General features: G+C 58.0%; 49 protein-coding genes (1 of these 49 running past the window's edge). 25 read left to right on the plus strand and 24 right to left on the minus strand.

Translation table 11 applies throughout. The features are described 5' to 3' along the window. From ROO76_06330 to gluQRS, 4 genes are all read left to right on the plus strand, one after another. A protein-coding gene (locus ROO76_06330; GenBank protein ID MDT8067768.1) for a multidrug efflux RND transporter permease subunit crosses the window boundary here: on the plus strand, positions 1-2,979 show its 3' portion. The gene continues 147 nt to the left of window position 1, outside the view; 2,979 of the gene's 3,126 nt are visible here — the last part of the coding sequence; its start codon lies off the left edge, out of view; the stop codon is at positions 2,977-2,979. 176 nt (positions 2,980-3,155) lie between these two features. Next, positions 3,156-6,413, plus strand: coding sequence for an alpha-mannosidase (locus ROO76_06335; protein MDT8067769.1), 3,258 nt, complete (start codon positions 3,156-3,158; stop codon positions 6,411-6,413). 140 nt (positions 6,414-6,553) lie between these two features. Then, the gene (locus ROO76_06340) at positions 6,554-10,195 is read left to right on the plus strand and encodes an alpha-amylase family glycosyl hydrolase (protein MDT8067770.1); all 3,642 of its coding nucleotides are present in this window, start codon (positions 6,554-6,556) and stop codon (positions 10,193-10,195) included. Positions 10,196-10,225: 30 nt separating this feature from the next. Further along, the gene (gluQRS, locus tag ROO76_06345) at positions 10,226-11,080 is read left to right on the plus strand and encodes a tRNA glutamyl-Q(34) synthetase GluQRS (protein MDT8067771.1); all 855 of its coding nucleotides are present in this window, start codon (positions 10,226-10,228) and stop codon (positions 11,078-11,080) included. A gap of 183 nt (positions 11,081-11,263) precedes the next feature. Here gluQRS and ROO76_06350 read toward each other — a convergent pair whose 3' ends face one another. Then, a complete protein-coding gene (locus tag ROO76_06350) occupies positions 11,264-11,572 on the minus strand; it encodes a ferredoxin family protein (GenBank protein MDT8067772.1) in 309 nt (102 codons plus the stop codon). Between the two features lie 146 nt (positions 11,573-11,718). Continuing rightward, entirely contained in the window at positions 11,719-12,975 is a 1,257-nt protein-coding gene (locus ROO76_06355) for a PLP-dependent aminotransferase family protein (GenBank protein MDT8067773.1), read from the minus strand. Positions 12,976-13,195: 220 nt separating this feature from the next. Between ROO76_06355 and ROO76_06360 the strand changes: the two genes are divergently transcribed. From ROO76_06360 to argR, 3 genes are read left to right on the plus strand one after another with little or no spacing between them, the layout of a single operon-like run. Beyond that, entirely contained in the window at positions 13,196-14,740 is a 1,545-nt protein-coding gene (locus ROO76_06360; GenBank protein MDT8067774.1) for a c-type cytochrome, read from the plus strand. Beyond that, positions 14,740-15,876 carry a hypothetical protein gene (locus ROO76_06365; protein MDT8067775.1) on the plus strand — a complete coding sequence of 379 codons (1,137 nt, stop codon included), beginning with the start codon at positions 14,740-14,742 and terminating at the stop codon, positions 15,874-15,876. The genes ROO76_06360 and ROO76_06365 overlap by 1 nt, the downstream gene beginning before the upstream one ends. Before the next feature lies 1 nt (position 15,877). Further along, complete coding sequence (gene argR / locus ROO76_06370) at positions 15,878-16,321, plus strand: arginine repressor (protein ID MDT8067776.1); 444 nt, start codon at positions 15,878-15,880, stop codon at positions 16,319-16,321. Positions 16,322-16,441: 120 nt separating this feature from the next. On the opposite strand, the gene ROO76_06375 is transcribed toward argR, so the two are convergent. The 3 genes from ROO76_06375 to ROO76_06385 are packed head-to-tail and all read right to left on the minus strand — an operon-like array spanning position 16,442 to position 18,933. Continuing rightward, positions 16,442-16,942, minus strand: coding sequence for a chemotaxis protein CheW (locus ROO76_06375; GenBank protein ID MDT8067777.1), 501 nt, complete (start codon positions 16,940-16,942; stop codon positions 16,442-16,444). Between the two features lie 28 nt (positions 16,943-16,970). Further along, positions 16,971-18,713: a methyl-accepting chemotaxis protein gene (locus ROO76_06380; GenBank protein MDT8067778.1), complete on the minus strand. Its 1,743-nt coding sequence runs from the start codon at positions 18,711-18,713 to the stop codon at positions 16,971-16,973. Between the two features lie 55 nt (positions 18,714-18,768). Then, positions 18,769-18,933, minus strand: a complete 165-nt coding sequence (locus ROO76_06385) for a hypothetical protein (protein ID MDT8067779.1) — start codon at positions 18,931-18,933, stop codon at positions 18,769-18,771. A gap of 170 nt (positions 18,934-19,103) precedes the next feature. Here ROO76_06385 and ROO76_06390 point away from each other — a divergent pair, with 170 nt between their 5' ends. Further along, the gene (locus ROO76_06390; GenBank protein ID MDT8067780.1) at positions 19,104-19,310 is read left to right on the plus strand and encodes a twin-arginine translocase TatA/TatE family subunit; all 207 of its coding nucleotides are present in this window, start codon (positions 19,104-19,106) and stop codon (positions 19,308-19,310) included. A gap of 91 nt (positions 19,311-19,401) precedes the next feature. Here ROO76_06390 and ROO76_06395 read toward each other — a convergent pair whose 3' ends face one another. From ROO76_06395 to ROO76_06420, 6 genes are all read right to left on the minus strand, one after another. Then, a complete protein-coding gene (locus ROO76_06395) occupies positions 19,402-20,010 on the minus strand; it encodes a 2-oxoacid:acceptor oxidoreductase family protein (GenBank protein MDT8067781.1) in 609 nt (202 codons plus the stop codon). Next, positions 19,989-20,876, minus strand: a complete 888-nt coding sequence (locus tag ROO76_06400) for a 2-oxoacid:ferredoxin oxidoreductase subunit beta (GenBank protein MDT8067782.1) — start codon at positions 20,874-20,876, stop codon at positions 19,989-19,991. Before ROO76_06400 ends, ROO76_06395 begins: the two co-directional genes overlap by 22 nt. Beyond that, a complete protein-coding gene (locus ROO76_06405) occupies positions 20,873-22,030 on the minus strand; it encodes a 2-oxoacid:acceptor oxidoreductase subunit alpha (protein MDT8067783.1) in 1,158 nt (385 codons plus the stop codon). Before ROO76_06405 ends, ROO76_06400 begins: the two co-directional genes overlap by 4 nt. Beyond that, positions 22,020-22,310, minus strand: a complete 291-nt coding sequence (locus ROO76_06410; GenBank protein ID MDT8067784.1) for a 4Fe-4S binding protein — start codon at positions 22,308-22,310, stop codon at positions 22,020-22,022. Before ROO76_06410 ends, ROO76_06405 begins: the two co-directional genes overlap by 11 nt. 236 nt (positions 22,311-22,546) lie before the next feature. Continuing rightward, on the minus strand, positions 22,547-27,058 hold the full coding sequence (locus tag ROO76_06415) for an Ig-like domain repeat protein (protein ID MDT8067785.1): 4,512 nt from the start codon (positions 27,056-27,058) through the stop codon (positions 22,547-22,549). A gap of 132 nt (positions 27,059-27,190) precedes the next feature. Further along, entirely contained in the window at positions 27,191-28,237 is a 1,047-nt protein-coding gene (locus tag ROO76_06420) for a M14 family metallopeptidase (GenBank protein MDT8067786.1), read from the minus strand. 292 nt (positions 28,238-28,529) lie between these two features. Between ROO76_06420 and ROO76_06425 the strand changes: the two genes are divergently transcribed. The 10 genes from ROO76_06425 (at position 28,530) to ROO76_06470 (ending at position 37,532) form a co-directional block, all read left to right on the plus strand. Then, positions 28,530-29,873, plus strand: a complete 1,344-nt coding sequence (locus ROO76_06425; GenBank protein MDT8067787.1) for a cyclic 2,3-diphosphoglycerate synthase — start codon at positions 28,530-28,532, stop codon at positions 29,871-29,873. Further along, positions 29,874-30,848, plus strand: coding sequence for an ornithine carbamoyltransferase (gene argF / locus ROO76_06430; protein ID MDT8067788.1), 975 nt, complete (start codon positions 29,874-29,876; stop codon positions 30,846-30,848). 61 nt (positions 30,849-30,909) lie between these two features. After that, a complete protein-coding gene (gene arcC / locus ROO76_06435; GenBank protein MDT8067789.1) occupies positions 30,910-31,905 on the plus strand; it encodes a carbamate kinase in 996 nt (331 codons plus the stop codon). Between the two features lie 41 nt (positions 31,906-31,946). Beyond that, complete coding sequence (pyrB, locus tag ROO76_06440; protein MDT8067790.1) at positions 31,947-32,852, plus strand: aspartate carbamoyltransferase; 906 nt, start codon at positions 31,947-31,949, stop codon at positions 32,850-32,852. A 97-nt stretch (positions 32,853-32,949) separates the two neighbouring features. After that, positions 32,950-34,161: an ornithine--oxo-acid transaminase gene (gene rocD / locus ROO76_06445; protein MDT8067791.1), complete on the plus strand. Its 1,212-nt coding sequence runs from the start codon at positions 32,950-32,952 to the stop codon at positions 34,159-34,161. Between the two features lie 174 nt (positions 34,162-34,335). Then, positions 34,336-34,749: a hypothetical protein gene (locus ROO76_06450; protein ID MDT8067792.1), complete on the plus strand. Its 414-nt coding sequence runs from the start codon at positions 34,336-34,338 to the stop codon at positions 34,747-34,749. A 165-nt stretch (positions 34,750-34,914) separates the two neighbouring features. Continuing rightward, positions 34,915-35,886 carry a hypothetical protein gene (locus tag ROO76_06455; protein MDT8067793.1) on the plus strand — a complete coding sequence of 324 codons (972 nt, stop codon included), beginning with the start codon at positions 34,915-34,917 and terminating at the stop codon, positions 35,884-35,886. Positions 35,887-36,057: 171 nt separating this feature from the next. Beyond that, the gene (locus tag ROO76_06460) at positions 36,058-36,429 is read left to right on the plus strand and encodes a hypothetical protein (protein MDT8067794.1); all 372 of its coding nucleotides are present in this window, start codon (positions 36,058-36,060) and stop codon (positions 36,427-36,429) included. A 16-nt stretch (positions 36,430-36,445) separates the two neighbouring features. After that, on the plus strand, positions 36,446-36,697 hold the full coding sequence (locus tag ROO76_06465) for a hypothetical protein (protein ID MDT8067795.1): 252 nt from the start codon (positions 36,446-36,448) through the stop codon (positions 36,695-36,697). Positions 36,698-36,734: 37 nt separating this feature from the next. Further along, entirely contained in the window at positions 36,735-37,532 is a 798-nt protein-coding gene (locus ROO76_06470; GenBank protein ID MDT8067796.1) for a hypothetical protein, read from the plus strand. Positions 37,533-37,546: 14 nt separating this feature from the next. Here the strand turns inward: ROO76_06470 and ROO76_06475 are convergent, their stop codons facing one another. Together ROO76_06475 and ROO76_06480 are read right to left on the minus strand one after the other, a co-directional pair. After that, entirely contained in the window at positions 37,547-37,927 is a 381-nt protein-coding gene (locus tag ROO76_06475) for a hypothetical protein (protein MDT8067797.1), read from the minus strand. Positions 37,928-37,933: 6 nt separating this feature from the next. Beyond that, positions 37,934-38,380, minus strand: coding sequence for an EamA family transporter (locus ROO76_06480; GenBank protein ID MDT8067798.1), 447 nt, complete (start codon positions 38,378-38,380; stop codon positions 37,934-37,936). 108 nt (positions 38,381-38,488) lie between these two features. Here ROO76_06480 and queF point away from each other — a divergent pair, with 108 nt between their 5' ends. The 3 genes from queF to ROO76_06495 all read left to right on the plus strand — a co-directional run bounded on the left by queF (position 38,489) and on the right by ROO76_06495 (position 41,537). After that, a complete protein-coding gene (gene queF, locus ROO76_06485; GenBank protein ID MDT8067799.1) occupies positions 38,489-38,896 on the plus strand; it encodes a preQ(1) synthase in 408 nt (135 codons plus the stop codon). A 188-nt stretch (positions 38,897-39,084) separates the two neighbouring features. Then, a complete protein-coding gene (locus ROO76_06490) occupies positions 39,085-40,323 on the plus strand; it encodes an MFS transporter (protein MDT8067800.1) in 1,239 nt (412 codons plus the stop codon). 29 nt (positions 40,324-40,352) lie between these two features. Continuing rightward, positions 40,353-41,537, plus strand: coding sequence for a glycosyltransferase (locus ROO76_06495; protein ID MDT8067801.1), 1,185 nt, complete (start codon positions 40,353-40,355; stop codon positions 41,535-41,537). A 22-nt stretch (positions 41,538-41,559) separates the two neighbouring features. Here the strand turns inward: ROO76_06495 and ROO76_06500 are convergent, their stop codons facing one another. The 4 genes from ROO76_06500 to ROO76_06515 all read right to left on the minus strand — a co-directional run bounded on the left by ROO76_06500 (position 41,560) and on the right by ROO76_06515 (position 44,061). Next, positions 41,560-42,039, minus strand: coding sequence for a hypothetical protein (locus tag ROO76_06500; GenBank protein MDT8067802.1), 480 nt, complete (start codon positions 42,037-42,039; stop codon positions 41,560-41,562). Between the two features lie 116 nt (positions 42,040-42,155). Then, on the minus strand, positions 42,156-42,635 hold the full coding sequence (locus tag ROO76_06505; protein ID MDT8067803.1) for a hypothetical protein: 480 nt from the start codon (positions 42,633-42,635) through the stop codon (positions 42,156-42,158). A gap of 134 nt (positions 42,636-42,769) precedes the next feature. After that, entirely contained in the window at positions 42,770-43,480 is a 711-nt protein-coding gene (gene pyrF / locus ROO76_06510) for an orotidine-5'-phosphate decarboxylase (GenBank protein MDT8067804.1), read from the minus strand. 98 nt (positions 43,481-43,578) lie between these two features. Further along, on the minus strand, positions 43,579-44,061 hold the full coding sequence (locus tag ROO76_06515) for a septal ring lytic transglycosylase RlpA family protein (GenBank protein MDT8067805.1): 483 nt from the start codon (positions 44,059-44,061) through the stop codon (positions 43,579-43,581). Between the two features lie 525 nt (positions 44,062-44,586). Between ROO76_06515 and thiD the strand changes: the two genes are divergently transcribed. Then, positions 44,587-45,399, plus strand: a complete 813-nt coding sequence (thiD, locus tag ROO76_06520; protein MDT8067806.1) for a bifunctional hydroxymethylpyrimidine kinase/phosphomethylpyrimidine kinase — start codon at positions 44,587-44,589, stop codon at positions 45,397-45,399. Positions 45,400-45,456: 57 nt separating this feature from the next. Here the strand turns inward: thiD and ROO76_06525 are convergent, their stop codons facing one another. Beyond that, complete coding sequence (locus ROO76_06525; GenBank protein ID MDT8067807.1) at positions 45,457-47,049, minus strand: hypothetical protein; 1,593 nt, start codon at positions 47,047-47,049, stop codon at positions 45,457-45,459. Positions 47,050-47,267: 218 nt separating this feature from the next. Here ROO76_06525 and ROO76_06530 point away from each other — a divergent pair, with 218 nt between their 5' ends. The 3 genes from ROO76_06530 (at position 47,268) to ROO76_06540 (ending at position 49,742) form a co-directional block, all read left to right on the plus strand. Beyond that, positions 47,268-48,305: a hypothetical protein gene (locus ROO76_06530; GenBank protein ID MDT8067808.1), complete on the plus strand. Its 1,038-nt coding sequence runs from the start codon at positions 47,268-47,270 to the stop codon at positions 48,303-48,305. A gap of 105 nt (positions 48,306-48,410) precedes the next feature. Further along, on the plus strand, positions 48,411-48,716 hold the full coding sequence (locus tag ROO76_06535; protein ID MDT8067809.1) for a Rieske (2Fe-2S) protein: 306 nt from the start codon (positions 48,411-48,413) through the stop codon (positions 48,714-48,716). Positions 48,717-48,887: 171 nt separating this feature from the next. Continuing rightward, the gene (locus tag ROO76_06540; protein ID MDT8067810.1) at positions 48,888-49,742 is read left to right on the plus strand and encodes a GGDEF domain-containing protein; all 855 of its coding nucleotides are present in this window, start codon (positions 48,888-48,890) and stop codon (positions 49,740-49,742) included. A gap of 68 nt (positions 49,743-49,810) precedes the next feature. On the opposite strand, the gene ROO76_06545 is transcribed toward ROO76_06540, so the two are convergent. From ROO76_06545 to ROO76_06570, 6 genes are all read right to left on the minus strand, one after another. Continuing rightward, entirely contained in the window at positions 49,811-50,944 is a 1,134-nt protein-coding gene (locus ROO76_06545) for a heparan-alpha-glucosaminide N-acetyltransferase domain-containing protein (protein ID MDT8067811.1), read from the minus strand. Between the two features lie 145 nt (positions 50,945-51,089). Next, positions 51,090-53,702, minus strand: a complete 2,613-nt coding sequence (locus ROO76_06550; GenBank protein ID MDT8067812.1) for a TonB-dependent receptor — start codon at positions 53,700-53,702, stop codon at positions 51,090-51,092. 65 nt (positions 53,703-53,767) lie between these two features. Continuing rightward, positions 53,768-54,079 (minus strand): hypothetical protein, encoded by a 312-nt coding sequence (locus ROO76_06555; protein MDT8067813.1) that lies wholly within the window; start codon positions 54,077-54,079, stop codon positions 53,768-53,770. A 258-nt stretch (positions 54,080-54,337) separates the two neighbouring features. After that, entirely contained in the window at positions 54,338-55,567 is a 1,230-nt protein-coding gene (locus tag ROO76_06560) for an HD domain-containing protein (protein MDT8067814.1), read from the minus strand. A 270-nt stretch (positions 55,568-55,837) separates the two neighbouring features. Then, positions 55,838-56,593: an MBL fold metallo-hydrolase gene (locus ROO76_06565; protein MDT8067815.1), complete on the minus strand. Its 756-nt coding sequence runs from the start codon at positions 56,591-56,593 to the stop codon at positions 55,838-55,840. 76 nt (positions 56,594-56,669) lie between these two features. Continuing rightward, positions 56,670-57,626 carry a MoxR family ATPase gene (locus ROO76_06570; GenBank protein MDT8067816.1) on the minus strand — a complete coding sequence of 319 codons (957 nt, stop codon included), beginning with the start codon at positions 57,624-57,626 and terminating at the stop codon, positions 56,670-56,672. Between the last annotated feature and the right edge of the window lie 45 nt (positions 57,627-57,671).

Below are 57,671 nucleotides of genomic sequence, written 5' to 3' on the forward strand. Positions count from 1 at the left end.
ACCGGTGCGAACTCGCAAACCGTGGAAACGAGCGTCACGACCCTTCTCGAGCGCGCCATCAATGGCGCCGAGGGCATGCGGTACATCAGTTCCAGCAGCGGTAATGACGGATCGAGCAGTGTAACCGCGGTCTTCGACCTGAATCGGAACCTCGACATCGCAGCCGTGGACGTCAATAACCGTACCTCGACGGTAATGGGTCGCCTTCCGGGTGTGGTCCAGCAAACGGGAGTCACGATCAACAAGAACTCCGGTTCGTTCGTGATGGTGCTGGGTTTTTACGCCGACAAGGGTCAATACGACACGCTATTCATCAGCAACTATCTCGATATCTATGTGCGTGATGCCCTGAAGCGCGTAAAGGGCGTCGGCGATGTGATGATTTTTGGCGAACGAAAATATGCAATGCGGATCTGGCTCGACCCGGCAAAGCTCGCCCAGAGAGGTCTGACTGCGGATGACGTCGTCAATGCGCTTCGCGCCCAGAATTTGCAAGTCGCGGCGGGACAGGTAGGACAGCCACCGGCACTACCGAACCAGGAATATCAGATCAGCGTCCGGGCAATCGGCCGTCTTACGACACCCGAACAGTTCGGCGCCGTTGTCGTGAAACGGGCGGTGGATGGTTCCATAATTCAGCTTCGTGACGTGGGCCGCACCGAATTGGGTGCCGAAAGCTATGGCACACAGCTGCGGTTCAACGGCCACGATGCCATGGGCATCGGTATACAGCAGCTTTCCACGGCCAACGCGCTGGAGGTTTCGAGAGGCGTAGTTAGTGAACTGCAGCGGCTGCAGAAGAGTTTTCCGCCGGGACTCAAGTATGCGGTCGGATTCGACGTCACGGCCGCCGTGGATCAGTCGATCAAGGAAGTTCTCAAGACACTGGCGGAAGCGATCATCATCGTGATCCTCGTGATCTTCATCTTTCTGCAGACAACGAGGAGTACGTTAATCCCAGCGATCACGATCCCGGTGTCATTGGTCGGCACGTTCATGTTCGCGAAACTGTTTGGCTTCTCGATCAACACGTTGACACTGTTTGGAATAACCCTGGCTACGGGTCTTGTCGTTGACGATGCGATCGTTGTGATCGAGAACGTGGAGCGGCACATACAGGAGGGAGAGCACGACGCCACCAAGGCGACTCAGGTTGCGATGGGGGAGGTCACCAGCGCGGTTGTCGCGACGTCTCTCGTGCTGATCGCCGTGTTCGTTCCTGTCGGTCTGTTCCCGGGCACCACGGGCCGCATGTACCAGCAGTTCGCGCTGACCATCGCATTTTCCATCGCGCTTTCCGCGTTCAACGCTTTGACACTGTCTCCTGCACTGGCGGCATTGCTGCTGAAAAAGGAACACCGTGCTCCGAATGCGATGTTCAGAGCGTTTAACCGTGGACTTGCGGCAGTGACCGCGTGGTACATCTCAACCCTGCCAAAATTGGAGAGGGCGCGATACGCGGTTTTGGCGGTGTTCCTGGTGCTGTTCGGGGCCACCTATTGGGTCTACCGAAGTGTTCCCACCAGCTTCGTTCCCAATGAGGACTCGGGTTATTTCATGGTGGTGGTGCAAGCGCCCGAGGGAGCCTCTCTGCAGTACACGAGAGAAGTATGCGATCGCGCTTCGCAGATACTCGCTCAAAACAAAGACATAATCGCGATCTTCTCAGTTCCAGGTTTCAGTTTCGGGGGAGCGGCTCCAAATCACGGAATCATCTTTATTAACCTCAAAGATATTCGAGAACGCGAGGGCAAAGGGCATTCGCTGGAAGCGATTGTGAACAGCCTGCGTGGACCGCTGGGATCGATTAAGGAGGCGTTCGTCATTCCGTTCATCCCGGCTCCTATTGAGGGATTGAGCGAATTCGGTGGTTTCCAGTTCGAACTTCAGCAGACAGGCGCGGGGAGTTTGGAAAATCTAGAAGGGGTGATGCGCAAGTTCGTGGGCGAAGCGGCGAAACAACCTGCGATTCAGCCTCAATCGCTTTTCGCGACCTACAGCGCGCGCACACCGCAGTTCCTGATCGAAATCGATCGCGAAAAGGCAGAATCGCTGGGAGTTTCGTTCACAGAAATTGCGAACGCCCTGGAAGTATTCATGGGTTCGGTGTACGTAAACGATTTCGATTACGACAACCGTGCGTATCGTGTCTACGTGCAAGCCGAAAGCGAATTCCGCGAGTCTCCGCGCGACTTGCGCGAGTACTATGTGCGTGCCAGCACCGGCCAGATGATTCCGCTGGATAACCTGGTGAAAGTGCAGGAGACCACCACCGCAAGCGTCATCAGCCACTACGACCTGTTCCGCTCTGCGGAGATCGACGGCAGCGCCGCACCGGGATTTAGCTCGGGACAAGCGTTGGACGCGATGGAGCAGACAGCTGCTCGGGCATTGCCACCCGGGTATTCGTTCTCGTGGACTGGCCTGTCGCTGGAAGAACGGCAGTCGGGCGGGACGACCATCCTTCTTTTCGGTCTCGGCTTGTTGGTCGTGTATCTGACCCTTTCTGCACAGTATGAGAGCTTCGTGCTGCCGTTCATCATTTTGCTATCGGTTCCCTTGGCAGTGTTGGGCGCGCTTTCGGCGCAGTGGATACGCGGACTTCAAAACGATGTCTACTGCCAGGTAGGGCTGGTGATGCTGATTGGTCTCGCGAGCAAAAACGCCATTCTCATTGTCGAATTCGCCGAACAGTTACAGCATAGAGGACTGCCGCTCTTCGAGTCAGCGGTCGAGGCCGCGCGCCTGCGCCTGCGGCCCATCCTGATGACCTCTGTGGCATTCATTCTCGGTGTTCTGCCGCTGGTATTTGCGACCGGTGCCGGTGCTGCGGGACGGCATTCGGTGGGCACCACGGTGTTTGGCGGAATGATCGTCTCGACGGCGCTAAACCTGTTCGTCATCCCGATTCTCTACGTGCTGGTCCGAGGCTGGTTGCCGATGAACCGGGAGACGGTGCCGACCGAACAGGAATCGTAAGAAGTCGAAACTCTAAAGCTGAAAGTTGAAGGCCGGGTCACAAGGAGGCCCGGCCTTCGAATTATGCATGCACTCATTGCTTGCGGGTGTGGTTTGAGACGATATACTTATCGGCCCAAGGTTTTCGCCGCGGGAGCAGCACGTCATTCTCAAACTGCAAGTCCTACGAGGCCCTGATGAAGCGCGCTCTTTGGCTGTTCGTGATTCTTACCGTTTCGTGCGCAGCTTTCGCCCAGAAGTATCCAACCGTCGCTCCTAATCCCTACAAGACAACGCTCGACCGAATTCGCCTGGCGGTCGAGGTTCCCGTCACCGGCTGGCGCGGACACATCGCCGACTCTCCACACCCCGAAGATGTCGCTTTGGATGACTCAAAGTGGTCGCCCGTGGAGGTGAAACAACCGTGGAGCATGCCTGCCTACTGGCTTCGCAAAACGATTGAAGTCCCGCAGCAGTTCAATGGCTACGATCCGAAGGGCGCGCGCCTTCAACTGGACCTCTACGTCACCAGCAAGCAGACGATCAATGTCTCCGTTTTCGCAAACGGGAACATGGTGGGGCGAAATGAGGAGGAGACACAGCTTCCGATCACGCTGACCGAAAACGCTCAGCCCGGGCAGAAGTTTGTTATCGCTGTCCGCGTGCTTGGTTCCGGTGACAAGACGCAGATCTGGCGCTCGACGCTGCTGGTAACGCCGCCGGACAGCCGTCCCGATCCGGCGATGATTGCGGACGAGATCGACTCCGTTTACCCGCTCATCAATGCTTGTGAAGACGGAAAGCAGCAGCGCGACCAGTTGATGGACGAGGCGGTAAAGGCAATCGACACAAGTGCGCTCGACAAGGGAGAGCAGGCGGCATTCGATGCTTCGCTGCGGAAATCGCAAGAAACGCTCGAGCAGCTTCGGCCATACGTCAAGAAGTTCAGCATTCACGCCAGTGGCAATTCTCATATCGACATGGCGTGGTTGTGGCCGTGGACGGAGACGGTCGAGGTGACGCGCAATACGTTCGGCAGCGTGCTGCAACTGATGCGGGAATATCCGCAGCTCACATTCACGATGGCGACGGCGCAGACCTACAAGTGGATGGAAGATAAGTATCCGGAGATGTTCAAGGAAATCCAGCAGCGAGTGAAGGAAGGACGCTGGGAGATCGTCGGCGGAATGTGGGTGGAACCCGACCTGAACCTCCCGGATGGAGAATCGCTGGTACGGCAGTTGCTTTACGGCAAACGCTACTTCCAGCAGAAGTTCGGTGTTGACGTCAAGATCGGCTGGAACCCGGATTCTTTCGGCTATAACTGGCAGTTGCCGCAGATTTACAAGCGCGCCGGAATCGATTATTTCGTCACTCAGAAAATTTATTGGAACGATACTACGGCCTTCCCATACAAGCTTTTCCGCTGGGAGGCGCCGGATGGCAGCAGTCTGCTCACTTACTTCCCGCATGACTACGCGAACCCTATCGACCCGGCGAGAATGGCTAACGACCTGAGTCACTATGCGCCGGCGATGTGGAAGGAGGACCCGAGTTCACCAAGCACGCCCGACGGCGCACTGAACATGATGTTCCTGTTCGGCGTGGGAGACCACGGCGGAGGCCCGACCCGGCAGGATCTCGACACCGGCCTGCGCTGGCAGAAGAAAGATGTGGTCTTTCCCGAACTGCACTTCGACACGGCAGGGAATTACTTTGCCGAATTGCAGAAGAGCCAGGCCGACTTGAAAATTCCGACATGGGATGACGAACTCTATCTTGAATATCATCGCGGAGTTCAAACAACGCAGGCGGAAGAGAAGAAGCATAACCGCAAGAGCGAAGTTCTGATCCTGAATGCCGAGAAACTGGCGGCCATCGATTCGCTCTTCGGCGCGACTTACCCGAAGGCTCAGTTCGAGAGGGCGTGGAAGAATATTCTGTTCAACCAATTTCACGACATCCTTCCGGGCAGCGGAATCCACATCAATTATGTCGATGCTGCGCGAAAGTACGCCGAAGCAGACAACATCACGAAAGATATTGCGCACAAAGCGATCGAGGACATCGCGGCGAACGTGAAGACAAGTGGAACATCCATCCTGGTCTTCAATCAGCTCTCGTGGCCGAGGACCGAGGTGATCGAGACTGAGGTTCAGATGCCGGCGGCATTCACTTCATTGCGCGCGAGGGATTCGAGTGGGAAGAACGTCCCGATCGAGGTGCTGGGCAAAGATCCGGCTACAAATCGGGCTCATCTGCGACTGTTCGTGAGTGATGTTCCGCCGCTTGGCTACGAAACCATTACGCTCGCCAGCGGGGCAAACGGCTCGCCGGCGAAAGGACCTGCCCTCACCGCCCGGGTGGATCACCTGGAAAACGAGTTTCTGCGCGTCGACATCGATCCGCAAACCGGGTGCATCACCAGCCTCTTCGATAAGCGCAGCAACACCGAGTCGCTCGCTCTGGCGGTCGAGAGCGAAGGCTCGCCGGCCAACCTGAAGGGAAAACCCTGCGGCAACCTTCTCCAGACTTTTGTAGACAAGCCGAAGGAGTGGGATGCGTGGAACATCGACGCCGACTTCACGAAGCAACATACGGACCTGATGCAGGCCGACAGTGTAAAACTCGTCGAGAACACGCCGCTCAAGGCCGTGGTTCGTGTCGAAAAGCACACGGCGAATTCGAAGTTCGTCCAGGACATCACAATGTATGCGGGCGTGCCGCGATTGGACGTGAAGATGAACGTCGACTGGCACGAGAAGCACGTTCTGCTTAAGGTCGCGTTCCCGGTGAGCGTGACAGCCGACAAGGCGACGTTTGAAATTCCGTATGGCTCGATCGAGCGGCCGACGACGCGGCGCACTCCTGCGGAGAAAGCGAAGTTCGAGGTTCCGGCGTTGCGCTGGGCAGACCTGTCCGACGCAAAGCACGGGCTTAGCCTTCTGAACGATTGCAAGTACGGATATGACGCCAAGGACAACGTGCTACGGTTATCGTTGCTGCGATCTCCGACGTATCCGGACCCACATGCGGACGAAGGGCATCACGAGTTCACCTACTCGGTTTATCCGCACGGAGGAACGTGGAAAGACGCGCTGACGGTTCGCGAGGGTTACGACCTGAACGATCCGCTCATCGCGATTTCCATGCCGCTACATTCGGGACCGCTACCCGCGCAGAAATCGTTCATCTCCACGGATGCCGACAACGTCGTCATCAGTGACGTGAAGCAGGCGGAAGACGATCAGAGCATGATCATTCGGTATTACGAGTGGGCGGGGAAGACAGGGAACGTCGGGATTCATCTTCCGCGACCAGCGAAAGCCGCGTATGACGTCAATCTGATGGAAAAGGGTGAGCAATTGCTCGCATTAACCGCGAATGGAAGCGAAGTAAAGGTCCCGACCAAGCCGTATGAAATTCGGACCGTGCGAGTGGAGTTCGCGAAGTGAAATAATCACAGGTTGCGGGTCCAGGTCTCAGGTGCAGCGGGAGTGCAGCTTTGCTTCTGCGACTTATGACCTGTGACGAAACTTCTCAAGGGATTACAACGTGCCCGTTCGCCTCTGTGTCTTATGATAGTCGAGACCCAATGAGCCGCCTGCCCACATTCGAGTTCCATGTTTCTCGCGACGCGCGGGAAAGATACGGCTTTGCCGACGCGCTGTTCACGATTAGCGGTAATGTGGTTTTTGCCGACCTGAATGCGGCTCGCGAGTTCGCGCATCGCGTGAACGTGATCCGCGATGCCGAGCGGAATCCGGAAAAAGCGATGCATCCGGGCGCGCTCAACGCCATGGGGCTCATCGACGAGGCGCTGCACGCGGTGTTGCACGTTTATCGGGAGCAACTCGACCCGGGCGTGATGGTGGATGCTCTTTCCTTTTTCCAGTCTCGGCTTGGCGAGGAGCAACTCGATCGAACTCTGCTCGCCTTCGCGGACCATTTCCCGACAGTCGACGTATTTCGCGGCAAGATATCGGTGCGGGAGTGGTTGAACGCTAGCACGGGGCGGACGCCGCATCGGGCCATCGCCCTGGAAGAGTTGGCGATGCTTTGGCTGGCCAACCAAAATCCGGCATTCAAGCCGTTTGACGAGCTTTTCAAGGACGACCAGTTGGCGCAGACCACCAGTTACAAGGAACTGACGTCGACGCTGCGCTCATATTTCGATACGCGGCCGAAGTTCGAGCAACAAAACCTCCTCGATGTCCTCCGCGCGCCGGCATTGGCATCGCCGGATTCATTGGCCGGACAACTGGCGTTCATCCAGGAGAAGTGGAAGAACATGCTTGGCGAGTCGCTTCGCCGGTTCCTCACGGCGCTCGATGTTCTCCAGGAAGAAGAGAAAGCGATATGGATGCGTTTCCATCCGCCATCGCATGAACATTTCGGCGGCGGTGTGACGTTGGGAGGCGATTCCAGCGCGGCGGCTATACCACGTTTAGGCATGGGCGGCGATCACGAGTACGAGGCCTTCAGCCCGGACGTCGACTGGATGCCGAAGACCGTGATGATGGCGAAGACGGTGTACGTCTGGCTAGACCAATTGTCGCGGCAGTATCAGCGCGGAATTCATCGACTTGACGAAATTCCCGACGAAGAACTCGATCTGCTCGCGCGCCGAGGATTCAACGCGCTATGGCTGATCGGACTTTGGGAGCGCAGCAAGGCGTCGCGCAATATTAAGGTGATGTGCGGGAATCCCGAAGCCGCGGCATCGGCCTATTCTCTCGCCGATTATGTGATTGCGGCGGATCTCGGCGGTGACGGTGCCTACCACTCCCTGCGCGAGCGGGCCACCCGACGCGGCATTCGCCTGGCCAGCGACATGGTTCCGAACCATATGGGTATCGATTCGCGCTGGGTGATCCAGCATCCCGACTGGTTCCTTTCTCTGCCGCACTCACCCTACCCGGGCTACCGGTTCGAGGGGCCGGATCTCTCAAGCGATGGGCGCGTCGAGATCAAGATTGAAGATCATTATTACAACCGTACCGACGCGGCCGTTGTCTTCCGCCGCATCGATCGATGGACTGGCGATACCCGCTACGTGTACCACGGGAACGACGGCACCAGCTTTCCGTGGAATGACACCGCGCAACTGAACTATCTCGATCCTGCGGTGCGCGAGGCTGTCATCCAGACGATCCTGCACGTCGCGCGAATGTTCCCGATCATTCGTTTCGACGCAGCCATGACGCTGGCGAAGAAACACTACCAGCGGTTATGGTTTCCGGAACCGGGCACGGGTGGTGCGATTCCTTCCCGCGCCGAGCACGGAATGACGAGGGCGGAGTTCGACGCCACTTTTCCCCAGGAGTTCTGGCGTGAAGTGGTGGATCGAGTTGCGCAAGAGGTTCCCGGAACTTTGTTGCTCGCCGAAGCGTTCTGGCTGATGGAGGGATATTTCGTTCGCACCCTGGGAATGCATCGCGTATATAACAGCGCGTTCATGAATATGCTTCGCGATGAAGAGAACGCGAACTACCGCAGCGTGATCAAGAACACGCTCGAATTCGACCCCGACGTGCTGAAGCGTTACGTCAACTTCATGAACAATCCCGACGAGAAGACTGCCGTCGAACAATTCGGGAAGGGCGACAAGTATTTTGGCGTGTGCACGCTCATGGCAACTCTGCCCGGTTTGCCGATGTTCGGGCACGGCCAGATGGAGGGGTACGGCGAGAAGTACGGCATGGAGTATCGTCGTGCCTATTACGACGAGCGGCCGGATTCGTGGCTGGTGGCGAGGCACGAGCGCGAAATTTCGCCCCTGCTGCACCGGCGGGCGTTGTTCGCGGAAGTCCGCGATTTCCTATTCTACGATTTCTACACCGACGACGGGTGGGTGGACGAAAACGTGTTCGCGTACTCGAACCGGCTTGGCGACGAACGAGCGCTGGTTGTCTACCACAACAAGTTCTCCTCGACGCGCGGATGGGTGCGCATCTCCTGCGGCTACGCGGAAAAAACCGGTGACGGTGGAAAGCGTACTCGGCAGAAGACTCTCGGCGAGTGTTTCGGGCTCTCAGGCGATGGCGCGATGTATGTCGCATTTCGCGATGCGGCAAGTGGCCTGGAATTTCTTCATCGACAGCGAGATCTCACGGAACGTGGCCTGCACCTGAGCCTGGATGCCTACAAGACACACGTCTTCCTCGAGTGGCGCGATATTCGCGACGACGGTACGCGGCCGTGGGGGCTGTTGTGTGAGTCGTTGAACGGTCGCGGCGTTTCCAGCCTTGACGACGCGTTGCGTGCGCTCGAACTGAAACCAGTACACGACGCAGTCGTTGCCATGCTGGATTCCCGGCTGGTGCGGTCATTTGCAGAATGTGCTGTTAAAGTACCGGTTCCGAAGGAGATTCCAAAGTCGGGCAAGCGAACTAAAGAGCTGGTCACGCCGCCCACGGACGGAAATCGTGAACAAACATTCTCCGCGTTGCAGCATCTGTTCGGCGTTTTCCTTGCCGAGGTGAAGCGGCTCGCAGCCACGCCGACTGGCGAATCGGCGGGACTGAAGCTGGCGAGAGAGTGGAGCGATGGGAAGGTACAGCCGGCGGAGCTCTTTATTGAGCAGATTACTGCAGCGTTACGACTGCCATCCGTAATCGCGGGCATTGACAGCTCGCTATCATCGCAAGCGAAGGTCGTGCTACCTGCCGCGGGAGAATCTATCGAGCAGGCGCTACCCAGGTGGGGCGCAGTGCTGGCGTGGGCGGCGTTGGAAATCATTGGCACCGCACAAAATGCGGAGTCTCCCTGCGTCAGTGCGGTCGCTGTCTTTGACGCATTGCGATTGCGCGAGCCGATTGCCGAAGCACTCGCAAAGATGGGCATGCAGGGCGAGGATCGTTGGCGTTCGGCGGCGCGCATTCGAGCCAGCTTCGCGCATGAAGCCTGGTGTCCTGCTCCGGTGAAAACGTCAGGGATGCCACCGGCAACTCTAAGCTGGGAGCACGATCCCGATGTCGCGTGGCTGCTCGGTGTGCACGAGTATGAGGGTGTGCGCTACTTCAATAAAGAATCATTCGAGCAACTGACATGGTGGAGCACTCTGCCGAAACTGCTCGAAATCGCCGCCGGAGAGAGCGCCGTACCGGAACTTGCCAAATTGGAAGAGCAGGTACGGGAGCGCTTCAGAGCGGCGTCCGAAGGCGGCTACCGGGTCGAATCTCTGCTTGACAGCGCGCGGCAGTCCACCGACTCCGACGCTCCGCGAAAGCTCTGATCGCACGGTGTTCGAGGTTACACTAAAGGCGTGCCAACCTCCTATCGCGGACGCATAGCGCCGTCTCCCACCGGATACCTTCATCTCGGCCATGCCACAACGTTCTGGGTGGCATTCCAGCGCGCGCGTTCTGCCGGCGGCACACTCGTGTTTCGCAATGAAGACCTCGACCCGTACCGGTCGCGACCCGAATTCGCAAAGGCGATGTTCGAAGACCTGCGATGGTTCGGGATCGAGTGGGAGGAGGGCCCTGACATCGGCGGGCCGTACGCGCCCTACGAGCAGAGTAGGCGCCGATCCTTCTATTTGGACGCCTGGCGACAACTCCGGAGAAGCGGTGCCATCTATCCGTGCTCCTGCTCACGCAGGGACCTGGTGCAGTCAGCGCAGGCGCCTCACGAGGGACTGCTTCACGCGGCCGACGACGAACCCCTCTATCCGGGTACGTGCCGGGACAAAACATCTTCCGCCGATGATCCAGCCGGAATGAATTGGCGATTCCGTGTTCCGGACGGGGAGAACGTCACTTTCGACGATGCACATTTTGGACCTCAGAAGTTTGTTGCTGGTCGCGATTTCGGTGACTTCGTTGTGTGGCGCCGCGACGACGTTCCGTCCTATCAACTGGCAGTTGTTGTCGATGACGCGGGAATGAAGATTACCGAGGTAGTTCGTGGCGCGGACCTCTTACGTTCGACGGCGCGACAAATTCTACTGCAGCGCGCGTTGAGATTACCGCAACCTGCGTACTATCACTGCGATCTCGTTACGGACGAGTCGGGGGAGCGCCTCGCGAAGCGGCATGATGCGTTGAGTTTGAGAGCGTTGCGGGAGTCCGGGAGAGCGCCGGAAGAGATTCGGGCGGAATGGCAGCGAGATATTTAGGATACCCACATCTGCGAAAAGAGCGCAGATGTGGGGCTCCGAGAGCGTGAGAATGCAAAAAAAACAGCGCCCGGGGGGAGATGGGCGCTGTTTCTGCAAGGGCGGAGACGGTGGTGGGGATGGAGAAGGTGGGAACTCCGTGCATTGCGCCCGGAGAACGCCGTCCCCGCCCAAGATCAAAATCTACTTGCCGTAAAATGCGGCGTTTTTCGCGACGGCGTCCTGCTTGTCCTCTGGGAGTTCTTCCACTGGGAAAATGGAATTTGTCGGGCACGTCGCAACGCACGCTCCACAGTCCATGCAATCCTCAGGATTTATGTACATCTGTGTCTCGGCTTCCCACTGTGGTTCATCCGCCTTGGGATGAATGGCATCGCTGGGACAGGAGTCCACACAGAGTTGATCTTTTGCGCAGGAATCAGTGATTACATAGGCCATGAGTGCTTTTTCTCCAGTTCTCTCGGACGCCTCCATCGCTGCGTCCAGACTCATCCACAGTAAAACCTCATGACGTATGGGTCGGTGATTCGAATCACTCCCCTGTTGTGACGACCTTCACAGAGCTAAACTGCTGAAAAAATACCCACATCCGCGAATAGTGTGCGGATGTGGGCAGGGTTCCGAGCGCAGATGAGTCGCTAGACCATCGCAGCTTCGTGCTGCAGTTTGTGCTCCTCCATCTGAAAGCGAATTGCGGTAGACAGCCGGCGGATGCCTTCGCGAATTTGCTCAGGACGCGATGCCGAGAAGTTGAGCCGCAGGTTGCGGTAACCGTCAGCCTCCTCGGGGTAGAAGCAATAGCCGGGAACGAACGCAACGTTCTGGTCGACGGCCGCTTTGAACAGACGATCGCAATCGAGCCCTTCGGGCAGCGTGACCCAGAGGAAGAGTCCGCCTTGGGGTCGCGTGTAGTGGACTTCTTTCGGGAAGAACTCATCCATGGCGGCGAGCATCACGTCGCGACGCTCGCGGTAAACCCGCCGAATCATGTGCACATGTTCGTCAATGAAGCCGTCGCGCGCGACCTCATAAGCGATGACCTGGTTGAACGTGCTTGTGTGCAGATCGGATCCCTGCTTTAGTTGCACAAGCTTTCCGATTACATCCGGCGGCGCAACCATCCAGCCGAGGCGCAGTCCGGGTGCCAGCGTCTTGGAGAACGTGCTGAGATAAATGATGTTGCCCAACTGGTAGGTCGGGTCATTGCTCATGTTCTGACGATCGAGGAGCACCAGCGGTGGCTGATGTTCGCCTTCAAAGCGCAACTGACCGTACGGATCATCTTCAATAATGGGTACGCCGTGGTGGTTCGACAGGCGGACCAGTTCCTTGCGGCGCTCCAGCGACATGGTTACGCCGCCTGGGTTCTGGAAGTTGGGGAGCAAGTACATGAATTTCGGACCACTACGCAGCGCCTCTTCGAGCACATCGGTCCGAATGCCGTCGTCGTCAACCGGGACGGTGACGTAGCGGGCGCCAAAAACGTTGAAGGCCTGCAAAGCGCCGAGGTACGTAGGCGCCTCGCAGAGGACCTGGTCGCCACGGTTAATCAATAGTTTGGCAATGAGATCGAGAGCTTGCTGCGACCCTGAGGTGATAAGGACGTTATCGGGCGAAGCCGGAATTCCATAACGATTCAGGTTCTGCGCGATCATCTCGCGCAGCGGGCCGTATCCCTCGGTCGGACCGTATTGCAGGGCTGCCTGCGGTTTGTCGAGAAGGACCTTGCGGCAGGCTTCGGCGAATCGTTCGGTGGGGAAGAGTTCGCCCGCCGGGAGGCCGCCGGCAAAAGATATGATCTCGGGCCTCTGCGTCAGTTTCAGCAACTCGCGAATAGCAGAGCTTTTTACCTTCGCGGTACGAAACGCGTACCGCTGGGACCACGGAGTAGACATGCGAATCTCCTGGAGGGGAACTACGGTCCCCCTGGAACCTAGCCTTACTCTCGTGTATGCCTGGTTGCGGTGACTCTTATCACTCGCCGGAGTGAGGACCGAGTCCGAACTTAGTTCCGGAAAAATCGTTCGGGAGCGCTTCTTTCGCGCCTCTGGTTCCCATACAATCAAATGTGCACTCATCTTCTCCAATAGGACGCCAGGCGCGCATGGAGGCCCCATGAACTATCCGGTCTGGCAACCGGGATTCCCCGGCGGCCTCCTCATCGCCATTGTGGCGGTCACCCATGTTTTCGTCTCGCATTTTGCCATTGGAGGTGGGGCTTTTCTCGTCATCACTGAGCGCCGCGCCTATGCGCGCTCCGATGACGCCCTGCTCGGCTACGTCCGGCGTCACTCGAAGTTCTTCGCCTTGCTCACCCTGGTCTACGGCGCCATCAGCGGAGTCGGCATCTGGTTCACAATCGGACTGGTGGCACCCGAAGCGACCTCGTCGCTGATTCATACGTTCGTCTGGGCATGGGCAATCGAGTGGGTGTTTTTCTTTGTCGAGATCACGGCGGCCATCATCTACGCCTCAAACTGGGATCGCCTGGACCGCGCCACGCATATGGCGATCGGCTGGATTTATTTCGTCGCCGCGTGGATGAGCCTGTTCGTCATTAACGGAATCATTACCTACCAACTCACGCCGGGGCGCTGGCTGCAAACGCATTCAATCTGGGATGGGCTCTTCAATCCCACGTACTGGCCTTCGTTGTTCCTGCGAACCTCAGTAGCGGTATTGCTCGCGGGCGTCTTCGGCCTGGTGACCGGAAGGCGCGAGCAGGGCGAAGTTCGTGAACGCGTCTATCGCTGGGCGGGGCAGTGGATGGTCGCGGGTTCGATTTTGCTGCCGTTGCTGGCGTGGTGGTACTACTCGCGCTTTCCGGAGTTTTCGCGTGCGCTGCTCGGCGGAGATATCCCGGCGGCGAAGCATCCGATCCGAATGGGACTGCTCTCGGCTGTGCTGGTGTTCGTCCTTGGACTGATCTTCGCGGTCTGGAAGCCGCGAGCGATGAGAACACCAGTGATCGTGTTGCTTGTCTTTTTCGCATTCTCCCTGATGGCGAGCGGTGAGTACCTGCGCGAGTTCGTTCGAAAACCCTGGGTCATCAATGGCTATATCTATGCCAATGGGGTGCGAGCTTCGGATATACCAAGGCTGCAGCAAACCGGATTTGCCCCAGGGCCGGCGTTCACAACCACGGATGACAGATCCAGCATTGAGTATGGGCGCGACCTGTTCGTTGACCAATGCGGAAGCTGTCACACCGTCAACGGATACCGGTCGATGAGTAAGAGGGTATATGGCTGGGATCCGGCGTTTGCCGCTGCAATGCTCTCGCACATCCAGTTGCTGCGCGGCGCCATGCCGCAATTCGCAGGGAACGAACAGGACCGCGAGGCGCTCGGAAAGTATCTTGCTTCTCTGAATCCTCTTCCGGATTACACACACGTCAGCGATCGCATGGCGGCGGGGAAGCAATCGTTCGACAATCGTTGCGGGCATTGCCACACCATCGACGGCAAGATGAGGCCGTTGAAAGCAGCGTTCGCCGGCGGTGGGCCTGACCAGGTGCAAGGATTGCTTCCCGTGCTGGACTCCATGAGTTCAAATATGCCGCCGTTCACGGGGGACCCTGAGGAGGCTCAAGTACTGGCAGAGTACATCGCGCGAATGTCAAATCCGCAACCGGCCGGAGCCGCAAAAGGAGGGGAGTGATGCTGCAGCCAAACAACATCCCGATTCCCGTAGCCGATCCGATGCCGCTCCCTGCTCCGGTGTGGTTGCTGAAGACTCTGCTGCTCGTTCTTTTCTTCCTGCATGTCCTGTTCATGAATTGCACTCTGGCTGGCGGATTGACCGCGCTCTTCAATGCCATTCGCGGGCGAAGTGACCGGCACCCGCTCTCCCGCCGGTTATCGTCCGAACTCGGGCGCGTGTTGCCGGTATTCGTTGCTTTCACCGTGACACTGGGCGTTGCAGCATTGCTGTTTGTCCAGGTGCTCTATGGCAATCTGCTTTACACAAGTTCGATTCTCATCGGCGCATACTGGATCAGCGTTATCGTCCTCGTGATTCTGGGATACTACGGGTATTACTACTACAACTCACACAGTGGCGAGCGGGCGTCGACGGCATCGATCGCGGTTCTCGGGGTTTCGGTGGCGTGCTTCCTGACGATCGGGTTCATCTTCACCAACAACATCACGCTGATGTGGTCGCCCGAGAAGTGGCTGGCAATGTATCGCGCACACACCAACGGGGCGCAGTTGAATCTAGGAGATCGATCGATCTGGCCACGCTACCTGCATACCATCATCGGTTCATTCGGTGTGTTCGCAGCGGTGCTGGCGCATTATGGAACCCTGCAGTTCAAGAAGGACAGAGAGTACGGCGCCTGGCTGGTGCGTCGGGCGTCGGTCGCCTTTGCTGGAACCACGATTCTGCAATTCCTTATAGGGATGTGGTTCCTGATGGCCTTGCCGAAGAACGTTGCGATGATCTTCTTCCGCGATGGACTCGGAGTCTCGATATTCGCAATGGCTCTGCTTACAACCCTTGCCGCAACGATTCTCCTTCTGGTCGGCGGTACGGCCAGGGAGCCCTCGCCGCTGATTCATGCGGGTTTCGGCATGGTATTAGTCACAGTCGCGCTGATGGTGGTCATGCGGGACATGGTTCGGACGGCATCGTTGAATCCCTACTTTCAACTCTCGCGCTTGCAGGTATCTCCGCAGACAGGTGTGATTATCGTTTTCCTGCTGACATTTGCCGGAGGTCTGGCTACGCTGGTGTGGATGCTGAGGAAAGTTGCGCAGAGCCGCGGTCGCAGTGCGGCCGCTTCCGCAAAGTGACATGTCAAAACGAACCCGTCAGAACTCGCTACTGGAGATCATTCAACAGCAGCCCTATCGTAACCAGGAAGAGTTGCGCCGGGCGCTGGTGCGTCGTGGTTTCGACGTCACCCAGGCGACGCTCTCTCGCGACATTCACGAACTGGGCCTGGTAAAGACCTCGGAAGGCTACGCCTTGCAGGAAGGCGATCAGTCGGCGGAGCCCGCATTGCCGCCGGCCATTCGTCTCGTGCGCGAATTCGTGCAGGAGGTTCGCGAAGCCCAAAACCTGCTTGTTCTGAAAACCGCTCCCGGATCAGCGCAGCCTGTCGCCGCCGCACTCGATGCCGAAGGTTGGGTGGAAGTGGTCGGAACAGTCGCAGGCGACGACACGATTCTCATCATTTCACAGAGCCGCAAGACCGCGCAGAAAATGGCCGCGCGCATCCGCACGATGCTTAGCTAGACAACAGCGCAGGTTCGCCCGGGCGCAGAAGCCGTCTGGTTGAGCGGCCGCAAAGGCAGAACCTGCGCTGTCTCTCGAACGACGAGTCAGCATGTTCGAGCCACTTTGCCACAACAAGAGCTACATCAGTTTCCGCGTGATCTTCTCGAACTCCGCATCACTCATCAGCCGCTCGAGATCAATCAGCAGGAGCAGGCGCGAATCGAGCTTCCCGACTCCGGAGATGTAGTCGCGTTCCAACTTGCCCAACCGCGGCGTCGGTTCCACCGTGTCGCTGTGGATGCGCAGTACCTCCGAGACGGAGTCAACGACAAACCCCAACGTTTGGCTGTGGACGTCGACTACGACGATGCGGGTGTGCTTGTTCGCGGACTGCTTATCCAGTCCCAGACGCTTTCGTAAACCGATTACGGGGATGACTTTGCCCCGCAGATTGAATACCCCGTCGATGTAGTCCGGCAGGTTGGGCACCCGTGTTAGCGGCTGGATTCGGATAATCTCCTGCACTCGCAGGATATCCAGTCCAAACTCTTCATCCCCGACATGGAAACTTACCAACTGCAACAGTTCTCCGCCGATGGGGCCTTCCTGGCGCGTACCGCTTTCCTCGACTGTGTTCATGCGCTCCTCCTTTCGTCAGCGGTTACGCTCACTGGACTCTCAAGGATGTTTGTTCGGTGAAGTCATGCTGCACTGGCATTTCGGCGTCAGGCCTCCTTGTGCGCCGGACATTGCGCTGCTGGACGCGCATTGTGCTTTCGTTGCCCAACTTGAAGCGGCCCACCAGCTTCTGCAGATCGAGTGCAAGGTCGGAGAGGTCGGTGCATGCTTTGGCCGATTGCTCCGCCCCCATCGCGGACTCCTGCACCAGGCTGGAGATCTGTTCCATGTTGGCGTTTACCTGCTGCGTGGCGGTGGATTGCTCGGTCGAGGCGGTTGCGATATGCGTAATCATGTCGTTCACCTGCTCTGAAGACTGGATAATCTCTTTCAGCGAATTTCCGGCCTTGGTCGCGCTCTCGACGCCGTGTTCTACGACCGAAGTGCTCGCCTCCATGGCCTCAACCGCACGGGCCGTCTCTTCCTGGATCGTCTTGATCATCTGCGCGATTTCTTTGGTGGCTTGCGTGGTGCGCTCAGCCAGCTTGCGAACTTCGTCTGCGACCACCGCGAATCCGCGACCCTGCTCACCTGCGCGGGCTGCTTCAATGGCGGCATTCAGCGCGAGAAGGTTGGTTTGGTCAGCGATGTCGTCGATCACGCCGATGATCTGGCCGATCTGATCGGAACTCTTGCCCAGTTCTTCAATCTTCGCAGACGTGTTCCGCGTGGAATTGGCGAGGTTTTGAATGACATCGACCGTCTCGCTGACGATGGCGCCGCCGGAACGTGCCGTTTCACCGGCACGGCGCGCGCTCTCGGCAGCCTTGCTGGCGTTTTCGCTGACCTGCAGCACGGTCGAGGACATCTCCTGCATGGCCGTCGCGACCTGCGTAGTCTGATCTTTTTGCGTGATGGCGGAGCGCGAAGTCTGCGTCGCCGTAGACGAGATCTCTTCCGCCGCACTGGCAATGTGTTCGGTGCTCTGCGCCACCTGGATGATGATCTGCTGAAGTTTGTCCATGAAGGTATTGAACCAGCGGCTCAATTCGCCAAGTTCATCGTCGTTCTGTACCTCGATACGCTTGGTCAGGTCGCCTTCGCCCTGGGCCACGTCCTTGATGCGGTCGACAACGAGCGCGATTCCTTTCACGACGTGGGTAACGATGAAGTAGGCGAGGACACCACAGGCACCAAGCGCCAGCAAGGTGATACCGACCATCCAATTACGTGTTTGGGCGTAGAGGACGTCCGTTTCTGTTGCCTGCTGCTGCATGGCGTCTTCAGTTAACTTTCGACCTTCATCGAATGCCACGCGGAGTCTATCCGCGATCCTGTTCGCTTCCCCGTTTGAAAGTTCGCGAGCTTTTCCTTCCTGCTTCGCACGGCTGAGCGCAAGGATGCGATCGTTCTCACGCTTGAAATCCGCAAACCCTGAGCGAATGGATGACACTTCCCGCTTGCCCTCCTCAGAAGCGACTTTCTCCCACTCGCCCAATGCTGCATTGAGGTCGGTTTCGGCGGCTGCCTGCTGTTCTTCCCATCTCTGCTTGGCGGTAGGATCCGTTTCGAGAATTTGGTTCTTCTGGAAACGGTAGTATGCGAGGAATGCTTCGTAACCACGATTGGCATAAACGTTGCGCTTGCTGACAACCAGCGTCACGAAGTTGATCCGGTTATTGAATTCGTTGACCTCGTAAATGCCAAATGCCGCCAGACCTGCCGCGACTAGTGCCAGTGCGCCAATTGCAATCATCAGTTTGGCTCGAATTGTCTTCACTAAATTCGTCATGTCCTACTCCTATCCGGCTCGTTTTTTGCTCGCGGTACTTGAATCGCGGGTCCAGCTAACGGCGCCCTGTTTTCGCCGACGCCGATCTGCCTACGCCAGTTCCGTCGCCGGGGACCTGCGAACAGCTCTGCGCCGTTCCGGTCACGATTGCGAGCAGCAGGATGATGGCGAGCGAACCAGGGAGTCCGAACGGGAATCTCAATACCGATCGAGTAAACATCTGCCCTTCCATCCGGATACTTCGGCAGGAATTCAGAATGACTTGATCGGTTTTCCCGGGGATTTGCGGCACGATACCTAAGTGCCAGTGCCAATAGGTAGCCAGTACCGTATAGTTAAATAAGGTTTTTCCGGGCGATTGAGATCGCTCCGCTGGAGGGCAACACCAATATGGGTGATATTGGCATCCCAGAATTACTTTTGATCTTTGGTATCGCGTTGCTGATTTTTGGGCCCAGGAAGATCGGCGAACTTGGAAAGGGACTAGGCGAAGGCATTCGCCACTTCAAAGCAGGATTGCGTGAGCCCTCGGAAGAGCCCGCTGCTCCAGTCGCTTCGGCGCCCATCGCCGCTCCGACTCCCGATGAGAAGCACTAAGCTTCAGGCCCGCTTCGCCGACTGCGATGGACAGAGAAATGGCCCGAAAGTCCTGGTGACTTACGGGCCGTGAGAAGAAACCCAGTCCGAATTACTCCCTTACTTCGACTTCTTCCTGCAATTCGTCTGCGCGCAGTTCGCCTTGCTTCAGGTGTTTGAGGCCGTGCTCGTAGCCTACATCGAATGCCTTCTGGTTCATTTCGCGGAATGCGGCGGGAACGGAATCCTCGACCGCTTTTCTCAACGACTCGCGCGAGATCAGACCGGTAACCGCTCCGAAGAACCCGACCATGACGATGTTGAGTACCATGCGCTTGCCGCATTGCTCTGCAAGGCGCGTTGCTGGAATCCCGTAGACTTTCACGTGCTTGCCTAGATCCTGGACGCGGACGAGTTCCTGCTCGATCAGCATGATCCCACCCGGTTTGAGTTCCGGCGCGAACTTGTTGTAAGCCTCCTGCGACATCACCACGAGGACGTCGGGATGCGTAACGTAGGGGTAGAGAACAGGCGTGCCGGATAGGATGACCTGCGCGCTGCAGGCTCCGCCGCGCGCTTCCGGCCCGAAGTTCTGGGTCATGGTGGCGTACTGGCCGTCGACGATCGAGGTTGCCTTGCCGATCACGCTGGCCGCCATGATGACGCCCTGGCCGCCAAATCCTGCTACTCGGATTTCTGTCAGTTGCTGCAATTGCTGCATGCCGGTGCCTCCTCGATGTAACGGTCGCCCAATTCATGTCGTAAATGCTGGTTCATCATGTCGGAATATTCCGGCCGCTCGCGGTCCACGAATTTGCCGACGATGATTTCGCCCGCCTTGGTGAGCGCGACTTCGCTGGTCGGCGCGCCGTGCTTCACCTTGCTTACCTGCTTGTAGAACTTCATCGCATCGAGTCCGTCGCCCATCTTGTTGCGGCGCTGGTAGAGAGTCGGGCAGGGCGAAATGATTTCGATGAAACCGAAGCCCTTCTTCGAGAACATTTCCTTCATCGACTTCGCCAACTGCACGACGTGGAACGTCGTCCAGCGCGCGACGAACACCGCGCCCGCGGCTTCAACGAGTGCCGGAAGGTTGAACGCCGGATCGTAGGTGCCGTAAGGCGAGGTCGAAGTGATGACGTCACCGGGCGTGGTGGGGGCTGTTTGGCCGCCGGTCATCGCATAGATCAGGTTGTTAACGCAGATCACCTTGATGTCGACGTTGCGCCGCGCGGCGTGGATAAGATGGTTGCCGCCGATCGCGAACAGGTCGCCGTCACCGCTGTACACGACAACGTTCAGTTCGGGATTCGCCAGTTTCAGACCGGTCGCGAAAGGAATCGCGCGGCCGTGCGTGGTATGGAACGAATCCAAATTCACGTAGCCGGCGACGCGGCCGGTGCAGCCGATTCCGGAGACGATCGAGAGCTTCTTCAGATCGATCTTGGAGTCGATCAGCGCGCGCGTGAAGCAGTTCACGGTGGTGCCGATGCCGCATCCCGGACACCAGATGTGCGGCATACGGTCGGTACGAAGGAATTCTTCAACCGGATTAGGTGGTTCGAGTTGAATGTCGACCGTGCTCATCGTGCTGCCTCCAGGATAGCGTTCAGGATTTGTTCGGGATTATGTACTGTGCCGCCCGCGTGCGGAACGAGGAGCGTGCGGGCCTGTCCACCGGCACAGCGTTCGACCTCGCGAACCATCTGGCCAAGGTTCAACTCAGGTACCACGAACGCTTTTACCTTTGGCGCCAATTCGCGAATGGCATTCTCGGGGAACGGCCAAGCCGTGATGAGACGAAGTTTCCCGACCTTCACACCCTTCTGGCGGGCCAATGCGATGGCGCGCTCGGCGACGCGAGACGTGATTCCATAACTGACCACGACGACTTCGGCGCCGTCGATATCCGCCATTTCGTATCGGCAGATCTTGTCGACGTTGTCGGTGATCTTCGATTTCAGGCGCTTTACAAGGGTGTCCTGCATGGGCGGCGTCATATTGGGATATCCACGCTCGTCGTGCGTCAGGCCAGTGACGTGGATGTTGTATCCGTCACCGGCTTTCACCATTTCCGGAACTTCGTTTTCGCAGGGCTGGTAAAGCCGGAAGCTATGGGTGTCTTTCTTGGTGAAATGCCGCGGCTCAATTTCGATCTTGTCTGCCGGCGGGATCACAACCTTTTCGGTCATATGACCGACGACCTCGTCCATCATCACGAACACCGGCACGCGGTATTTTTCGGCAAGATTGAACGCATCAATCGTCAGGTCAAAGCATTCCTGCGGAGAGTTCGGGCACAGCGCAATGATTTCGTAGTCGCCGTGCGATCCCCATTTTGCCTGCATCATGTCGGCCTGCGCAGGCAGGGTAGGAAGGCCGGTGGATGGGCCGCCGCGCTGTACGTCGATAAACACGCAAGGTGTCTCGGTCATTGCGGCATAGCCGATGTGTTCCATCATCAGCGAGAAGCCCGGGCCGGAGGTGACGGTAAAAGCTTTGGCTCCGCCCCAGACCGCGCCCTGCAGGGTAATCGAGGCGGCGAGTTCGTCTTCCATCTGTATGAATGTGCCGCCGACTTTAGGAATGCGTTGCGCGAAGCGCTCGACGACCTCGGTCGAGGGAGTAATCGGATAGCCGGAAGCGAAACGTGCGCCCGCGGCGAGCGCGCCTTCACAGGCCGCGTGATCGCCGTCGAGGAAATGAGAACCGGTCAGTACACCACGAGGGTCAGCGTGCATCGTCGGCCTCCTTTGCGGGAGCGGACGGCGCGGGAGTATTCGCGCTCGCTGCGGCTGCTTTGGGCTTGTCGGTACGGAAGCCGTGTATGGCGAAATCCGGGCAGTACATGCCGCACAAGTCGCAACCGGAGCACTTGTCGGCGGCTATGACGTGCGGCGGGTGATATCCCTTGGAATTAAAAGCTGAGCTGAGCGCCAGGACCTTGGTGGGGCAGAACTCCACGCAGAACCCACAGGCCTTGCACCGCTCGACGACGATCGACACGGAACCTCGTGCCATCGAATCTCCTTTCGCCCGGACCGCGTGGAGAATTAATGATTGCAGATATGCGGACCGGAGACCGTGAATGGAACCTTCGCCATCACAAGCCCTTCTCAGCATTCTGAATTCCCACGGCCCAAGGTGAAGTGATTGCGGTCACAGCTGGGTGTGAGGGGTGAACGACGGCAGGAGCCAAGTTTGGTGAGCAAAGCTAGAGGGGTGCAAATGCACCCCTCGATCGAGGATTGTAGAGCTCAGCGTTGAACCGTAACCGTCAGTACCTTGCTGTCGGTATTGGTTCCCGCGGTGCCGGTTATGGTGAACTTGTAGACCTTGGAACTCGGGGTTGGAGGTGGAATGGGTGTGGTGCCTCCGGTCGATCCGCCACCACCACAAGAGATCATTCCAATGGCGAGCACGCATACGATCATGAGAATTGCACTTGCCCGTTGCTTGCGGCCACCGAAACAAAGTCCCGCCAGTACGCAAGCGAAAAGAAATGGCATTGTGAAGGGTAGCTTGCGATCGGCGGAAGCCGACAATGCTGGAACGGTGAAGGTTACATTCGTCGAGTTGGCCGAGCTTCCACTGAGACTCAATGTGCTCGGACTAACTGAACAAGTCGCTGCCGACGAATCCGGTGTGCAAGTGAGATTGACGGTCTGAGGGCTACTGATATTGTTGTAGGCCCAGACCGCGAGTGTTCCACTCCCGCCGTTCGCTCCCGGCGTATAAGAATCGTACTGCAACTGTATTGAAAGTTGGCCTTCGACTTGGACGGGAAAGGTGTTCGATACCGGCGCATAGTGATCATCGCCGCTGTATTGGACAGTTATGTTGTGGGTCCCTGCGGCCGTAAAACTATACGGGACCACGGCGATCATGTACCCGGCCAGGTTCTGCACAGTCGGCGTTCCTGTAACCGTAGTGTCTCCATCCTTGAATGTGACTGTGCCCGTCATTGCCGGCCCTTGGAACATGGCGCTGGACTGGACCGTGGCCGCTAGTGTCGATGGTGTGTCGACCACGAAACTAGTTTGGCCGTTCAAGTAGGGAATGTTTGTCGCGAATTTGTCAACGACGGTGAGGCTCAACGAATTGGTCGTGGGAGCGTAGATCCCGTCCCCGGAGTAGTTGGCTGCGATCGTGTGTGTTCCTGAAGTGGTAAACGTGTAGTTGAGAGTCGCATAGATGTTGGTACTGCCGCTGTAACTCACCGTTCCATTCATCGGCTGGCCGTTGTCGGTGAAGGTGACGGTTCCCGTCGGGTAGGGAGTACCATCCGTTGGGATATAAACGAGAGTCGTAAGAGTCGTGGCGTAATTGACCAGAGCCGGTGCGAAGGACGATGTCGTTTGCATGTTCGGAGTGAGTTTGTCCGACACCGTCACCGTTCCGACCGAACCGGATGCCAGAGCCGCGAAGTAAGTGTCTCCGGAGTAGCTGGCCGTAATGGTGTGCTGTCCGTTCTGCGTGAACGTATAACTCATGCTCGCGGAGATCTCGTTTGGGTACCGGTTATAAGTCACGGTTCCGCTGAGCAGCACTCCGTTGTCGTAGAAGGAGATGGTCCCGGCAGGACTTTGAGGAAAACTCGAGCTCGATGAGAGCTGTATCGTCAGGGTTACCGGGATGGCAGGGGTGGCCACGTTCGGCCGAACCGCCGAATAACTGCTGTAGAGTTGCGCCTGAGTCACGGTGAACGAAACTGGGGCTGCCGCAACGGCAGCATAGTTGGAGTCACCCGAGTATTGCGCCATGAGCGTGTGGCTGCCCACCGACGACGGGGTGTATTGAACAGAGTAGGTCACGCCCGCGTAACCCGAACTGCCTCCTGCATTCGGCGAAGAGTACAGGAGCCGAATGTTCGAACTGGCGTCGACGCCATTGTCCAGCCACGTAAGCGAGCCTCCAGGGGCCGCACCGTTGCTCGAAGACGTCAAAGCCGCGTTGATCGGGAAACCAGTTCCGTACGTGTAGGGGCCGGCGGACATTACTGTCGCAGTGAGCGCGGTCGTCGCCTTGTTAATGATGATGTTCGCGTTAGCAGTACTCGCGTTATAGCTGGAGTCTCCCGGATAGTTCGCCACGACGTTGTACGTCCCCGGAGTCAGTTGGATCGGCTGATCTTCCGAGTGCCCTTCGTTGTTCAGTGGCCAGTTTCCGCCGTCGAGCGGATTCCCATTGGAGGTCACCGTGAGTGTTCCAGTCGGACAACTCGCGGTCCCATTCGTGCACTTGCTGGAAACCCCGGTCGTGCTCGAAATCGCTGCCGCGGAATCTCCAACGTCCATGCGCAGGATGTAAGGCGACCCGTACTCGGCGCTTGTCGCCGTGTAGCTAGTCAAGTTTCCGCTCAGGTCAAACGTAACCAGGTTGACGAACGTTTTGCTGTTCTCCGGAGCGATGTTGACCGAAACAGCGCTCGAATCGCTTGCCCCCCGCGTGCCGTCGCCCGCGTAGTGCGCGTGTACCGTGTAGCTTCCGCCGGGGAAGAGCGTCGAACCCCACGTCGCCGCGCCGCTGGTCAGCTTCGATGAATCGATCCCCGAATTGTCCGTTGTACCGTTGTTGCCTATCAGGGACACATCTCCCGTGGCTGCGCTGGGTGAAACGTTGACCGCAACATTGATCGAGTCGCCGTGATTGGCTTGGACTGTTGTGATCTTGCCATTCAGGGTGAGGTTGGTTGTGCTTGGAGTGAAAGTCGCCTGTCCGATCTTAGTTATGAGATTCGCTATATTTGGCGAACCCAGACCCGTGGCGCGGTCGTAGCCGGTCGCCGTCATGTACGCCAGCTTTCCGGAATCGACGAGGACCCCCGTTCCCGTGGTAGCGCTGCAATTCGGAGTTCCACCCTTGCAGGGAACCGTGTTCGCGCCGGTCGCCACGTCGCGAAACACGCAACTGGTCGACGTGGAACCGGTGCTGCAGGAAGAGCCAGACTGTGCGGCAATCGAATAAAGCAGGTAATTCAAGTTGCCGAGTCTTCTATTCAGTTTCTGATTCGCCAACGCGACTGCGCCCGCAAACGCAGGGGCGCCCGCCGAGGTTCCGCCGATCGGTACGTAATAGACATATCCCCCGGACGGTGTGCATGACTGGTAGCCGTACGGAAGGAGATCCGCTTCACACATCACGTAAAAGCTGTGCGATGCCGAAACGCCACCCTCGGCAAACAAAGATATGTCCGGAACGTCACGAACGCCGTCACTGGGAACGCCAATTCCCGTTTGCCAGGCTGGTTTGACCGTGCCGGAACATTTCCCGCCACTTACTTTCGAGCAGTTGCTGGGCCCACCAGAACCTGCCCAAAGCTGGAGATTCTGGCTGCTTGTGCAGGAACTTGTAGTGGGAGAAGTACCGCCCGCGCAGGAATCGTTCCAGGTTTTCTCTGGTACGTACGACTTTGCCGAGAGATAGCCGGTACCATTGGTGCTGTTGAAGTAGGTGGTCTGGGTCGTGGCGTCGTTGAAGTCGGTGCCGCCCACGGCGATATTGAACGGAGTGGAAGCGAGGCCATTGACTGCGATGCCATTCGACGCGACGGTCTCACTGTTCGGGTCGTCGCAACCGGCAGACCCGTTGTCGCCCGCAGATACTGACACGGTGATTCCCTGGGCTGCGGCTTGCTCCCAAAGCGACTGGTGAAACTGATTTCCGGCATTACCAAACGCCGATTCGCAGGCGCCATAGCTAACGCTCATCACGGGCGCCAGGTTGTGCTGAATTATGTAAAGAGCAGAAAGATCAACCCCGTCGACGGTTGTCGTGGATTCTGAGGCGACAAGGACAATCGACGCTCCGGGAGCGACCGCGCCGGCCCACTCCACATCCAGCAGAGACTCGGTTTCATCTCCGGGGACGATTCCGGGATCGGGGCCGTTGAGAATCACCGAAGTGTGATTGTCCGGCGTCATCGGGAGACCGAAGAGGGTGCGGAAATCGGTAACGTCCTGAAGATTGATGTTGGTTCGGCCGACGATCGCGATGGTCTGCCCGGAACCGTCATTTCCGGCCTGCAGTAGCGACCTCGACCCATAGATCACCGAAAAATCGGCCGGTCCGATCGGGTAATACGGCGGCGTCCCGCCGGTCGTGATCAGCGGCATTGTTTCCCCGGTCTGAACGTCATGTTTCATGACATTGAACGTGTGCGACTGCGGGCGAAGCCCAAAGTTATTCAGCGAGGCGATACCTTTTACGACCGGCGCCAGCGCTGCCGGGATCTGCGGATCATTGGCGTTGGCCCAATGTTCCGCACCACTGATCACGTACTTGCGAATGTCTGTGTGGAATACCTGTCGCAGTTGTCCCACCGTGCCACTGAACTCGATAACGTTCTTTCCCGGAGAAACTTCCGTTACCTGGAATCCGTTATTCAGCAGCCAGGTTGTCACGCTCTGAATATCACTATCAGCAGGGCCAAACTGCTGCCCGAACTCTTCTGGGGTTAGCCATTTGTGAAAATTAGGGGAGCCGGCAGTCTGCTGCTCATCAAGCAACTGCCGTAGCGCCTTTTCCTGCTCATCCGATCGCGACAGCACCAGCAACATTCGGCTTTCCATCATCGAATCCGGCGCAGGTCCCTGATCGAATGCGGCACGCGCCAGCGGCGGCGTGTTACCGTGCAGCGTCACCCGCTGATTCGGATCGATTTGTTGAGTAATCCGGGGTGCCGGCCTTTGTGCTGCGGCGATCGTTGTCACAATCAGGGAAACGAAAATAACTGCCAATGGCGAGGTGCGGAAAAGGCGGTCCTTCATAGGCCCCCAGTGCTTTACGAATGTTGATGAGGCACACCAGAGTACCTGAATCTTGAAGAAAAATGGAGAACTGGATTTCACTAGTTCCGAATTCGGAACAGCCCTTGTTTTCCAATAGGTTGAGATTGGGATTTACGGATTCGTAATGATCTCCCCGATGTTTGCTACGGTATTGCCCTTTTTCATCGATGGCACTCCGCAGATGTAAAGGACCTCTCCCGCAGCGGGTGCTTCGGCGTCATACACCGTGTGTCCGAAATAATCCGTCACATAGCCAATTTTCATCCCCTTGGCCACGTAGGTTCCCCGCTGTACCAGGGGATAGAAAATCCCAGTCTCCGGGCTTGTTACGGTGTCGACCTTGCCGATCCACACTGGATTCTCCACGGGCGTTGGTGCTCCCGGCAGCATCTTGAGATACCGCATTACGCTCACCGTACCATTCACAAGTAGATTTACGTCCTTCGCGCGGACCGTCCCCGAATAGCCTGCTTCGACCGCGATTGCCGGCTTGCCACGCGTGTTCGCCGTGTTGTCGAGATAGCGGGACGCGTTCGGATCCGCGGGCCTCTCACTCCAGACAATGATGTGATCCAGCCCAAACGCCAGCACCATGTCGCGAGTAATCGCGTCGCGCTTGGTATCCCCTGACTTCGGCCAGTAAGCGTACGGCCGCAGATTCTCGTCGAGGTCGCCGCCGTGATAGTCGATCAGGTAATCGCATTGTTCGACCACCTGCTTCGTGATTGCCCATGACACGCGCTCCGTCTGCGTGCCGTTGGGATTGCCCGGGTAGTAGCCATTCATGCTCTTGCCATCCACGGGATTCACATGCGGAACCTTCTGCTCAAACGATGGAATGTTGACCAGCGGAAGCACAATTACGGTCCCCGAAATCTGTGCCGGATCGAGCGATTCAATCACCTTTTCCAGCGCAATAATCGATGCATACTCGGTTCCATGCAGGCCGGAGACGAGCGCAAGCACAGGGCCCGGTTTCGCGCCATGGAACACGGCCACAGGAATAGAGGCAGCGGGATCGCGACCGGCGGGGACATCAATCGTTCCGAACGCCTTTTGTCCAGGAGCGGCGGTGGCGGTGCCTACCGTGAAGTTCTGTGCGACCGCGAATGAAGTTGCGACACAAATGATCAGCACTGCGAAGATATGGGTTTTCATGGCGGCAGGAGTATAAGGCGAGTTCCGCCAGATGTGAACTCGCTTTCAGACATCCCCACGATTGTATGCATCGATAAATTGCATATTCACCCCCTCCTCGCGGCCTCTCGCGTGTGATTATGCAGACTCCTGAATGCATATCCATAAATTTCCATATCTCAAAGAAATTATTAAACTTAACTAACTCACAACTTCCCGTGACTACCCTCACGGCAGGGCATTTGCCGCCAGCGCAGCATAGATATCAGGAGCGAGGCGTCTGCTGTGAGTTCGACGCCCACCAGATATCTATATGAAACGAGTCCTTATCCTCGGCGCCGCCGGCAGAGATTTCCATAACTTCAACGTTGTCTTCCGTCATAACCCCGAGTTCGAGGTTGTTGCATTTACGGCAACACAGATCCCCGACATTGCGGGACGAAAATATCCGACCGAACTTGCTGGGAAGCTCTATCCAAACGGCATTCCCATCCTCGAAGAAAACGATATGGAGAAGATCATCCGCGAGAAAGAAGTCGACGTCTGTGTCTTCTCCTACAGCGACATCAATTACATGACGCTGATGCACCTGGCATCGCGCGTAGTCGCTGCCGGGGCCGACTTCTGGCTGCTCGGCGCGCAGAAGACCCAACTGGCGGCGAAGGTCCCGGTAATCTCGGTCTGCGCCGTGCGCACCGGCTGCGGCAAGAGTCCAGTCTCGCGCAAGATCGCGCGCTACCTTCAGGAAATGGGCTGGCATCCGGTGGCTGTCCGTCACCCGATGCCGTATGGTGATCTCGCCATTCAGCGCGCGCAGCGCTTCGCCAAGCTGAGCGATCTCGACTTCCATAAGTGCACCATCGAAGAGCGGGAAGAGTACGAGCCGCATATCGTTGAGAACCGCACTATCTACGCTGGCGTCGACTACGAAGACATTCTCCGCCAGGCCGAGCAGGAAGCGGACGTCATTCTGTGGGACGGCGGCAACAACGATACCTCGTTCTACCGCTCCGACCTCGAAATCGTCGTGGTCGATCCGCATCGCCCCGGACATGAACTCGCTTATTACCCCGGCGAAGTCAACTTCCGCAGCGCGCAGGTGTTGGTCATCAACAAGGTCGATACCGCAAAGCTCGAGGATATCCAGACAGTTCGCGAGAATATTCGCCGCGTAAACCCGAATGCCCAGGTTGTTGAAACCGCATGCCGCGTTTCCGTACCGAATCCGGAGATGGTTCGCGGCAAGCGCGTGCTCGTCGTCGAAGACGGTCCGACGCTCACGCATGGCGAAATGAAGTATGGCGCGGGAATCGTGGCCGCCCGGCAGTTCGGTGCGCTCGAAATCATCGACCCGCGGCCTTATGCCATCGGCTCCATCCGCGGAACATACGAGAAGTACACGCACCTCAACGGCCTGCTGCCCGCCATGGGTTATGGCGAGCGCCAGTGCCACGAACTCGAAGAAACCATCAAGCGCGTGCCATGCGACCTGGTTTTGGTTGCCACTCCGATCGATTTGGCACGCACCATCAAGATCGACAAGCCGAGCCTGCGCGTTGCCTACGAAGCCGAGGACCGCGGCGAGCACGGCCTGCGCGATGTGGTTGTGCAGTTCACCAGGAAGCACAAACCAGCTCTGCTGGAGGTCATGAAATAAATGCTGCCAACCGATTTTTTATCGATCCGTGACTTTACCCCGGAACAAATAAAGAAGTTGCTGGATATTGCCCGGACGATGAAGGCGAACCCGATGGGTTATAGCGCCGCGCTCCGGGGCAAGACTCTTGCACTTATATTCGAAAAGCCGTCGCTGCGCACCCGCGTGACCTTCGACGTGGGGATTCAGCAACTTGGCGGATTTTCGATTTATCTCTCACCCGCGGAAATCAATCTGGGCAAGCGCGAGTCCGTCTTCGATGTCGCCAAGAACCTGGAGCGCATGGTGCAGGGCATTATGATTCGCACCTTCGCGCACAGCATTGTCGAAGACCTGGCGCAGCACGCAGCCATTCCCGTCATCAACGGGCTCACCGATTACAGCCATCCCTGCCAGGCCATGGCCGATTACCTCACCATCTCTGAAGTCAAAGGCGGGGTGAAAGGTAACAAGGTCGCTTTCGTCGGCGATGGTAACAATGTCGCGCATTCGCTGATGTTCACCGGAGCGCAACTCGGTGCGCACGTATGGGTCGCTACACCGAAAGGCTATGAGCCCGACGCGAAGGCGATCGAGTGGGCGACCAAGCGCGCTGCCCAAACCGGTGGCTCCATCACCATCACCAACGAACCTGACGCTGCCGCGCACAATGCCGACGTGATCTACACCGACGTCTGGGCCAGCATGGGTCAGGAATCCGAAGCTGCCAAGCGCCGCGAAATCTTCCTGCCCTTCCAGGTCAACATGAAGCTGTTCTCCATTGCCAAGCCCGATGCCATCTTCATGCATTGCCTGCCGGCTCATCGAGGAGACGAAGTCACCGACGATGTCATCGATCATCGGCGCTCGGTCGTCTTCCAGGAAGCCGAGAACCGTTTGCACGTGCAGAAAGCGATCATGTTCGAGTTGATGAAAGACGTGCCGATCGGCTACTCGCAGATGATCGCGGAGGAAGACCTGGTAGCAGCGAAGTAACAACCTTGTGCCCCACCCTTATCGCGCAGCGATAGGGTGGGGTAGTTCTCTCGGAAGTCTCATGTCCAAGACGATGCTCATCGCGGTTGGCGGCAACTCCCTGATTCGCGCAGGCCAAAAGGGAACCGTCGCCGAGCAGTTGGCCAATACCCGGCGGACCGCCGAAGCCATAGTCGGCCTCATCCGCGACGGGTATCGCCTTGTGATCACTCACGGCAATGGCCCCCAGGTCGGGGCCGCACTCTTGCGTTCGGAGCGCGCATCCGACCAGGTGCCGGGCCACACTCTTGACGTTTGCGACGCCGACACCCAGGGCGAGATCGGCTATCTACTCGCGCAGTCGCTCCGCAATGAACTCCATCGCGCCGGCATGCGCGTACCAGTCGTGGCCATCATGACGCAATGCGTTGTTGCCGCCGACGATCCCGCAATGGAGCATCCCACCAAGCCTATAGGCCCCTTTTACTCGAAGAAGGACGCCGAGGAACGTCGCAGGGCTCACGGTTGGGCGATCGTCGAAGATGCGGCTCGAGGATATCGCCGCGTCGTCCCTTCTCCGGATCCCATCGAGATCGTCGAACTCGAAGTCATTCGCGATCTTGTCGAAGCCGGAGCGCTCGTCGTCGCCTGCGGCGGTGGTGGCATTCCGGTCGTTCGCGATCCCGACGGAATGCTGCGTGGAGTCGAAGCAGTCATCGACAAAGACCGCGCCTCGGCGTTGCTTGCATCCAAACTCGGCGTTGACCTGTTCGCAATTTCGACCGACACCGATTATGTCTACCTCGATTACAAGAAGGCAACGCAGCGAGCGCTCACATACGTAACAGCGACGGAAATCGCCGAGCACTTCAAAAATGGACATTTCCCGGCCGGCAACATGGGCCCCAAGGTTGAATCCGTGCTGCGCTTTCTGAGGAATGGCGGCAAGCGTGCCGTGATTACTTCCTTCACGCACATGCTCGAAGCTGTCGCCGGAAGCGCCGGTACTCACATCGTTGCCAACGGGCTCGCGAGCGAGCAGACCAAGCACGAGGAGCAGGTATGTCACACACGGTGAATCCTGCCGCACCTATAATTGAAAGCAGGGCAGTACCCGCCATGAAACTTCAGCACGTCGTCGAATCGCAGCAATTCACGGTCCCCCTGCTGATGGAATTGTTCGACCGCACGCGTTTCATGGAGCGCATCGTCGCACGGGGCGGTACCCTCGATTACCAGAACCGCATCATGGCGGCCCTGTTCTACGAACCCTCGACCCGCACGCGCTTCAGCTTCGAGGCCGCCATGTACCGCCTCGGTGGCAAGGTTCTTTCTACCGAGCACGCCCGCGCCTTCTCGTCCGAGTTCGAGAACGAGCAGGTCGAAGATTCCATCCGCATTATCGGCAGTTACTCAGACGTCATTGTCATCCGTCACCACGAAGAAGGTGGCGCGAAACGTGCCGCTCAGGTGTCGCCCGTACCAGTTATCAATGCCGGAGACGGCAATGGTGGACAGCACCCGACGCAGGCCCTCCTTGACCTCTATACCATTTATCGCGATCGCCCGCTGGATGGCCTGAGCGTGGCCTTCATAGGAGAACTTGATCGTGGGCGCACCGTGCGCTCGCTGGCGTACCTCCTCGCCAAATTCGACCGCGTCAAGATTTATTTTGTCAGCCCGCCGGAACTGCAGATCAAGGACGACATTCTGCAATACCTGGAGCGGCACAACGTCGCCTACGAACTCGATTCCAGAATCGACCGGGTAATCCCGAACGTCGACGTCGTTTATGCAACGCGCATTCAACCGGATCGCCTGAAGGATCAGCAGGAAGTGAATCGCTTCGCAATCAACTCCGCCGTGCTCGAGCGCATGAAGTCCGACGCCATGATCCTGCATCCTTTACCGCGAACTGTGGAACTGGACAAGACCGTCGACACCGATCCGCGCGCGTTTTACTTCCGCCAGGCCATGAACGGGCTCTATGTGCGGATGGCTCTGTTGACCATGCTTTTTGATTAGGTTTTGGGTGCCCCGATCCCAGCTTTGCTGGGGCGGGGTAGTTACCGAATCACACCACAAATTGACGCATCTAAGTTTCAACTACTAGAGAGGACTTATGCCGGTCATGGAACGCATGCGCACAGACGAATTCGTACAAATGGAGAATCAGTACGGTGCGCACAATTATCATCCGCTTGATGTTGTTATAGAACGTGCCGAGGGTTGCTGGGTCTACGACGTCGACGGTAAAAAATACCTCGACTGCCTCGCCGCCTACTCCGCCGTCAACCAGGGACACTGCCATCCCGCGATCATGAAGGCCGCGATGGCACAGCTTGGCAAAGTCACGCTAACCTCGCGCGCCTTCCGCAACGAACAACTGCCGCTCCTCTACAAGCAGTTGCACGACATGACTGGTTTCGACATGACGCTGCCGATGAACTCCGGCGCCGAAGCCGTAGAAACCGCCGTCAAGACCGCGCGAAAATGGGGATACAAGGTAAAAGGCATTCCAGATGGGAAGGCGGAAGTAATTGTTTGTGCCAACAACTTCCACGGCCGCACCGTCACCATCGTCAGCTTCTCCAGCGACGAGCAGTATCGCGACGGCTTTGGTCCGTTCACGCCCGGCTTCAAGATCGTCCCCTACGGCGACATTAACGCACTGCGTGCGGCGATTACACCGAACACCTGCGCCTTCCTGGTCGAGCCGATCCAGGGCGAAGCCGGAATCATCATTCCGCCCAAGGGCTTCCTGAAGCAGGCCGCGGAACTCTGCAAGAAGAACAACGTGCTGCTCATGTGTGACGAGATCCAGTCCGGCCTCGGACGCACCGGCAAACTCTTCGCCTTCATGCACGAGGGCGTCCGTCCCGACGTGCTCATCGTCGGCAAGGCGTTAGCCGGAGGCTTCTACCCCGTCTCGGCAGTTCTGGCTTCGAAAGAAATCCTCGGCGTGTTCCAACCTGGAGATCACGGGTCCACCTTTGGCGGCAATCCGCTCGGATGCGCCGTAGCCCGCGCTGCACTCAAGGTCTTGATTGACGAGAAACTGGTCGAGCGCTCCGCCGAAAACGGCGCCTATTTCATGGAGAAGCTAAGAGCGATCAAGAGTCCCGAAATCAAGGAAGTCCGTGGTGTCGGACTATGGATTGGCATCGAGTTGCAAGGCAAGGCGCGTCCCTACTGCGAAGCCCTGAAAGAACTCGGCATCCTGTGCAAGGAGACGCACGACCACGTCATCCGCATAGCGCCGCCGCTGACCATCACGCGCGAGGAGATCGACTGGGCCGCGGCGCGAATTCGACAGGTCCTCGAAAAACGCTAAACAACCTTGCGTGTGTCCGGCCTCACGTCTGCGGTACTCGGCAGATGTGAGGCCTTTGTTTTTTTTCCGAAACATTACTAACGTAACCTCAATTCGCTTTTGCCCCATCCACAGTTGCTGCATCCAAAGTTATCATTCGTTCACTTTGCTATTTCCATGTGTGGGGGGAAGACCATGAACCGCATTAGCCTGACGATTCTTGTGTTCGCTCTCTGTTCGAGCGCGCTGGCCAAGCACCATCACTTTTATCAAAAGGGGCAGTTGTTAAGCATGGAATCCGTTTCGTGCGGTTACGCCGAGAAGTCCGGCAACACCTTCAAGGGCGAAATCCTTGGAACCAACGGCGGCCACAAAAACACCGAGGAGGTGCTCTGCCAGGAATACGTGCTGAAGTCCGACCAGGTCATCTATCGCATCCGTCCGCGGGACGAGAAACATCCCGTTCTGCTTCCGGTCGGGCAGACCGCAGAGTTTCGTACCGACAAGGACAAGCTTCTGTTGAAGGTAGACGAACTCGATGGCAAGGAGCGCGCCTACACGGTTGTTTCAATGAAGCCGGTGGACGATCTCTCGGCCGAGAAGAAGTGAGTAGGTAAAAATTCCCCAACCGGAAAGCCATGTCCGGCAAGGTTTTCGCATTACATGCGTAATCAGAGAGTCACCAGAGCACACGTAAGTAGCTGAAAGTTCTATTGCTTTCAGATCACTCGCAATTGGCACGAAGAGTGCCAAGGATTTTATCGGGAGGATGGCATGAAGAAAAACTTCGTCGTAATCTGCGCGCTGTCAACGCTGGTTGGCGTTGCTGCGGCGCAGCAGGTCAGCAGTCAGAACAACGTTTCCGCTTCAAGCAACACTTCGGTCTCCGCCAGCCAGAACGGCGCCAACGTAAACTCCAATAGCAACGCCGGTGTTTCGAGCCAGACAAGCGCTACCGCGCCGAAGCACGAAGAGCACTCCACGCCAAAGCACGAAGAGCACTCCACGTCAAAGCAGTCCAGGCACCATCAGCCGCAGCCGAAGAAGGCGCAAAAGGGTGAGTCGACCGACGCCGCGAGCGCGCTGAGCGCCGGCACTAACGTGAGCGCCCTGCTTTCCAAGCCCCTCGATTCGCGCAAGTGCAAGCCTGGCGACGAGGTCTTCGCGACCGCCTCAGAAGATGTGAAGGCAAACGGCAAAGTGGTCATCAAGAAGGGCTCTAGACTATTCGGGCACGTAACTGAAGCGAAAACCAAGGGCAAAGGCGAGGCCAACTCGTCGCTGGGAATCGTCTTTGACCGCGCGCTCCTGAAGAACGGGCAGCAGGTTCAGATGAACAGCGTCGTGCAGGCAATTGCGGCAGCGCGTACAGCACCGATGCCGATGGATGACGACATGGGCGCAATGGGGTCGGGCGGCATGGCTTCGACGGGTGCCGTTTCCGGCGGCGGACGTTCCGGTGTCCTCGGCGGCGTAGGCTCCACCGCGACTGCTGCGACCGGTGCAGTGGCCAACGTCGGCGGAAATGCTACCGGTGCATTAAACTCGTCCCTCGGTTCCAGCGCCAATGTTGGTCACGGGGTCACCGGCGCGTTGACTTCGACTAGCAGTGGTGTCGTGGGCATGAAAGGAATGTCGCTCGCGACAGCGGCCTCGAACGCCACCGAAGGCAGCGTCATCACCTCCACCGGCAAGAGCGTTCACCTCGACAGCGGCACGCAGATGATGCTTCGAGTAGTGAAGTAGCAGGCATCGAGCCAGTTGGATCGCGCCCCATTCCAGCCGTGCAGGTTGGATGGGGCGTTATCTTTTAGTACCGCCGACTAGCGCTGCCGACTTACCATTCCGGATTGCCCGCACAAATTCATTCGCTTTACCAACCCGGCGGAGCTATGTTGTCACTGTACCGAGGCCCTTGTGAGATACCAGCTCGCGGTTGTCATTTTTTTCATCCTTTTCCCGCTCATTCCTTCAGCGCTTGCGCAGGATCTACCCGTTCCGGACCCGGAGGTTGTTCATCCAAACCTGCGGGTCACGATTACCATGCCTTCCGTTAAGGCCACTGACCAAGGCAAGACCGCCATTGTGAAGGCCGCTGTTGCCATGGTGCTTGGCGCTGCGGACCTGAAATGCGATCCCGGTTCGCAACTGAACGCCGTTCTCGAAGCCAATGCCGCATCGCCTTTGCGAACACTGTCCGAAAAAATAGCCGGGGCTTCCTGCGCGATCGATGGTCACGCGAACCAATTGAACGCTACGTTTACCCCCCAATGGCGAAATCCGGGCTGACGACCTGGTCGTCGCGATGATGCATCAACGTCCGCTACTCATGGAGTGGAACGGCAATCTGTATGTCATTCATGGCGTAGTTTATGACGAGCATCTGCATAACAGCGGTAAGCGCGAGAATGTTATCCGCCAGTTGCTCTTAATAGATCCGCGGTACGCCTACGAGCGCAGATTCGTTTCCTTTGATCGGCAGGCAGACGATTTCTCGCAGGTCGAGGGAATCGCCGAGATTTCGTGTGGCATGAATTCTGCAGGAATTCGAGAGTAGAATCGCTCTGATAATCGCAAACGTTTGTGGAGATCCTATGCGGACTTCATTCCTTATCTTCCTACTTGTCGCCACAGCCGTCGCCCAGCAGGCTCCCAGCCAGGTTCGGGATGACACGCCTCAACTGAAGAGTCGAACCGAAGTCGTCCGCCCCCAGCAACCCGAGGAACAACAACAGGGGCACATACTTGTGGTGCCGGCGGGAACCAGGATTCCCATTCAGCTTCGCCAGGGTATCTCGACCAAGAACGCGCAGCCGGGTGATCCGATCTACGGGCAGACGAATTTTCCCATCGTCATCGAAAATCAGGTAGTCATTCCCAGCGGAACCTACGTCCAGGGCGTCGTCGACAGTGTCAAGCGCGCCGGCCGCATCAAGGGAACCGCCCAGTTGGCATTTCATCTCACAACCCTGGTGTTTCCGAGCGGCTATACGCTAAGCATGGGCGCCGCCATCGACCAGGTTCCCGGAAGCGAGAACTCACGCATGAAGGAACCCGGCACGGTGCAGCACGATCCCGAGAAAGCAAAGGACCTGGAACGAATCGGCAGGAACGCAGCGACGGGCGGCGCCATCGGCGGAATTGCCGGTGCGGCCGCCAGTCCGGGTTGGCACGGCTATGGCGTTGGCGGACTGGCCGGCATCGGGGCCGGGACGCTGATCGGCATAATGGCGCGCGGCGGCGATGTGCGATTTGAACCGGGCACGGTAGTCGACGTCGTCTTGAATCACGCCATTGGCATCGACGCGGACAAGGCCTTCCGCCTCTCTGGCACACCCGCCTACTACCCGACAGGCCCGCAGTACATCCCGCGGCCGCATCGGCGTGAATAGATTTTTTTGTCGGATCAGTGTGCCAGCAACAGAACTCCGCCCGCCACGAACAGCGCGGAAATCCACCGGCGATGATCGACGTTTTCCTTCAGGAATATCCGCGCCGCGACAGCATTACTGACGAACGTGATTGAGGCGCTGGCCGGCGCCACCAGGCTGACATCCGCCCAGGAGAGCGCGACCAGCAAGCTGAAGAACGCCAGCGCCATGAAAAATAAGCCGAGCATGAACCAGCCGCTCGCGATTACGCGTTCAATGGCAGAACGCATTCCGTAACGTTCGCGAATTTCGCCGAGGTCCCCAACGTGTTGCATTGCGTATGCGAGCAGCACGTCGCCTGCGGTCGAGGCAATCACAACGGCGGCAATGGCCGCCCACGTATACCCTGTCTTCATGCGGCGCTATTCCCGTGCTGTCTCATGCTTCTTTCCGTGATGTCCAACCAGTTGCGCGATTTCCTGACCCTCAGTACGTTCAGTTTGTGACGGTCCTCCAGCCACAAAACCCACTCCCGCGGTGATCAGCGCGATTCCGGCCCAGCGCGCGACGCTGATCTGTTCGTGCAGAAAGAACTTGGAAAGCAGCGCCAAAGCCACATATCCGATAGCCGTTGCCGGCAAAACATAGGTGAGATCCGCCCAGGAAAGCGATGCGAGATAGCTAGCGAAGAACAGGATCAGGCAAATGGTTCCGGCAACAACCCACGGATTTGCAATTGCCGTGATTACCTCTGTCAACTGCGAAATGTGAATCTGCCCGACCTCCTTCATTCCGCGGGAAAGCAGCGTGTCGCCAATGGAGCCGAAGAAGACCACGGCAAGAAGAACGAGATACTTACGGACAGTCACTGGAACAGCATAGCAAACGGCAGAAGGTCACACCGTCGTACAGGCTCCGGCAGGCTACGAAGAGGGGTGGCTTCCGAATCGGACACTGGCGTCTATTACAATTGAACTATGCCAAAGAAAGAATCTACGCGCCTCGGCTATACCTCGGATCATGCGTCCGCCGGGCTGGATCATGCTTTTCCCACAATCGAGACCTTTGCAAATCAGTTTCCCGGTTACGAAATTGAAATCGATGTGCCGGAATTTACCTCGGTATGTCCCAAGACCGGGCTCCCCGACTTCGGCACCGTTTGGGTGCGCTACATGCCTGACAAGCGCTGCCTTGAGCTGAAGTCTCTGAAGGAATACATCAACGAATACCGGAACCTCGGCATCTTCCAGGAGAACGTCGTGAACAAGATGCTTGAAGACGTTGTGAAGGCGGCCAAACCCGCCTGGTGCGAGGTTCGCGGACAGTTCCGCCCCCGCGGGGGAATAGGGACACTGGTGGTAGCGCGGTGGCCGAAGAAAAGATAGTCCACAGTTCCCGGTTCCCCGTTCTCAGTTGTAAAACCCAGTTATCCTTCTCGGGCGATCGAGCCTCGGTTCTCGGGTCTTGGCTTCGGACCTGCTTGGCAAGCACTCAATCGGGATATGACAACCGAGAACTGAGAACCTAGCAGTGCATTGCTCCTGTTACCATCCCTGATTTATTCTGCCCACGCATGAACTACCGCCGCGCTGGCTGGGCCCTCTTTGTTCTAACGGGCTTGAACTTCGTGAACTACATCGACCGCTCGGTGCTGTTCGCGGTTCAACCGCTCATCCAGTCGGAATTCCATCGCTCCGACGCTGAGTTCGGCTTCCTCACCTCCGCCTTCATCATCTGCTACATGTGCACGGCTCCGTTCATCGGACCCTTGGCAGACCGCTTCCAGCGGCGCAGAATCATGGTTATCGGGGCGCTCATCTGGAGCGCGGCCACACTGCTCACAGCCGTCACCTTCAGCTTCGAAACTCTCTTTATCCGGCACCTGATCGTCGGCATCGGCGAAGCGACGTTCGTCACGATTGCTCCAGCGTTTCTCAGCGACATCTTTCCTGAACACAAGCGTGGCCGCATCATGGCGATTTTTTCCGCGGCGCTTCCGATGGGTTACGCGATCGGATACATGGTTGGAGGGAAGCTCGGAGAGGCCTACGGTTGGCGGCACGCGTTCCTTATCGCTTCAATTCCGGGCTTCATTCTTGCGCTCATGCTCCTCTTCGTCCAGGAACCGACACGCGGCGCCGAGGACCATCTCAAGGAAACTGTCGAACGCGGAACGATCCTCGGCCTTCGCAAGAATGCCGCCTTCTGGAGTTGCACTCTCGGAATGGCGATGATGACCTTCGCGACCAGCGGCATGAGTGTCTGGATGCCGACCTTCCTCGTGCGCGTTCGCAGCGTGCCTCTCGCCAGGGCCAATTTCATCTTTGGCGCAGTCACCCTGGTGAGCGGATTTCTTGCCACAGTCATCGGCGGCTGGCTTGGTGACTACTTGCTGCGCTACACCAAAGGTGCTTACTATCTAGTCTCCGCTATCGGAATGGCGCTGGCCGTTCCCGCAATTTACATGGCCGTAACTTACACCGGATCAGCGATGTATCCTTCCATCTTCCTGGCTGAATTCATGCTGCTGGTGAATACGGCGCCTCTCAATGCGGCGATGGTGAACTCCGTTTCGGCGCGCATTCGCGCCACCGCCTCGGCCGTTAACATCTTCTTTCTGCACGCGCTTGGCGACGCCCTCTCCCCAACGGTGATGGGTCGTATCTCGGACGAGAGCCACGGCAACCTGCGGCTATCGTTCCTCGCGGTCACAGTTGCTGTCGCACTTTCGGCTATTATCCTGTTCTGGGGCATCCGAAAAGCGCCGGATTTAAAGGTGCCCGATGAAGCGCCCGGAGCCGTGCAGGTGTGATCGCTGCAGCTTTCATGACGACGTTAGGCATGGCAAATCTGGCTCTGGCATGGGCTCTGGGACTGCTCTGGGTCTTTCATCTGCTCGATGCAGCGCGGGGAATGCCGAAGGTCGAGGAGATCACTCGGAAAGAGTGGAATGTTCCTCCAGAGTGGATTATCTCCTGCGAAACGAACCGTTCTACACCCTCGATCAGTATCGTTGTTCCCGCACGAAACGAAGCCAGGACAATTGAGCCTGCGCTGCGCTCATTGCGAAAACTCGATTACCCGAATTACGAAGTGATCGTCATCGACGATCGCTCGACGGACGGCACTGGCGAGATCATCCGTGGGGTTGCTGCCGAAGGTGGTATCGTTCCGATCCGCGTGATCTCCGTCCGTGACCTGCCGCCGCATTGGCTCGGCAAGACTCACGCCATGTGGCTCGGAGCATGCGAGAGCGAGAGCGACTGGATCCTATTCACGGATGCCGACGTTGTCTTCCGCCCCGATTCCGTGCGCCGCGCAATTGCATATGCCGAAAAGCAGGAGACCGATCATCTCGTTCTGCTTCCAACCATGCTGACCTACACCCCCGGCGAGCGCATGATGACCGCGCTATTCCAGGCACTCATCGGCTTCGGACACCGGCCCTGGAAAGTTGCCGATCCGGATGCGCGAGACTACATCGGCGTGGGCGCCTTCAACATGATCCGCCGCTCCGTTTACGAAAAGATCGGTACCTACGAACGCCTGCGTCTCTCGATCATGGACGACATGGACCTTGGCCGTCTCGTGAAGAAATGTCATTACCACCAGCGCTGTGCCTTCGGGCGGAACCTGGCTCGGATCCATTGGGCCCAGGGCATGATGGGCATCGTCCACAACGTGACGAAGAACTTCTTCGCCTACATGCGATACAAGCCGTGGATTGCGATTGCGACCGCCTGCGCACTACTGCTGCTGAACGTATGGCCCTTTGTCGCCGTCTTCTTCTCAGCAGACTGGGCGACCGTCGGATACGTTGCTGCCCTCGTATCTATACTCGCGATCTATGCCGGCACGGCTCCGAAGTCGGGAATAGGCCCGTGGTATTTCTTCACTCACCCAATCGCCGCCTCGCTCTTCGCCTACGCCGTCGTCCTCTCAGCCGTCACGACAATGAAACAAGGTGGAGTGGAATGGCGAGGAACGCTGTACTCACTGGAAGAGTTGCGAAAATTCGTTGACTGATCGAGGCGCCCCGTCCCGCGCCTCAGTCATCCGGAAAAGTCGGATCGTTCCGTCCCTTCTTTGTTGTCTTTCGTGTCGTCGAACTCTTCGGGCCCTTGAACGTTCCCGCGCTGAACGAACCCTTCTTCGCGGCATCGTAGCCCTTGGGAAGGTTGGGAATGCTCGCGGCATCTCCTCGCAACTGCGAAACGTCGCGCAAGATGATTTCGAACTGCCCCCGGTAGCTGCGGATCTTCCCATATATCTCGACGTCCTTACCTTCTAGCGTGCGCACATCACCGACATCGCGCAGGTCGCGCGGAAATACCACGACCGTAAACGGACACTTCTTGTAGTCCTCGCAGAAGTTTAGGAAGTGCAACCCTCCCGGCGAGACCGCGACCTTGACGACTTTGCCCTTGATACACGCGACCTCGCCCAGATGATCCTGCGCAGACTGGAAGGGGTAACAATCGGCCCGAGCAGTGGAGCAGAGCAGAATCAGCCAGCAGACGGTCGCCACGGGCAAATACCGAAAAAGCAACTTGCGTGATTGTGTCATCGCTAACGATTGTGTTCGGAGCCGAAACACAAGTCGAGCACGAATGAGCTGTGGAGTTTCAGAATGGGAATGGAGAATTAGCGTGCCAGAGGATCCGTACTCGGCCGCGCCGGTTCCATGTGCAGCATCGAAACGTCCGACACCTTGCCGTCCGGTCCGAAGGTCACCGTGAAATCGCTGCGGCTCAGGAACCCCGTGAACGTGAACTCCGCCTGCCACGGAGTTCCAGACGCCCGAATACGGCGTTCGAGATCGTTGGAGAACTGGCGGCGCGTCGTCCACGTCCGCGTCGGCTTATCTTCCGGGAAGGTGGATGAAGTCGTGTTTACCGCCGAACCCGCTGGGCTCGTGATCGCCATGAAGCGCAACTGCCCATCCCTGGCGGCTTCACTGCTCAATGTGCAGGAAATCCAACCAGAGCCCGCATCCATAACGTCTGCGGCGCTCATTCCCATATGGACGCGCGAAATCATGCCCCGTGCGGGACCCATGGAGATCCACCACATAAGTCCCAGCGCAATCATCGCGACAACTACCAGGAAAACCGAAACTCTCATTGAGCGCTTTTACCGCGCTTGGAACGGCGGAGCAAGAGGAAAGTAGCAGGAGAACAGCGGAGGTAATCGGGGGAACGACTGAAAGCAAAATCGGGAACACAAGAACGATATTTGGAACCGTGGTAGAAGGCGAGTTATGCCTTTGACATTTCTTCGAGGATCGCCGAAGCGGCTCTCGCCGGATCGCTTGCTGCCGTTATTGGCCGTCCGACAACAATGTGGCTGGCTCCCGCCGCCATCGCCGCTTTCGGAGTGACCACCCTGGCCTGATCGCCAGCCTCGCTCCCTGCGGGCCGAACCCCCGGTGTAACGATCGCGAACCCGGTCCCCAGCATCTGCCGCAAATGTGCCGCCTCTTGCGCCGAAGCGACTACCCCACCGCAACCTGCCTGCAATGCCAATCCGGCCAGCCGAAGCACATGCGGCTGAATGCCGTCTGTGATCCCCTGTTCCTGCAAATCGGCGTCGTTGAGGCTGGTCAGTACGGTTACCGCGAGGATCAGGGGCTTGCTCGATGACTGCGACGCAGCTTCCGCGGCGGCTCTCAGCATCTTCGTGCCACCTGAAGCGTGTACCGTCAACATGAAAACGTTTAGCTTGGCCGCCTCGGAAACGGCGCCCGCCACCGTATTTGGGATGTCGTGAAATTTGAGGTCCAGAAAGACCTTGCGGCCGGAGGCCACCAGGTCGCGAACCAGTGCCGGTCCTTCGGCGGTGAAAAGCTGTTTTCCCACTTTAAAGGTAGTAGCTGACTCGCCAACGGCGGCGACGATCCGCCGTGCCTCCGTCGAGGTCGAGACATCGAGCGCAACGATGAGCCGGTCGCGAGGTGAAAGGGAAGCCATCCGGGAAAGGATAACAAAGCTACCCTTAACCGCGCTGACGATCCCGAAATGAAAAAGGGAACCGAGTTTTTCGGTTCCCCCTGATCTTTCGGTCGCTTCTAATCGCCACTCCGGGCTTCCAGCCTCCCGTTCTGGGCCACTTCTGGCAGTTGCACGATGTCCAGGCGCACCTTAGTTACGCCCCGCCCTCGCATCCCGAGGACTTGGGCCGCGCCATACGACAGGTCCATGATCCGGCCCGGAACTACGGGACCCCGATCATTGATACGGACGATTACCGACTTGTGGTTCCGCAGGTTCGTGACCCGGACCCAGCTGCCCAGGGGTAGGGTGGGATGGGCCGCCGTGAAGCGGAACATGTCATAAGACTCGCCCGAGGCGGTCTCTTTTCCGTGGAACTGCTTTCCATACCAGGAGGCCTCGCCTACCTGGTAGGGCTTAACGACCTTCTTGCTGGCCGGGGCCTTGGGGGCGTTGGCCGGGGATTGCTTGGCCGAGGGACCGTTCTGATGGCCGGGTGCCGCTCCCAGGGTGCTGGCCAATAAAAAAGCCAACAGCGATTGGGTCAGTACTCGTCGCATTCACTACCTCTCTCATGGTCAAGTTCCAATCTCCTCCGTACTTGGAGAAGATTCGTAATTCTAAGAAAAAAAACCAATTAGAAGCAACCTCTAATTTTTAAGCCCTATTTTTCCGGTTGCATTCGGCCTCTGAAAGTGCTAGGCCAATGACCCAAGGGAATGTAATTTAATGGTCACCCCCATGGGTTACTTATCAGTACCTGATTCTACCCACTTCGAAGCGAAAAAGACCATCGTTCTTCGAACTGGAAACCACTCAATCTGATCGTTGGGGCGCGCTTCCCAATTTTGAGCCCTGGCTCAGCCCAGTGGTTGGTTCGGCGCAATAGGATTTTCGGCCAGTGTCCTTATTTTCCTAAGTACATCTTGATCAATAGGTTACGAGCGGCAGTATGAATGGTGCTCGTTGATTGCAGCGGCCATGCACCTATGTCGCATTCCTAATTTTCTGTTGAGGATCGTGTTCATCCTGACACAATCACTATCCCCGTTGTCGCGTCCGCTCGCGAGGTGTACCTTGCGGACATGCAACCCGTGGTGCTCTCCATAGCTGGTTTCGACCCATCCTCCGGGGCCGGGGTCACGGCCGACATCAAAACTGCTGCCGCCCACGGTTGTTTTGCCCTGGCGTGCATTACCGCCGTAACCGTCCAGACCACCCAGGGCGTCCGCCGGGTCGAGCCAATGGGGGCAGAAACGGTCTCCGAGACCCTTTTTGAACTCGCCGCCGACCTCCCCATCCATGCCGTCCGGATCGGGATGCTCGGCTCGGCCGAGGTCGCCGAATCGGTCGCCGGATTCCTCGAGACCACCAAGCCCCCTAATATCGTCCTCGACCCCATCCTCCGTAGTTCGTCGGGAGCCGACCTCCTGGACCAAAGAGGTGCGGAAATTCTCCGCAAACGTCTACTGCCTTTGACCACGGTAGTGACCCCGAATCTTGCCGAAGCGTCCGCTCTAACTGGCCTGTCCGTTTCGGGAATCCCTGAAATGCGCATTGCCGGAAGAGAACTGCTGCGCCTCGGCGCCCGAAACGCCGTGGTCACTGGCGGCCATCTGGAGGGAGAGGCGGTCGATTTGCTCCTTTGGTGCCCCGAAGGAACTGACGAGCTTTTCGAGGAGGAACTGCGCGGTGAGCGAATTCACTCCTCATCCACCCACGGCACGGGGTGCGCCTTTGCCACGTCGGTCGCCTGCCACCTCGCTCGCGGATTCCGCGTCCCCGAAGCCGTCGCCGGAGCCAAACAATTCGTCCGAAGTGCCATCGAGCACGCAACTCCCCTGGGCCACGGAAAAGGGCCTATGGAGTTGTTGTGGAATCTGAAGACAAGCAAATAGCCATCAGCCATTAGCAAAAGAGCGGAGGCATCCGGGTATTTGTCTCTGCTAAGTTGCTTACTCCGGCGGCTTCTGCTGCTTCGGCGTCGTCCCCTTGTCCGCGTTAGGCGGTTGCTGATTATCCGGAAGTGGTGGAATAACCCCGCCTTGCGACTGCGTTCCACCTTGCTGTTGCGTCTGCGCGGGAGGATTCGTCCCCACCCCGCCGGCACTCGGCGGCTGCTGGTTGTCCGGTAGAGGCGGGATGACGTTCTGTTCCGGCTGGACCTGTGGTTGCGAACTTGGCTGCGAACCGGAAGGTGCCCCACTGCCATTCGGAGGCTGCTGATTCTCCGGCAGCGGCGGAATGACGTTTTGCTCCGGCTGGACTTGCGGCTGCTCATTCGCCGGGAGAGGAGGAATCACTCGCGGTATCGCCTGCAAAATTGTCTCGCTGGTCCCCCACTGGTCCGCCGGTTCCCCTGCATTGCCGCGAGGAATCAGAACCGTGTCGGTGGCCGAATGCGTCGGATGTACCGGCTCGGCTGGTTCCACGACAGGCGTATTGCCCCTGGTCAGGAGGGTCGCAGTCCCGCCCTGTCGCCGCCGAGCTTCCATCTCGCGTTGCATGGCGTCGTCAACCGTTTGATCGTTCACCGCCGCTACGGCCCCCATGCGCTGGCCCTCCATGTCGCGCCGGGTCGACAATGCGACCTTTGCATCGGAAGCCGCCCCTTCACGCGCTTTTGCGTAGAAGAACTGCGCGGTTTCGCGATCGCCGTCCATCTCCGCCAGGTATCCCATATTGTTCAGCGTGAACGAATTATTGGGGTCGATCTTGTAAGCCTCTTTGAAATATTTCTGCGCAAGATCGTGCTGGTTGCGATTGATGGCCGAAACCCCGCGAAGGTTCAGGCGCGCAATGCGTTGCTCTGGTGTCTCCCCGTGCTTGAGCACTTTCTCAACCGCCTTGGCATTATCCTCGGCGATCTCGCGAATCGGCTTGCCGCGCCAGTCCTTGTGCAGCGTCACCACTACGGGCGAATTGGATCCGGTCGCCGCTGCCTCGTTGTAATACTTCACAGCATCTTCCAGTTCGCCTTCTTTTTCCTTGGCGAAACCGAGATTGTTCAACGTAAACGCATTGTGTGGAGCGAGTTTCAGTGCCTTGTGCAGAACCACATCGGCTTCGGGCGCGCGATCCTTCATCAGCAACCCCATCGCGTAAACGTTCGACCGGTTGATCTCCATCTCACGATCGATCGCGTTCCCCGCCACTTCGGCCACTTGTTTTCCCTTGGCGTCAGGGTTCGTCGCTTTCGCGATTGCGGCCTCGGAAGGCTGTTCGGCAGCGAGCGTGTAGAAGCGCTGCGCACGGTCCAGATCGCCATCAATCTCGGCAATGTAGCCAAGGTTGTTCAGGGTGAACGGGTCGTTCGGGTCGAGCAGGTACGCCTTGTAGAAAAGCTTCTTCGCCTTATCGTAGTTATGGTTCTGAATCGCCTTCACGCCGTCCTGGTTCAGTTTCTGAACCGGAGTCGGGTGGCTGCGCTTCGGCAGCTTGATGTGAAATTCCTGCCCATGCAGAGCAGGCAGTGCAAAAGCCACGGCCAAACAGCCAGCGAGCGCGACCCGAACAGGGAACTTGAGCTTTGCGGAAACCGGGGACACAAACGCCTCCGGCGGCTGAAACCAGCCGCTCCGATATTCGATGGGGGATTCGGCAGAGATGTTGGCAGGGAAATAAAGAAGGTTGAAGTTCCAAGGCGCAAGAATTGGGTTCTTGCACCTTGCGCCTTGTATCTTGTGCCTTCCGTCCGGCAGCACCGTTCCCCTTACCTGCATCGAAATTAGGTGAGGAGTACTGTTTCGCAGTCCCAGGCATTCAAATGAAACGATTTTTCGTTCTCCCGATCGTATTGCTGACCTGCGCTGCTGCCTTCGCGCAGACCCCCGGCCCGGAGTCCACCAGCAACAATCAGAATCAGCCCTCAGTCAACCTTCCGAAGACCACTCCACCGGTACAGGCACCGGAAAGCAAATCAGCGCCTTCTGCGACTCCGAACGATGGCGCAACGCCCGGTATTTCCGCCGAAGTGCCCGCCCAAAACAGTTCGCAACCACCCCAGCCGACAACCGAAATCCTGCCGCAGGGAAACTCTACCGGCTCCGCCGACCCTCTCCTCGAACCGAAGGAACTCCCGAAGAAAGAGCTTTCGCTGATTGGCGGTATCGCGACCAAGGTGGATCCCATTCGCAACCGCGTGCAGGTAAAACCGTTCGGCAGTGGAAAGAAACTCGACGTCCGTTTCGACGAGCGCTCGCACGTCTATCGCGATGGCCGTGAAACGACCGTCATGGGCATCCACAAGGGCGATCGCGTTTATCTCGATACCATGCTGCTCGACGGCCACGTTTTTGCGAAAAACCTTCGCGTAATGACTTCCACACAAGCCGCCGAGGCGCGCGGCCAGTTGACCGGTGTTTATCCGAATAGGAACGAGTACACCATGATCGACAGCCTTACCGGTCAGAGCTTGCGCTTCCAGGTGACTCCGCGCACCACGCTGCAGGATCGCGGTCAACTTGCAACGGCGGCGTCGCTGAAACCCGGTGCGATTGTCGATGTCATATTCCTGCCGGGCCAAAAAGGTGGAACCGCACGCCAGGTACTTGTCCTGGCCGTCCCCGGTCAGACCTTTATCTTTTCCGGCAAGGTCACATACCTCGATCTGAGCACCGGAACGCTCTCTCTCGACAACCAGACCGATGACAAGAACTACACTCTGCACTTCAACCCTGCGGCGGTATCCGATCGCGAGCACTTGACTGTTGGCAGGGAAGTCACCGCCAGCGCCACTTTTGACGGCCAGAACTACCGCGCAACCACGGTGACGCTAATGTCGCTTTCGAGCGCACAGCAATAGCCGCACTATCTGACCTTCGGCGCCTCACACCTGCTCTTCGTGCCCAACGTCTGTCGCAATAGCAGAGGTGACTCTTTCTCGCACGCACTGTGCTATTTTTCCCTTATGAAGCTTCGTCTCGGCTCGGTCTCCGAGATGCCCGCCGTCGGTACCGCTAAGGAATTCGATTGCGGCGGTAAGTTGTGCTGTGTCGCCAATGTCGGCGGACGCCTCTCCGCCATGGATAACGTTTGCCCGCACCGTGGCGGACCGCTGGGGACTGGCGTCATCGACGCCGGCAAGCTTATCTGCCCCTGGCACGGCTGGCAATTCGATCCCGCCACCGGTAAGGCCATCCATGTCCGCGATGCTGCAGTCGAACTCTATCCACTTTCTGTCGAAGGCGAGGACGTCTTCATAGAAATCTCGTAGTACCTTCGACGCTGGCATCTGCGCGTTTTTCGCAGATGTGGGCTGTTCTGCGCCGAAATTCCATTGGCAATCTCCCGTACCGCGGTTAAGATGTGTCCACTTTTGGTCAAATCCAGGGGAAACGGGTGCCACTCCGTCTCCGCATGGGGCCCGCAGGGTCCTAAGGGAAGAATGCGGCTGCGCGACCAAGTCGAGGTTTTGCCTCGCTGGGCCATTTACCTGATCAGCTACTCGATCCTGGCGATCGTTGTCTATTTCAACTTCGTCAGCGAGCCCGGCTTCTCGATGGACCTCTTCTACCTGGTTCCCATCTACTTCCTGACCTGGTTCGGCGGGATCGCGCCCGGTATCGTGATGGCATTCCTCTGCATGGTCTCGCTGGTTGCGGCGGACCTGCACTGGCATTTGCCACTGTTCACCTCGCCCGAACTCGGCTGGGATCACGTTGCTCGCTTTTGTTTCCTGTTCATCACTACGGTCCTGCTCGGACGGCTGCGCGAAGCATATCGTTCGGCCAGCGAATCATCCCGCAGCGACTTCCTCACCGGCCTGGCGAACCGCCGCGAGTTCTTCGCCGTCGCCGAGCAGGAACGACTGCGCGCGGCGCGTTATGGCAAGTCCGTCAGCGTCGCTTACATGGACCTTGATGGCTTCAAGGAGATCAACGACCAACTCGGGCATTCCGCGGGCGACACCATCCTGATGGACGTCGCCAACGAACTCCGCAACAACCTTCGCGCTACCGACGTCGTTGCGCGAATGGGTGGCGACGAGTTCGTCATCCTGTTACCGGAGACCGATGCCGCTGCGGCGAAGGCGAAGATCGAGCAGTTGCGCGAACTACTCCTCGTCCTCGCTCGCCAGCGAAACTGGCCCGTCACTTACAGTATCGGGCTGGTCACATTCCTGCATCCGCCGAAGTCCACGGACGAAATGATTGGCGAGGCCGATCACCTGATGTACGCCGTGAAGCGCGGGACGAAGAACAACCTCGCGACCGGAACCTGGCCACACGAGAAGAGTTGATATCGCGTCGGCGCCTTGGCCACGCTCGCGGGAGCGTCGCGGCTCCTGCAGAACGGGACATCGACGACTCAGTCCGCTGTAGCGCTCTTCGGGGTCCGGCCAAACAAAGGATCGAGAACCGCTTGCCGCAGCCCCTTCACCTTCTGCTTCGAGATATTCCAGCCGATTGCGATTGCGCAAGAAACGACGGTCATCAGGATGATGAACATCATTGTCTGAACGGGATTCAATTTCTCGCCGATCGTCTGCCGCAAGCCGATGCTCCAACTCGTTCCATAGAGGATCGCGATGTGGATCATGTAGGCGACCAGCGACTCACTCGCCAGCCTCTGGCCCAGCGGCAGAGACTTTATGGGCAACCATCGCAGTACGCTGCCGATCGCCGTCATCAACAGGCACAGAGCGCCCCAACGGATTAGAAAGAGATTCGGGCTCGTCTTCCAGTAATCGATCGGGCCGTAGAGGCTCCAGGGCATCCGCTGCAGTACGTTTCCAGCGACGATCGCAATCAGCGCTGCGATCAGCGTCACGCGAATCGTGGTGCTCGAGGGCTGCGTGATAAACAGGTAGCCCAGCGACGCTCCCATGAAGACGTAACCTGCCCAAGGGAATAGCGGGAAAAGAGAACCGCTGTTTCCGTTCAGGTATGCGGCGGCAAATCCCGGCATGTGGTTCCAACTTGCCGACCAGGTCAACGGAGTCGCGAGGACGATCGCGCTTCCGATAGCGATGCAGGCGATCGCGTAGCGTTGCGGCGATCGCGCGACCAGCGCCAGCAACTGCATTGCGATCAGCGTTATGCCGATGCATTGCAGCACGTCGACTTGATACCAGCTTTGCCATGCAGCGCTATCGACATACTTCAGGTCGGCGAAGGAGCGCGCTGGCATGTGCATGAGGTATCCGAGGCAGACGAAAACGGTGAATCTGCGAATCCGGCGGAAGACCTTGCTGGACATGTCTGAAGGCGACTTCGCGAACATTCGCATGGTCACAACGAAGAACGAGCAGCCCGCGAGCGAAAGGAAAACTGGAGCGGTGAGTCCTCGGAGGTAGAGCCAAAGGTCGAAGAACTGTCCCTGGCGATACTGCGGAGCCAGAAGGACGTGGAGCGTGTGCCCCTGGATCATGAAGAAGATTGCGAATACTCGGGCCAAATCAATAGCCAGTATTCGGCCCGATTGCGAGGGTGTGGAACTCATCTGCACCAACCAGTATATATGTCAGGGCGGATTAGATGCGGTGATCCAACGCACTGACACGAGCCCTGCTCTCAATTTCGCAAATCTTTGTTCTCAATACCTTGGATATGTTCGCAACCAGGTGAACATATCTGGCCCACAGATATCAGAACTCAACTACCAGTTGTGCCGTGTAGCTCCGCGGCCCAACGAAATGGGTTCCGCTAAAGGTTGACAGGAAATTGTACAGTGCATACTTGTCTGTCAAGTTCACTACAGTAAATGTGAGGTTCGTCCTGTAGCGGTCATGCCGGAGCAAATTATCCCAGCCGACAGCCAGATCGAACATGTGGCGCGGATTGATTCGCGGCGGATTCTTGTCATCGTTCTCGGTGCCGGGAGCGGGGATCCGCACCAGTGGCGAGGTGAGGCTGCTCCCGGGGCAACCGGAGAGAGGTGAAGTGAGCGTTGCGCGCACCCCGTTACAGGTTAATTCGATCTGCGCCTGCTGATCGGCCGACAACGCAGTAAGGTCGACCGGAACCAGTGGATCCGGATTGGTCGAAAAGGGAGCACTGCCGGCGACGAGCCCACTCTCGTAACGCCAGTTAAATCCGAGCCACGGTCCATTGGGCTTCGGTTGATACTGCAGGTGCGTGGTTTCTTCGAAAGCCTGGTCGTGGTCGATGCGGAAGACGGTGGCGTCGATCACGTCTGCGTTGTTGAAGAACAGGCCGCCGACTTCCGGCCCGAAGAAACGCGAACGCGTGTGGCCCAGTACGGAGTACGCGCTGAGGCCGTGGTATGCGGGCATGCTGACCTTGATGCCGAAGCCATCGATCTTCGATTTTTTCCACTGGATGGGGAATGTTACCGGCGTGTTGAAGATCAGGTCGAAGTCGTAATCGCCCTGGGTGTATTTCCAGAAGTATTCGGCGTTGACGAGGGCGTACTTTCCGAACGCCTGCTGGAAGCCGGCGTTGTACTGGTCGCGGACAGCCGGGCGGATCCTGAAGTCGCCGGCGGCGCCAAGAATGTTTCCGGTGGCGCTGGAGATGATCAGGTTTTCGTTGTACGGAGTCGGCATAAGCCGAGCGTAGCCGAGACGCAGTACGGTCGAGGTCGGCTTCACCAGGTAGCTGACTCCGAGGCGCGGTTCGAATTGCGAGCGGCTGGTCAGCCCGTTGTAGGTTTCCGCGCGAGCACCCACGAGGAATGTCCAATTCCGCCAACTGATGTTGTCCTGCAAATATCCGGCAAGTTGTTTTACGTCGGTGTGACCGCGAAACTGAAAGAGCGAGCCACCGCGGGTGAGGTCAAGTGAGAGCAGGCCGGGCACGAAGTTGGGATTCACCTGCTGGCCGGGCCCTGCACAGGCAGCATCGAGCACCGAGGGATCTGTGATCGGCGCGCCGTTTATATCGAGGCAAACTGGATTGAAGGCCGGATCGGTGATGCCGGTCTCGAAGCCTTCGGCTAGAAATGTGTGGTACCACTCGATCCCGGCCTTGAGGTTGTGTATTCCCTTCGAGTAAGAGAAGTTCGTTTTCAGCCCGGCGTTCTGCAACCGGCGCGATTGCGAGAGTGTCGCCGTCTGATCGTGAAATGGGTCGGCGCTCGGATAGTAGTGGAACTGATCCTGTCGCAGGTAAGGATTAACGCTCAGCAGCATCGAACTGCCGAACATGTGAGTCCATACCAGGGAAGCGTTATAGCTGAGAATTTTCGCGCGCTGGTCCTGTCCAAGTGCCTGCTGGTCATATTGGTTCGGCGTCTGGAACCACGAGCGCGAGAGCCCAAGGTTCAGGTGAATGGAATCTACCGGGCTGGGCTGGAAGTCGATCCGGTCGAAGAGGTTCTCTCCGTTGCCGTGGTCGTGCAGTGGCTGGAACTCCGGCGTGTCCAGGTATCGTCCGCTGTTCACGCCATCAATCGCCACGAAGTTTCCGAACCGCTTGTTCCCGAATCCGAGCGCGATATCCGAGTTCGTCGTCCCGAACGAGCCATAGCTGGCGCTGATACTGCCGTGGGGCGTGGAATTCAGGCCCGAGCGAGTCGTGGTGCGAATAATGAGGCTCGGCTTGTCGCCGTACTCGGGCGGCACAACGCCGTTGATGATCTCCATGGACTCGACGGCGTTGACCGGCAACTGGTTCGAGAAGACGCGGCTCTGCTGGTCCGTGATCGGCTGGCCATCGACGCTGAAACTGGCGTCGGCGTGTTCGCCGAGCGGGTGGAAGAGGCCATTGGAATCGGCCGCGATACCCGGCGTCGAAAGCGTCACGAGAGAACTCATCGGTGAATTGACGCTTTCGGTGGGAAGCTTGGCGTAAAGGTCACGGTCGATGTCGGTGTGCGCCACAGGCTCGTTCTCCACGAGGTCGGCGTGTTCTTCGACCGTAACCGTCTCGGTGTTCGCGATACTCAACGACAAATCCGAACTCACCGGAACAGAGGAGCGAACAATCACATCCTGCACAGCATCCTTGAAGCTTGGGTGAGTGGCTGTCATGTGGTAGTTGTTGAACGGCACGTTCTGGAAAATGTATTGACCGTTGGAACCCGACTCTGTGCTCGCGCTGTAACCGCTGACCGGATTTGTGATGTTGACGGTTGCACCGGCAACGACGGCGCCCGACGGATCGAGGACCTTGCCTCCCACGGTTCCCGAGGAGCCCGCGCCCTGCGCAAACGCCGAAAGGGTCAGCAAAAGAATGGAAGGTGCGCCGAAAAGAACCAGCGCAAGACGGACACGCGGAATCCTGCCGAGGTACGGCATGAAAACCTCCAATGAAAATCGTTCAGAAGTTCGTATCTTCTGTTTGGCAGAAAAGGAGAGAACGACTAGAAGTTTTCGGGCGGAGGGCGAATGAAGAAGGATGGGACGGACAGTCGGGAATAGAGTTGCGGCTCCGGCATGGCCTTGATTATGAGGTAATCGAACGTTATCGCCGCGACAGCGGCTTGCGCCGGCGCAGCCATCGAGTGCGCCGCCACGCAAAGCAAACAATGCGATTCGCTTTTCGGGCTGTTCGGGTTGGCCGGATTATGCGCGTGGATAAGCTGCGCAGTTGCGAACACAACCAGTGCCAGGACGAAAAGCGTCGCCGCCAACTGACGCAATGTCGAACGATCGTTCTGGAGTGGTCGATTCATGACTGCAAGAACAGCAGTGCCTCTCCACGATTATGAGCTTTGGGAAGGTAAATCTGAATAGCTAACAGCGGATTTTCGCGGATTAATAATAAAAGCCCCGCATCGCCTCGATGCGGGGGAAGGAAGGTTGCACTGCTTACTTTCTACGTTCAGGAGCTAACTGAACCGGAGATACCTTCTGGCCCGACTGATGTCCCCACGAATGGCCCAAAACCCAGTTTCCAGTTGCCGGTACCCGACTACAAAACCAAAGAAGGCTTACGCGCTATACAGGCGGGCGCTGGTGATCTTGTGATTCAGCATGCCGGCCATCTGGTCGATATCGGTGGGCAGGAGGTCGCAGCGTGCGTGGTCGTCGAGGAAGCGTGGTTTCTCCGGCGGCATGTCCGGCTTCCTGCCATGGAAGACGACGGAACCCATACCGGCGACGGCGTCGCGGCGGACCTGGATGAGCAGGCCCTGCACGGCGTGGGCGTCGAACTTGTTGGGCGTCAGTTTCACGATTTCATTGAGCGCTTCGCCGACCGACATCGAGTGACGATACGGGCGCTCGCTGGTCATCGCGTCAAAAGTATCGGCGACGGCCATGATGCGCACGTCGCGATCGAGTTCGTCGGCGCGGAGATGGTCGGGATAACCGGAACCGTCGTTGCGCTCGTGGTGCCAGCGGACGACGTCGGGAATCTTGGGCCACGGGAAGTGAATCCCGGTGACGATCTGGTGGCCGGCGGTGGTGTGCTCGGCCATTTCCTGGAACTCGCGGGCGTCGAGCGCGGCTGGCTTGCCGAAGAGATATTTGTCGACCGAGACCTTCCCGATATCGTGCAGATACCCGGCAGCACGGAGGCCGGCAATGTCGTTTTGCGTGAAACCGAGGGCCTCGGCGATTCCCGCGGCATAGCGGCCAACCCGGAGCGAATGTCCGTGAATGTTGACGTGCTTGAAGTCGATGGCGGAAGCGAAGGCTTCGAGCGTGGAGTCATAGAAGTTGTGGATGGTGGCCATCAACTTCAGGTTCTCGCTCAGGCGCTGGCTCAAGGTTTCCGTCAGCGCGTGATTGTGTACGGCAAGCGCGACATAGTTCGCCAGCAGCGACAGGCCTTCGAGGTCCTCGTTGTCATAATGCGCGCCCTGGTTGCGCTGGCCGAGACCGATTACGCCCACGAGTCGCGTTCCGACGCGCAGTGGAGCAATGCAACGGAGAAGTTCCGGCGCTAAGTTCCCGTTCGAAGTGAAGTATTCGGCCCAAGACTCGGAGTCGAGCGTGCGCGGGCCGGGTGAGCGGGTGAGTGCGTGTACGTGCTTGGGTAATAAGGGAATGATTGCAGGTTGAGGAAAGGAGGTGTATCCGCGAGAAGCCGCCGAAGCCAGCATGGCGGGCTTGTCGGTGAAGCGGAACAGCACGCCTTCGCGCGCGTCGAGCGCGTCCATGAGGGCACCAAGCATCGTAGGCGCCGTTTCGGTGAACTCCTGTTCGGAGGTCAACATAGGCGCAAGATCGCTTAGCGCTTCAAAAGTAAGCAGAAGACGCCGGAAATTTTGTTTAGTCCCTGCCACTCATTACTGGCAGAGAACCACCTCAGAGCAAGTCGACTCTACCACGTGACTAAAGTTCAGTGTACCTAGTACTTGTTGTGTAAGTAGGTTACGGGTTACCGGGAAGGTAATACGTGAGGCAATCGAAGAACCGAGGATCGGGTGGACGCCAGGCACAACTACCTACTCAACCCAAAAGAACTTGATTGGGGCACCCAAATTTCAGGCGGTGGCTTCGAGTTGACCGGAGCGATCATCGCTCAGGACTTCGCGAAAGACCGTACTGAGGTCGAGAAGCGCGGCAGAGCAGTCGCCTTCGAAACTGGAGCCGTGCATCGTGGCGAGGCGCGCGGGCTGCAGGGCGGCAAGGGCCGAAAGCAGTCGTCCTGTCTGCGAGGTGTAGGGCGTGACGTCAGCTAGAGGCGAGAGTTGGCCATCAAGCAACGCCTGCCGCGCACGGCCGGTGATGTCGGAACCTGTGATGGGCTCGACGTCGCCGTTGTGGGTGAAGAGATCAGAGCAGAGAAGAGTCTTCCGGGTCTCCTCGAAGAGGACGCCGGCGTCCCAGCCATGCGGCAGGTGGGGCGTGTTGATGTAGCGGAACCGGTATTTGCCGGTGGAGAAGCTCTCGTTCACCTGGAGCGCGCGAGGCGGCCGGTCGGCGAAGTTTCCGGTGGTGACGATCGAGCCCACGGTGCTGACAATAGTCTCGGCTCGGGGCGCGGCGGCCAGCCATTCGTTCAGGGCGCCACATTCATCGGGCTCGAAATGCCCGAAGCTGATGTAACGAAGGCGCCCAGGCTCGATAAGACGATCGACTGCCTCACGAACTTCCGGAAACGTGGCTCGAAATCCAGTGTGGAAGAGCAGAGGCTCTTCATCTTTCACGAGGAAATGGTTAAAGCCCAGGTTGAACTGCGAGAAGAATATGTTGATGCGATAGAGATCGGGCGCGATCTCGTGGATGCTGGCTGACATGACACACCCCACATTGCGGATGCGGATATTCTCTCACGCTTTGAGATAGACGACAGGGAGAGGAACGGGGAAGTCGCTAGATCGGGACGGCGACGCTTTCCACGATGTCACGGACGATCTGCTCGGCCTGCTCGGACCTCTTCATCGTCGAGGTGTATCGGGCGTTCACAACGACGCGGTGGGCGAAGGTGGCCACGGCGAGTTGCTTGAAGTCGTCAGGAGTGCAGAAGTTGCGGCCCTCGAGCAATGCCATGGCTTGGGCGGCGCGATAGAGCATGAGAGAGCCGCGCGGCGATACGCCGAGGGTCAACTGTTCGGAGTCGCGGGTCTTTTGCACGATCTGAAGGGTGTAGTCGATCAGGGCTTCATCGACAGTTACCCGCGAAACGTCTTCCTGCAAGGCGACAACGTCGTCGCCGGTGAGAACGGGTCTCAGATCGTCGAGGCGAACAGCACCGGCGTCGCCGCGGAGGATTTCGCGCTCGGACTCGGCTTCAGGATAGCTCATCCGCACGCGCAGCAGAAAGCGATCGAGCTGCGACTCGGGCAGCGGATAGGTCCCGTGGTGCTCGACCGGGTTCTGCGTCGCGATTACGAGGAACGGCTGCGGTAGCAAGTGTGAATGGCCGTCGACCGTAACCTGGTGCTCGTTCATTGCCTCCAGGAGCGCTGACTGGGTTTTCGGGGTGGTGCGGTTGATCTCATCCGCCAGCAAAACGTTAGCGAAGACGGGGCCGTGCTTGAACTCGAAGCGCTGCTCGCCGGCGGAATAGATCGAGATTCCGATGACGTCGCTGGGCAGCATGTCGCTGGTGAACTGAACGCGCTGGAACTGGCAGTCGATGGCACGGGCGATGGCCTGGCCAAGCGTGGTCTTACCGACACCGGGAACGCCTTCAATCAAGATGTGTCCCCTGGCGAAGATGGCCACGAGGGCGAGGCGGACGACGTCGTCTTTGCCACGAATGATGGTCTTCAGGGCGCTCTCAAGGAGCACGGCGCGTTGCAGGTTGGTGGAAGCCGTCTGCGACATGATGTTGATGCGATTGTAACGGGTTACCCGTGCGTTTCATAGCTC

It is taken from the genome of Terriglobia bacterium, from assembly GCA_032252755.1.
Classification (GTDB): domain Bacteria; phylum Acidobacteriota; class Terriglobia; order Terriglobales; family Acidobacteriaceae; genus JAVUPY01.

Excerpts from the sequence above, each read along its gene's own strand:
- ROO76_06335 (MDT8067769.1), top strand. The coding sequence starts at position 3,156 with ATGAAGCGCGCTCTTTGGCTGTTCGTGATTCTTACCGTTTCGTGCGCA.
- ROO76_06340 (MDT8067770.1), top strand. The coding sequence starts at position 6,554 with ATGAGCCGCCTGCCCACATTCGAGTTCCATGTTTCTCGCGACGCGCGG.
- ROO76_06350 (MDT8067772.1), bottom strand. The coding sequence starts at position 11,572 with ATGAGTCTGGACGCAGCGATGGAGGCGTCCGAGAGAACTGGAGAAAAA.
- ROO76_06355 (MDT8067773.1), bottom strand. The coding sequence starts at position 12,975 with ATGTCTACTCCGTGGTCCCAGCGGTACGCGTTTCGTACCGCGAAGGTA.
- ROO76_06360 (MDT8067774.1), top strand. The coding sequence starts at position 13,196 with ATGAACTATCCGGTCTGGCAACCGGGATTCCCCGGCGGCCTCCTCATC.
- ROO76_06365 (MDT8067775.1), top strand. The coding sequence starts at position 14,740 with ATGCTGCAGCCAAACAACATCCCGATTCCCGTAGCCGATCCGATGCCG.
- argR (MDT8067776.1), top strand. The coding sequence starts at position 15,878 with ATGTCAAAACGAACCCGTCAGAACTCGCTACTGGAGATCATTCAACAG.
- ROO76_06375 (MDT8067777.1), bottom strand. The coding sequence starts at position 16,942 with ATGAACACAGTCGAGGAAAGCGGTACGCGCCAGGAAGGCCCCATCGGC.
- ROO76_06380 (MDT8067778.1), bottom strand. The coding sequence starts at position 18,713 with ATGACGAATTTAGTGAAGACAATTCGAGCCAAACTGATGATTGCAATT.
- ROO76_06385 (MDT8067779.1), bottom strand. The coding sequence starts at position 18,933 with ATGTTTACTCGATCGGTATTGAGATTCCCGTTCGGACTCCCTGGTTCG.
- ROO76_06390 (MDT8067780.1), top strand. The coding sequence starts at position 19,104 with ATGGGTGATATTGGCATCCCAGAATTACTTTTGATCTTTGGTATCGCG.
- ROO76_06395 (MDT8067781.1), bottom strand. The coding sequence starts at position 20,010 with ATGCAGCAATTGCAGCAACTGACAGAAATCCGAGTAGCAGGATTTGGC.
- ROO76_06400 (MDT8067782.1), bottom strand. The coding sequence starts at position 20,876 with ATGAGCACGGTCGACATTCAACTCGAACCACCTAATCCGGTTGAAGAA.
- ROO76_06405 (MDT8067783.1), bottom strand. The coding sequence starts at position 22,030 with ATGCACGCTGACCCTCGTGGTGTACTGACCGGTTCTCATTTCCTCGAC.
- ROO76_06410 (MDT8067784.1), bottom strand. The coding sequence starts at position 22,310 with ATGGCACGAGGTTCCGTGTCGATCGTCGTCGAGCGGTGCAAGGCCTGT.
- ROO76_06415 (MDT8067785.1), bottom strand. The coding sequence starts at position 27,058 with ATGAAGGACCGCCTTTTCCGCACCTCGCCATTGGCAGTTATTTTCGTT.
- ROO76_06420 (MDT8067786.1), bottom strand. The coding sequence starts at position 28,237 with ATGAAAACCCATATCTTCGCAGTGCTGATCATTTGTGTCGCAACTTCA.
- ROO76_06425 (MDT8067787.1), top strand. The coding sequence starts at position 28,530 with ATGAAACGAGTCCTTATCCTCGGCGCCGCCGGCAGAGATTTCCATAAC.
- argF (MDT8067788.1), top strand. The coding sequence starts at position 29,874 with ATGCTGCCAACCGATTTTTTATCGATCCGTGACTTTACCCCGGAACAA.
- arcC (MDT8067789.1), top strand. The coding sequence starts at position 30,910 with ATGTCCAAGACGATGCTCATCGCGGTTGGCGGCAACTCCCTGATTCGC.
- pyrB (MDT8067790.1), top strand. The coding sequence starts at position 31,947 with ATGAAACTTCAGCACGTCGTCGAATCGCAGCAATTCACGGTCCCCCTG.
- rocD (MDT8067791.1), top strand. The coding sequence starts at position 32,950 with ATGCCGGTCATGGAACGCATGCGCACAGACGAATTCGTACAAATGGAG.
- ROO76_06450 (MDT8067792.1), top strand. The coding sequence starts at position 34,336 with ATGAACCGCATTAGCCTGACGATTCTTGTGTTCGCTCTCTGTTCGAGC.
- ROO76_06455 (MDT8067793.1), top strand. The coding sequence starts at position 34,915 with ATGAAGAAAAACTTCGTCGTAATCTGCGCGCTGTCAACGCTGGTTGGC.
- ROO76_06465 (MDT8067795.1), top strand. The coding sequence starts at position 36,446 with ATGATGCATCAACGTCCGCTACTCATGGAGTGGAACGGCAATCTGTAT.
- ROO76_06470 (MDT8067796.1), top strand. The coding sequence starts at position 36,735 with ATGCGGACTTCATTCCTTATCTTCCTACTTGTCGCCACAGCCGTCGCC.
- ROO76_06475 (MDT8067797.1), bottom strand. The coding sequence starts at position 37,927 with ATGAAGACAGGGTATACGTGGGCGGCCATTGCCGCCGTTGTGATTGCC.
- queF (MDT8067799.1), top strand. The coding sequence starts at position 38,489 with ATGCCAAAGAAAGAATCTACGCGCCTCGGCTATACCTCGGATCATGCG.
- ROO76_06490 (MDT8067800.1), top strand. The coding sequence starts at position 39,085 with ATGAACTACCGCCGCGCTGGCTGGGCCCTCTTTGTTCTAACGGGCTTG.
- ROO76_06495 (MDT8067801.1), top strand. The coding sequence starts at position 40,353 with ATGGCAAATCTGGCTCTGGCATGGGCTCTGGGACTGCTCTGGGTCTTT.
- ROO76_06505 (MDT8067803.1), bottom strand. The coding sequence starts at position 42,635 with ATGAGAGTTTCGGTTTTCCTGGTAGTTGTCGCGATGATTGCGCTGGGA.
- pyrF (MDT8067804.1), bottom strand. The coding sequence starts at position 43,480 with ATGGCTTCCCTTTCACCTCGCGACCGGCTCATCGTTGCGCTCGATGTC.
- ROO76_06515 (MDT8067805.1), bottom strand. The coding sequence starts at position 44,061 with ATGCGACGAGTACTGACCCAATCGCTGTTGGCTTTTTTATTGGCCAGC.
- thiD (MDT8067806.1), top strand. The coding sequence starts at position 44,587 with ATGCAACCCGTGGTGCTCTCCATAGCTGGTTTCGACCCATCCTCCGGG.
- ROO76_06530 (MDT8067808.1), top strand. The coding sequence starts at position 47,268 with ATGAAACGATTTTTCGTTCTCCCGATCGTATTGCTGACCTGCGCTGCT.
- ROO76_06535 (MDT8067809.1), top strand. The coding sequence starts at position 48,411 with ATGAAGCTTCGTCTCGGCTCGGTCTCCGAGATGCCCGCCGTCGGTACC.
- ROO76_06540 (MDT8067810.1), top strand. The coding sequence starts at position 48,888 with ATGCGGCTGCGCGACCAAGTCGAGGTTTTGCCTCGCTGGGCCATTTAC.
- ROO76_06545 (MDT8067811.1), bottom strand. The coding sequence starts at position 50,944 with ATGAGTTCCACACCCTCGCAATCGGGCCGAATACTGGCTATTGATTTG.
- ROO76_06550 (MDT8067812.1), bottom strand. The coding sequence starts at position 53,702 with ATGCCGTACCTCGGCAGGATTCCGCGTGTCCGTCTTGCGCTGGTTCTT.
- ROO76_06555 (MDT8067813.1), bottom strand. The coding sequence starts at position 54,079 with ATGAATCGACCACTCCAGAACGATCGTTCGACATTGCGTCAGTTGGCG.
- ROO76_06560 (MDT8067814.1), bottom strand. The coding sequence starts at position 55,567 with ATGTTGACCTCCGAACAGGAGTTCACCGAAACGGCGCCTACGATGCTT.
- ROO76_06565 (MDT8067815.1), bottom strand. The coding sequence starts at position 56,593 with ATGTCAGCCAGCATCCACGAGATCGCGCCCGATCTCTATCGCATCAAC.
- ROO76_06570 (MDT8067816.1), bottom strand. The coding sequence starts at position 57,626 with ATGTCGCAGACGGCTTCCACCAACCTGCAACGCGCCGTGCTCCTTGAG.